Annotated in this window: 51 protein-coding genes (2 of these 51 running past the window's edge); 26 read left to right on the top strand and 25 right to left on the bottom strand. The window is 67.3% G+C overall.

Going from position 1 to position 56,373, the window contains the following annotated elements; genetic code table 11:
* The 4 genes in view from coaE to ACW177_RS01580 are tightly spaced (each overlapping or abutting the next) and all read right to left on the bottom strand, a layout consistent with a single transcriptional unit that may run on beyond the window.
* Positions 1 to 554, bottom strand: the 5' portion of a protein-coding gene (coaE, locus tag ACW177_RS01595) for a dephospho-CoA kinase (RefSeq protein WP_492026921.1). It extends 97 nt beyond the left edge of the window; 554 of the gene's 651 nt are visible here — the first part of the coding sequence; it begins with the start codon at positions 552 to 554; its stop codon lies beyond the left edge, outside the window.
* Complete coding sequence (locus tag ACW177_RS01590; protein ID WP_492026920.1) at positions 551 to 1,381, bottom strand: shikimate dehydrogenase family protein; 831 nt, start codon at positions 1,379 to 1,381, stop codon at positions 551 to 553. The genes coaE and ACW177_RS01590 overlap by 4 nt, the downstream gene beginning before the upstream one ends.
* On the bottom strand, positions 1,378 to 2,010 hold the full coding sequence (locus ACW177_RS01585; RefSeq protein ID WP_492026919.1) for a Maf family protein: 633 nt from the start codon (positions 2,008 to 2,010) through the stop codon (positions 1,378 to 1,380). Before ACW177_RS01585 ends, ACW177_RS01590 begins: the two co-directional genes overlap by 4 nt.
* The gene (locus ACW177_RS01580; RefSeq protein ID WP_492026918.1) at positions 2,011 to 2,892 is read right to left on the bottom strand and encodes a pyruvate, water dikinase regulatory protein; all 882 of its coding nucleotides are present in this window, start codon (positions 2,890 to 2,892) and stop codon (positions 2,011 to 2,013) included.
* A 461-nt stretch (positions 2,893 to 3,353) separates the two neighbouring features.
* Between ACW177_RS01580 and hemE the strand changes: the two genes are divergently transcribed.
* From hemE to ACW177_RS01510, 14 genes are all read left to right on the top strand, one after another.
* Positions 3,354 to 4,412 (top strand): uroporphyrinogen decarboxylase, encoded by a 1,059-nt coding sequence (hemE, locus tag ACW177_RS01575; RefSeq protein WP_492026917.1) that lies wholly within the window; start codon positions 3,354 to 3,356, stop codon positions 4,410 to 4,412.
* Positions 4,409 to 5,470, top strand: coding sequence for a ferrochelatase (gene hemH, locus ACW177_RS01570; RefSeq protein WP_492026916.1), 1,062 nt, complete (start codon positions 4,409 to 4,411; stop codon positions 5,468 to 5,470). Before hemE ends, hemH begins: the two co-directional genes overlap by 4 nt.
* Positions 5,467 to 5,934 (top strand): CopD family protein, encoded by a 468-nt coding sequence (locus tag ACW177_RS01565; RefSeq protein ID WP_492026915.1) that lies wholly within the window; start codon positions 5,467 to 5,469, stop codon positions 5,932 to 5,934. The genes hemH and ACW177_RS01565 overlap by 4 nt, the downstream gene beginning before the upstream one ends.
* A gap of 364 nt (positions 5,935 to 6,298) precedes the next feature.
* Entirely contained in the window at positions 6,299 to 7,726 is a 1,428-nt protein-coding gene (gene rho, locus ACW177_RS01560) for a transcription termination factor Rho (RefSeq protein WP_492026914.1), read from the top strand.
* 42 nt (positions 7,727 to 7,768) lie between these two features.
* A complete protein-coding gene (locus tag ACW177_RS01555) occupies positions 7,769 to 7,993 on the top strand; it encodes a DUF6489 family protein (RefSeq protein ID WP_492026913.1) in 225 nt (74 codons plus the stop codon).
* Between the two features lie 161 nt (positions 7,994 to 8,154).
* Entirely contained in the window at positions 8,155 to 9,465 is a 1,311-nt protein-coding gene (gene mnmE / locus ACW177_RS01550) for a tRNA uridine-5-carboxymethylaminomethyl(34) synthesis GTPase MnmE (RefSeq protein WP_492026912.1), read from the top strand.
* A 116-nt stretch (positions 9,466 to 9,581) separates the two neighbouring features.
* Positions 9,582 to 11,450, top strand: coding sequence for a tRNA uridine-5-carboxymethylaminomethyl(34) synthesis enzyme MnmG (mnmG, locus tag ACW177_RS01545; protein WP_492026911.1), 1,869 nt, complete (start codon positions 9,582 to 9,584; stop codon positions 11,448 to 11,450).
* Positions 11,450 to 12,082 (top strand): 16S rRNA (guanine(527)-N(7))-methyltransferase RsmG, encoded by a 633-nt coding sequence (gene rsmG, locus ACW177_RS01540; RefSeq protein ID WP_492026910.1) that lies wholly within the window; start codon positions 11,450 to 11,452, stop codon positions 12,080 to 12,082. The genes mnmG and rsmG overlap by 1 nt, the downstream gene beginning before the upstream one ends.
* 4 nt (positions 12,083 to 12,086) lie before the next feature.
* Positions 12,087 to 12,884, top strand: coding sequence for a ParA family protein (locus tag ACW177_RS01535; protein ID WP_492028052.1), 798 nt, complete (start codon positions 12,087 to 12,089; stop codon positions 12,882 to 12,884).
* A gap of 43 nt (positions 12,885 to 12,927) precedes the next feature.
* Positions 12,928 to 13,809, top strand: coding sequence for a ParB/RepB/Spo0J family partition protein (locus ACW177_RS01530; protein WP_492026909.1), 882 nt, complete (start codon positions 12,928 to 12,930; stop codon positions 13,807 to 13,809).
* 65 nt (positions 13,810 to 13,874) lie between these two features.
* Complete coding sequence (locus ACW177_RS01525) at positions 13,875 to 14,057, top strand: hypothetical protein (protein ID WP_492026908.1); 183 nt, start codon at positions 13,875 to 13,877, stop codon at positions 14,055 to 14,057.
* A 209-nt stretch (positions 14,058 to 14,266) separates the two neighbouring features.
* Entirely contained in the window at positions 14,267 to 14,962 is a 696-nt protein-coding gene (locus ACW177_RS01520; RefSeq protein ID WP_492026907.1) for a LolA family protein, read from the top strand.
* Positions 14,963 to 15,198: 236 nt separating this feature from the next.
* A complete protein-coding gene (locus ACW177_RS01515; RefSeq protein WP_492026906.1) occupies positions 15,199 to 15,996 on the top strand; it encodes an exodeoxyribonuclease III in 798 nt (265 codons plus the stop codon).
* A gap of 156 nt (positions 15,997 to 16,152) precedes the next feature.
* On the top strand, positions 16,153 to 18,897 hold the full coding sequence (locus tag ACW177_RS01510; RefSeq protein WP_492026905.1) for a TonB-dependent receptor: 2,745 nt from the start codon (positions 16,153 to 16,155) through the stop codon (positions 18,895 to 18,897).
* 80 nt (positions 18,898 to 18,977) lie between these two features.
* Here the strand turns inward: ACW177_RS01510 and yczR are convergent, their stop codons facing one another.
* Positions 18,978 to 20,435 (bottom strand): MocR-like transcription factor YczR, encoded by a 1,458-nt coding sequence (gene yczR / locus ACW177_RS01505; RefSeq protein ID WP_492026904.1) that lies wholly within the window; start codon positions 20,433 to 20,435, stop codon positions 18,978 to 18,980.
* Between the two features lie 60 nt (positions 20,436 to 20,495).
* Between yczR and yczE the strand changes: the two genes are divergently transcribed.
* Entirely contained in the window at positions 20,496 to 21,098 is a 603-nt protein-coding gene (yczE, locus tag ACW177_RS01500; RefSeq protein ID WP_492026903.1) for a membrane protein YczE, read from the top strand.
* On the opposite strand, the gene ACW177_RS01495 is transcribed toward yczE, so the two are convergent.
* Positions 21,095 to 21,781 (bottom strand): response regulator transcription factor, encoded by a 687-nt coding sequence (locus ACW177_RS01495; RefSeq protein WP_287927404.1) that lies wholly within the window; start codon positions 21,779 to 21,781, stop codon positions 21,095 to 21,097. The genes yczE and ACW177_RS01495 overlap by 4 nt on opposite strands.
* Positions 21,782 to 21,861: 80 nt before the next feature.
* Positions 21,862 to 22,560, bottom strand: a complete 699-nt coding sequence (locus tag ACW177_RS01490; RefSeq protein ID WP_492026902.1) for a YggS family pyridoxal phosphate-dependent enzyme — start codon at positions 22,558 to 22,560, stop codon at positions 21,862 to 21,864.
* Here ACW177_RS01490 and ACW177_RS01485 point away from each other — a divergent pair.
* Positions 22,559 to 23,203, top strand: a complete 645-nt coding sequence (locus ACW177_RS01485) for a thiamine phosphate synthase (RefSeq protein WP_492026901.1) — start codon at positions 22,559 to 22,561, stop codon at positions 23,201 to 23,203. The two genes, ACW177_RS01490 and ACW177_RS01485, sit on opposite strands and share 2 nt — an antisense overlap.
* 31 nt (positions 23,204 to 23,234) lie before the next feature.
* On the opposite strand, the gene ACW177_RS01480 is transcribed toward ACW177_RS01485, so the two are convergent.
* On the bottom strand, positions 23,235 to 23,630 hold the full coding sequence (locus ACW177_RS01480; protein ID WP_492026900.1) for an NtrZ family periplasmic regulatory protein: 396 nt from the start codon (positions 23,628 to 23,630) through the stop codon (positions 23,235 to 23,237).
* A 372-nt stretch (positions 23,631 to 24,002) separates the two neighbouring features.
* Here ACW177_RS01480 and ACW177_RS01475 point away from each other — a divergent pair, with 372 nt between their 5' ends.
* The 4 genes from ACW177_RS01475 (at position 24,003) to holA (ending at position 28,722) form a co-directional block, all read left to right on the top strand.
* Positions 24,003 to 24,458, top strand: a complete 456-nt coding sequence (locus ACW177_RS01475) for a DUF3576 domain-containing protein (protein WP_492026899.1) — start codon at positions 24,003 to 24,005, stop codon at positions 24,456 to 24,458.
* A 186-nt stretch (positions 24,459 to 24,644) separates the two neighbouring features.
* A complete protein-coding gene (leuS, locus tag ACW177_RS01470; RefSeq protein ID WP_492026898.1) occupies positions 24,645 to 27,194 on the top strand; it encodes a leucine--tRNA ligase in 2,550 nt (849 codons plus the stop codon).
* On the top strand, positions 27,194 to 27,673 hold the full coding sequence (gene lptE / locus ACW177_RS01465; RefSeq protein WP_492026897.1) for an LPS assembly lipoprotein LptE: 480 nt from the start codon (positions 27,194 to 27,196) through the stop codon (positions 27,671 to 27,673). Before leuS ends, lptE begins: the two co-directional genes overlap by 1 nt.
* Complete coding sequence (gene holA / locus ACW177_RS01460) at positions 27,670 to 28,722, top strand: DNA polymerase III subunit delta (protein WP_492026896.1); 1,053 nt, start codon at positions 27,670 to 27,672, stop codon at positions 28,720 to 28,722. Before lptE ends, holA begins: the two co-directional genes overlap by 4 nt.
* Positions 28,723 to 28,739: 17 nt before the next feature.
* On the opposite strand, the gene ACW177_RS01455 is transcribed toward holA, so the two are convergent.
* Entirely contained in the window at positions 28,740 to 31,151 is a 2,412-nt protein-coding gene (locus tag ACW177_RS01455) for a DNA translocase FtsK (RefSeq protein WP_492026895.1), read from the bottom strand.
* A 136-nt stretch (positions 31,152 to 31,287) separates the two neighbouring features.
* On the opposite strand from ACW177_RS01455, the gene ACW177_RS01450 reads away from it, so the two are divergent.
* Positions 31,288 to 32,541: a UbiH/UbiF/VisC/COQ6 family ubiquinone biosynthesis hydroxylase gene (locus ACW177_RS01450; protein ID WP_492026894.1), complete on the top strand. Its 1,254-nt coding sequence runs from the start codon at positions 31,288 to 31,290 to the stop codon at positions 32,539 to 32,541.
* On the opposite strand, the gene ACW177_RS01445 is transcribed toward ACW177_RS01450, so the two are convergent.
* The 5 genes from ACW177_RS01445 to dapF form a co-directional block, all read right to left on the bottom strand.
* On the bottom strand, positions 32,538 to 33,353 hold the full coding sequence (locus ACW177_RS01445; protein ID WP_492026893.1) for a transglutaminase family protein: 816 nt from the start codon (positions 33,351 to 33,353) through the stop codon (positions 32,538 to 32,540). The two genes, ACW177_RS01450 and ACW177_RS01445, sit on opposite strands and share 4 nt — an antisense overlap.
* Positions 33,350 to 33,781 carry a YraN family protein gene (locus tag ACW177_RS01440; protein WP_492026892.1) on the bottom strand — a complete coding sequence of 144 codons (432 nt, stop codon included), beginning with the start codon at positions 33,779 to 33,781 and terminating at the stop codon, positions 33,350 to 33,352. Before ACW177_RS01440 ends, ACW177_RS01445 begins: the two co-directional genes overlap by 4 nt.
* Complete coding sequence (rsmI, locus tag ACW177_RS01435) at positions 33,778 to 34,650, bottom strand: 16S rRNA (cytidine(1402)-2'-O)-methyltransferase (protein ID WP_492026891.1); 873 nt, start codon at positions 34,648 to 34,650, stop codon at positions 33,778 to 33,780. Before rsmI ends, ACW177_RS01440 begins: the two co-directional genes overlap by 4 nt.
* Positions 34,651 to 34,652: 2 nt before the next feature.
* Positions 34,653 to 37,010: an NADP-dependent malic enzyme gene (locus tag ACW177_RS01430; protein ID WP_492026890.1), complete on the bottom strand. Its 2,358-nt coding sequence runs from the start codon at positions 37,008 to 37,010 to the stop codon at positions 34,653 to 34,655.
* 141 nt (positions 37,011 to 37,151) lie between these two features.
* On the bottom strand, positions 37,152 to 37,982 hold the full coding sequence (gene dapF / locus ACW177_RS01425; protein ID WP_492026889.1) for a diaminopimelate epimerase: 831 nt from the start codon (positions 37,980 to 37,982) through the stop codon (positions 37,152 to 37,154).
* Between the two features lie 40 nt (positions 37,983 to 38,022).
* Between dapF and ACW177_RS01420 the strand changes: the two genes are divergently transcribed.
* The 4 genes from ACW177_RS01420 (at position 38,023) to ACW177_RS01405 (ending at position 44,233) form a co-directional block, all read left to right on the top strand.
* Positions 38,023 to 38,814, top strand: a complete 792-nt coding sequence (locus tag ACW177_RS01420; RefSeq protein ID WP_492026888.1) for a potassium channel family protein — start codon at positions 38,023 to 38,025, stop codon at positions 38,812 to 38,814.
* Between the two features lie 93 nt (positions 38,815 to 38,907).
* A complete protein-coding gene (locus ACW177_RS01415; protein WP_492026887.1) occupies positions 38,908 to 41,067 on the top strand; it encodes a prolyl oligopeptidase family serine peptidase in 2,160 nt (719 codons plus the stop codon).
* Positions 41,068 to 41,215: 148 nt separating this feature from the next.
* Complete coding sequence (locus ACW177_RS01410; RefSeq protein WP_492026886.1) at positions 41,216 to 43,423, top strand: prolyl oligopeptidase family serine peptidase; 2,208 nt, start codon at positions 41,216 to 41,218, stop codon at positions 43,421 to 43,423.
* Between the two features lie 57 nt (positions 43,424 to 43,480).
* A complete protein-coding gene (locus ACW177_RS01405) occupies positions 43,481 to 44,233 on the top strand; it encodes a DUF1223 domain-containing protein (RefSeq protein ID WP_492026885.1) in 753 nt (250 codons plus the stop codon).
* Between the two features lie 87 nt (positions 44,234 to 44,320).
* Here ACW177_RS01405 and rplS read toward each other — a convergent pair whose 3' ends face one another.
* Positions 44,321 to 44,743 (bottom strand): 50S ribosomal protein L19, encoded by a 423-nt coding sequence (gene rplS, locus ACW177_RS01400; protein ID WP_492026884.1) that lies wholly within the window; start codon positions 44,741 to 44,743, stop codon positions 44,321 to 44,323.
* 1 nt (position 44,744) lies between these two features.
* Positions 44,745 to 45,485 (bottom strand): tRNA (guanosine(37)-N1)-methyltransferase TrmD, encoded by a 741-nt coding sequence (gene trmD / locus ACW177_RS01395; RefSeq protein WP_492026883.1) that lies wholly within the window; start codon positions 45,483 to 45,485, stop codon positions 44,745 to 44,747.
* A gap of 112 nt (positions 45,486 to 45,597) precedes the next feature.
* Between trmD and ACW177_RS01390 the strand changes: the two genes are divergently transcribed.
* Complete coding sequence (locus ACW177_RS01390) at positions 45,598 to 45,735, top strand: entericidin A/B family lipoprotein (RefSeq protein ID WP_054764494.1); 138 nt, start codon at positions 45,598 to 45,600, stop codon at positions 45,733 to 45,735.
* Between the two features lie 47 nt (positions 45,736 to 45,782).
* On the opposite strand, the gene ACW177_RS01385 is transcribed toward ACW177_RS01390, so the two are convergent.
* From ACW177_RS01385 to ACW177_RS01345, 9 genes are all read right to left on the bottom strand, one after another.
* On the bottom strand, positions 45,783 to 47,537 hold the full coding sequence (locus tag ACW177_RS01385; RefSeq protein WP_492026882.1) for an AmpG family muropeptide MFS transporter: 1,755 nt from the start codon (positions 47,535 to 47,537) through the stop codon (positions 45,783 to 45,785).
* 34 nt (positions 47,538 to 47,571) lie between these two features.
* Positions 47,572 to 49,110: a response regulator gene (locus ACW177_RS01380; protein ID WP_492026881.1), complete on the bottom strand. Its 1,539-nt coding sequence runs from the start codon at positions 49,108 to 49,110 to the stop codon at positions 47,572 to 47,574.
* Positions 49,111 to 49,198: 88 nt separating this feature from the next.
* Positions 49,199 to 50,815: a YifB family Mg chelatase-like AAA ATPase gene (locus tag ACW177_RS01375; RefSeq protein ID WP_492026880.1), complete on the bottom strand. Its 1,617-nt coding sequence runs from the start codon at positions 50,813 to 50,815 to the stop codon at positions 49,199 to 49,201.
* A 57-nt stretch (positions 50,816 to 50,872) separates the two neighbouring features.
* The gene (gene gshB / locus ACW177_RS01370) at positions 50,873 to 51,826 is read right to left on the bottom strand and encodes a glutathione synthase (RefSeq protein WP_492026879.1); all 954 of its coding nucleotides are present in this window, start codon (positions 51,824 to 51,826) and stop codon (positions 50,873 to 50,875) included.
* 170 nt (positions 51,827 to 51,996) lie between these two features.
* A complete protein-coding gene (locus tag ACW177_RS01365; RefSeq protein ID WP_271164955.1) occupies positions 51,997 to 52,191 on the bottom strand; it encodes a Trm112 family protein in 195 nt (64 codons plus the stop codon).
* Positions 52,192 to 52,217: 26 nt separating this feature from the next.
* On the bottom strand, positions 52,218 to 52,874 hold the full coding sequence (locus ACW177_RS01360) for an LON peptidase substrate-binding domain-containing protein (RefSeq protein ID WP_492026878.1): 657 nt from the start codon (positions 52,872 to 52,874) through the stop codon (positions 52,218 to 52,220).
* A gap of 16 nt (positions 52,875 to 52,890) precedes the next feature.
* Positions 52,891 to 53,799 (bottom strand): tetratricopeptide repeat protein, encoded by a 909-nt coding sequence (locus ACW177_RS01355; protein WP_492026877.1) that lies wholly within the window; start codon positions 53,797 to 53,799, stop codon positions 52,891 to 52,893.
* A 498-nt stretch (positions 53,800 to 54,297) separates the two neighbouring features.
* On the bottom strand, positions 54,298 to 55,773 hold the full coding sequence (locus ACW177_RS01350) for a hypothetical protein (protein ID WP_492026876.1): 1,476 nt from the start codon (positions 55,771 to 55,773) through the stop codon (positions 54,298 to 54,300).
* Between the two features lie 305 nt (positions 55,774 to 56,078).
* Positions 56,079 to 56,373 carry the 3' portion of a prolyl-tRNA synthetase associated domain-containing protein gene (locus ACW177_RS01345; protein WP_492026875.1) on the bottom strand. 218 nt of this gene lie beyond the right edge of the window, so only the last 295 of its 513 coding nucleotides appear in the window; its start codon lies beyond the right edge, outside the window — the gene reads right to left on this strand; its stop codon occupies positions 56,079 to 56,081.

Here is a 56,373-nt window from a genome sequence, read left to right as displayed (position 1 = left end):
TCGGCGCGGGCGGCCTCGAGCCCATGTCCCGTATCGATGACGAAGTCGGCGCGAGCGCGCTTGTCCGCATCCGGCAGCTGGCGGGCCAGGATGGCCTCGAACCGGTCGCGGGTCATGCCGGGGCGGGCAAGAACCCGTTCGGCCTGGATCGCGGGATCGGCCGTGACCACGACCACGGCGTCCACATGGGCGTCGCCGCCGGTTTCGAACAGCAGGGGGATGTCCAGCACAGCCAGCTTCACCCCCATGGCTCGCGCCGCCGCCAGATCAGCCGCCCGGCCTCGCGTCACCAGAGGATGGACAATGGATTCCAGCCGGCGAAAGGCGGTCTCGTCCCGGCCCAGGGCCTCGGCCAGGCGGGTGCGGTCCACGGCGCCGTCCACGACCACGCCGGGGAAGGCGGCGCCGACCGGTTCGACGGCCGCGCCGCCAGGTGCATAGAGCCGGTGGACGGCGTCGTCGGCGTTCCAGACCACGGCGCCCAGATCGGCGAACATGGCGGTCGTGGTCGACTTGCCCATGCCGATGGAGCCGGTCAGGCCCAGCAGTATCATGTCGCTTCGCCCAGATGCGCCGTCAGCAGGGCGCGCAGGTCCAGCGGCGGGGGCGGGCGGCGGAACAGGGCCTGAAACGAGGGCGCCGCCTGGCCGATCAGCATGGCCAGTCCGTCCACCGTCGGCAGGCCGCACGCCCGCGCCGCCGTCAGGAAGGGGGTGGCCAGGGGCTTGTAGGTCATGTCCATCATCACCGTGCCGGGGGCGACGGCGGCGAAATCCAGATCCGGTTGGACGCTGAGGGCGTTGATCACCAGCACGGCGCCGTCGAGGGCTTCGGAGGCGGGCATGACCTCGACCGAGGGGCCCAGATCATTGGCCAGGGCCTGGGCCCGGTCGGGCGAACGATTGACGATCCGGACCCGAGCCCCCGCCTCGACCAGGGCCCCGGCGCCTGCGCGCGCCGCGCCGCCTGCGCCCAGCATGACCACCGGCCGGCCGGCGAGATTCAGATCCGGCGCTTGTTCCTTCAGACCCAGCATCAGGCCTACGCCGTCGGAACTGTCGGCCGAGACCCGGCCGGCGTCGAAGGTGAGGATATTGGCGGACGAGGTCAGGCGCGCCGCCGGGGTCGCCTGATCCGCCAGGGCGAAGGCCTGTTCCTTGAACGGGGCTGTGACGTTGAGGCCCAGGATCAGTCCGGCCCGGCCCGCCGCGACCAGGGCCTCGAACCCTGCGGCGTCTGCGGGGGCGAAGGGCACATAGGCGCCGTCGATGTCCCCGGCGGCCAGCCAGGCGTTGTGGATGACGGGGCTGAGCGAATGGGCCACCGGATTTCCGGCGATCCCAGCGACCAGGGCCGCGCCCGTGATGCGATGACGGCTCATGCGGGCAGGACTCCGGCGCGGCGCAGTTCGGCCAAAACGGGCCACAGCGGCAGGCCCAGGACGGTGAAATAGTCGCCGTTGATCGCCTCGAACAGCTGGGAGCCCATGCCCTCGAGCCGGTAGGAGCCGACGCAGGCCAGCAGGGCTTCGCCCTCGGCCGCCAGATAGGCGTCGAGGAAGGCGTCGGAGAAGTCGCGCATCCGCATCTCGACCGTGTCCGCGCCGGACCAGACGATCTGGCCCTTCACCGCCAGGGCGGCGCCGGAATGAAGGTGGTGGCTGCGGCCGCGCATGGATTTCAGCCGGTCGCGCGCGGCGTCGAGCGATTTGGCCTTGGAAATCAGCCCGCCATCGAAGGCCAGGGTCTGGTCCGAGCCCAACACCCAGGCGGTTTCGTCATCACGCGACACGGCCAGGGCCTTGGCCTCCGCCAGGCGCACCGCCAGGGCGGCGGCGTCCAGGTCGGTCGAGACGGCCTTGATCGCGTCCTCGTCCACGCCGGCGACGCGGACCTCGAACGGAACACCGGCGTTTTCCAGCATGGCGCGGCGGGCGGCGCTCTTGGACGCGAGGATTAGGGGTTCGCGCTCAAGCAGCCCGGAGGGCGATAGCGCAGCGGAAATAATCATCTACCAGGTCGTTCCGATCTTGTGATTGCGATGCTCGCTGAGCAGGTTGGTGATGGCGGCTGCGGTTTCCTCCACCGAGCGGCGGGTGACGTCGATAGTGGGCCAGCCGCGTCGGGCGAAGGCGCGCTTGGCCTTGATGGTTTCGTCGCGGACGGCGTCCTGGTCCGTATAGTTAGACGACTGGCTGGCGTTCAGATTGTCGATCCGGTTGCGGCGAATCTGGACCAGGCGGTCGGGCGAGACGGTCAGGCCGATGACCAGGGGGTTCTTCAGCTGGGTCAGCCGCTCGCCGTCCTCCTGGCCCGGAACCAGGGGCACATTGGCGGCGCGGATGCCGCGGTGGGCCAGATAGATGCAGGTCGGGGTCTTGGACGTCCGGCTGACCCCGCACAGGACGACATCGGCGCCCTCCAGCTGTTCCAGCGACCCTTGCCCGTCGTCATAGGCCATGGCGAAGTCCAGGGCGGCGATCCGGTTGAAATAGTCGTGGTCCAGGGCGTGCTGGGCGCCGACGCGGGTCGACAGGGCCGCGCCCAGATAGCGGGACATGGCCCCGACCAGGGGATCCAGGGCGCCGATCTGGGGCATGTCCAGCCGGCGGCAGCCCTCTTCAAGCTGTTCGCGCAGGTCGCGATCAACCAGGGTGTGCAGAACCACGCCGGGGGCGGCCTCCACCTCCTGCAACACCCGCTCCATCTGCTTGTCCGACCGCACCAGGGCGTAGATGTGCTCGATCGGAATGACCCCGTCGAACCGCGCCGTCACCGCCTTGGCCATGGCGTTCAGGGTCTCGCCGGTGGAGTCGGACACCAGGTGGACATGGAAATAGGTGGCCAGACGAGCGGGGCCGGGGCGGGGGCCGGTGGGTCGCGCGGGGCTCATGCGATGGATCGACTCCCTGTTGACAGACTCGGGGCGCCTTGGGGACGGCGGGGGACCGTCGGGGCGCCGTTCTCCTTAACGCCTGATCGATCCGGCCGCGAGCGGGGATGAGGGTGGATGGCGAAGACGATCCGAACCCGGTTCATCCCAAGGCGGAAAACCGGTTTCGCCATCGCTGTGGAAAATCCTAATGAAGGGTTAACGCCGGTTTACCTCGTTCACAGCCGCAGACCCGCGCAAACCCTTTGGCGTTAAGGTTTCATTAGGGATTATCCACCGGCTGGATAGTCCTGTTCCGCATCCCCGATCCGCTCTGAGCCCTCGTGGATATCCGTTTTTGTTCCGCCGCCGCCGCCCCATTCGTCCCCGCCATTCCACCGTCCTACCTGCCACTTCGAATCTTTTAATTCTAAATCTGATTAGGGATTGAGAGCGGGGGGCTGTGACCTTAATCGTCCGACATGACCGATCCGACCCAGAACGCTGTTCAGACGCCCATGATGATCCGGGCTCTCCGAGGGGAGACGCTGGATCGCCCGCCGGTCTGGTTCATGCGCCAGGCGGGACGGTATCTGCCCGAGTATCGTCGGCTCAGGGCCGAGGCGCCGGACTTCATCGCCTTTTGCCTGAACCCCGAGATGGCTGCTGAGGCGACGCTTCAGCCGATGCGTCGGTTCGGCTTCGACGCGGCCATCGTGTTCGCCGATATTCTGCTGATCCCGCGGGCTCTGGGTCAGGACGTCTGGTTCGAGACGGGCGAGGGGCCGCGGCTGGGCGAAATGCCGATCCCCGGGCGGATGGCGGAACTGGCGCCCGAGGCGGGCGCGCATCTGTCGGCCGTGGGCGAGACCCTGTCGATCGTGCGCAAGGCCCTGGAGCCGGAACGCGCCCTGATCGGTTTCGCCGGCGCGCCCTGGACGGTGGCGACCTATATGCTGGACGGCGAGCACCGGACCATCGGCAAGGGCGAACGCGCCCAGGCCCGGACCTACGCCTATGCTGATCCGAAGCGGGTGGACGAGACGCTGGAGGTTCTGGTCGAGGCCACGGCGCGGTATCTGAAGATGCAGGCCGACGCCGGCGCCCAGGTTTTGAAGATCTTCGAGAGCTGGGCCGAGGGCCTGCCGGACGATCTGTTTGAAAGATTGGTCCTGAAGCCCCACCAGGCGCTTGTGAGGCGTACGCGGGAGCTGGGTGTCACCGTGCCCCTGATCGGCTTTCCACGGGGCTCTGCGGCGCTTGCAGAGCGATATGCGCAGGAGGTTGAGGTCGACGCCGTCGCCCTGGACACCGCCTGTCCGCTGGAGGTCGGCAAACGGGTGCAGCAGATCAAGCCGATCCAGGGCGCGCTGGACCCCCTGTTGCTGCGCGCCGGGGGCGAACTTCTGGACCGCCGCGTCGATCAGCTGATGGAGGCCTGGGGCCAGGGGCCGTGGGTGTTCAACCTGGGCCATGGCATATTGCCGGACGTGCCTATCGACCATGTCGAATGGGTTCTGAAAAGGATCGGCGCCCAATGACCGAAACCCTGCAAGGCCGCCGGATTGCGGTGGTGCTGTTCAATCTGGGCGGGCCCGACGATCAGGCCTCGGTGAAGCCGTTCCTGTTCAACCTGTTCAATGATCCGGCAATTATCGGCCTGCCGGGATTTGCACGAACGCCCCTGGCCAAGCTGATCTCCAGCCGACGTGAGACCAGCGCCCAGGCCAACTACGCCCTGATGGGGGGCGGATCGCCGTTGTTGCCGGGCACCCGGCGTCAGGCCGAGGCCCTGGAGGCGGTGCTGAACACCCGCCTTGTGGGGGATGAGGTGCGCGTCTTCATCGCCATGCGCTACTGGCATCCGCTGACCGAGGAGACGGCGGTGGACGTGGCGGCTTTCGGGCCCGATGAGGTGGTGCTGCTGCCCCTCTATCCGCAGTTCTCGACCACGACGACCCAGTCTTCGCTGAAGATCTGGAACGAGACCTATGCCGGGTCGGGCGTCAGTCACGCCGTCTGTTGCTATCCCCGCGCCGGCGGCTGGGTCGAGGCCCAGGCCCAGGCCATTGGAACGAAGCTGGACGAGGCGGGGGAGGGGCCTGTGCGCGTGCTGTTCTCGGCCCACGGCATCCCCGAGAAACTGGTCAGCGGCAAGGGCGACCCCTACCAGGAACAGGTCGAGACGACCGTCGCGGCTGTGGTCGCCGCCATCGAACGCGACCGGGGGCCGATCGACCACGCCCTCTGCTATCAGAGCCGCGTCGGGCCGATGAAATGGCTGGGCCCGTCGACGCCCGAGGCCATCGAACAGGCCGGTCGGGACGGGGTCGGGGTCGTGATCACCCCCATCGCCTTCGTGTCCGAACATATCGAGACCCTGGTCGAGCTGGATATCGAATACGGCGAACTGGCCCACGAAAAAGGGGTCAGTATCTATCTGCGGGCGCCGGCTGTCGGGACGGCGCCGCTGTTCATTGAGGCCCTGGCCGATGCGGCCGTCGGCGCCCTTGGCCGGACCGGCGTCGCGCCGTTCGGGCCGGGCTGCAAGGCGGACTGGAAGGCCTGCCCCTATCGTCAGCGCAAGGATGCGGCATGAACCCTTATGACCTCGCGCGCGGCCTGCACATTCTGGCGGTGATCGCCTGGATGGCCGGCCTGCTGTTCCTGCCGCGCCTCTATGCCTATGACGTCGAGCAAAACGCCAAGCCAGAGCCTCTGCGCGGCGAGATGCAGGCTCTGCTGAGGCTGTGGCAGACGCGGCTGCTGCGGATCATCCTCAACCCGGCCATGATCCTGGCCTGGGGGTTCGGCCTGTGGCTGATCCATATCGACGTCTCGGCGCGCGGGGCCGCTTTTCTGGCCGAGCCGTGGATGGTCGCCAAACTTATCGGTGTCTTCCTGCTGAGCGGCTGGCACGGCTTCCTGGCGGCGCAGCGGAAGAAGATCGCGGCGGGGACGTCGAAATATTCCGGCAAGTTCTGGCGGATGACGAATGAGGTCCCGTTTGTCCTGGCCATTGTCATGGTGCTGTCGGTGACGACGGAGTGGACCTTCGGGTGATATTCCTTCTCCCCTTGCGGGAGAAGGTGGCCGAGCGAAGCGAGGTCGGATGAGGGGTGTTCAGGTTTTAGACACGGCGCCACCCCTCACCCTTTCGCCTGACGGATCGCCTGCGGCTCTCCGAGGCTCAAGCCCTCTCCCGCAAGGGGAGAGGGTAAAGCGCAACGCCTCCGCTTGACCTGACCTTCCGGCTGTGGTTCCGCTGGCGGTGAACCGTTCGGTCCTTCCGGCGGTCCCTCTCTCTTCGCGACGCTCGCCGGTTCGACCAGCGGGAGCCCGTCGCGCCTCCCTCCGGCCTTACGGCCAGACATTTCCAGAGACCTGACGCCGTGCGGTTCCGTGCTCGCGTCCGCGAGCCTGTATCATGACCGACGTCACCGACAACGACACCCCCGAGACCGAGAACGCCGAGGTTGAAGCCCCGGCCCATCACGGCGCCGAGCATGAAGCCGGTGAGGCGGCGGGCGCGGATTCCGGCGTGGACACCACGGCGGACGAGGACGACGACGGCGAGTCGGTGGTGCCGAACGGCCGGATCACCCTGGCCGAGCTGAACGAGAAGACGCCGGCCGACCTGGTCGCCTTCGCCGAACAGCTGGAGGTCGAGAACGCCTCGAACCTGCGCAAACAGGATCTGCTGTTCGCCATCCTGAAGGCCCTGGCCGACGAGGAAGTCGAGATCATCGCCGATGGCGTGCTGGAAATCCTGCCCGACGGCTTCGGCTTCCTGCGCAGCTCGGACGCCAACTATCTGCCCGGCCCGGACGACGTCTATGTCTCGCCGTCGCAGATCCGCCGCTTCGGCCTGCGCTCGGGCGACACCGTCCACGGCGCGGTGCGGGCGCCGCGCGAAGGCGAGCGGTATTTCGCCCTGCTCAAGGTCGACACGATCAATCTCGAAGACCCCGAGATGGTCAAGACCAAGGTCCTGTTCGACAACCTGACGCCCCTCTATCCCGAAGAGCGGCTGCACATGGAAATCCAGGATCCGACGTTGAAGGATCGTTCGGGACGGGTCATCGATATTGTCGCGCCGCTGGGCAAGGGCCAGCGCTGCCTGATCGTGGCGCCGCCGCGCGTCGGTAAGACGGTGATGTTGCAGAACATCGCCAAGTCGATCGAGCGGAACCACCCGGAAGTCTTCCTGATCGTCCTGCTGATCGACGAACGGCCGGAAGAGGTCACCGACATGCAACGGACGGTCAAGGGGGAGGTCGTGGCCTCGACCTTCGACGAGCCGGCCACGCGCCACGTCGCCGTCGCCGAAATGGTGATCGAAAAGGCCAAGCGTTTGGTCGAGCACAAGAAGGATGTGGTGATCCTGCTGGACTCCATCACCCGCCTGGGCCGCGCCTACAACGCCACCGTCCCGTCGTCGGGCAAGGTGCTGACCGGCGGTGTGGACGCCAACGCCCTGCAACGGCCGAAGCGCTTCTTCGGCGCCGCGCGGAATGTGGAACAGGGCGGGTCGCTGACCATCATCGCCACGGCCCTGATCGACACCGGCAGCCGGATGGACGAGGTGATCTTTGAAGAGTTCAAGGGCACCGGCAACTCGGAAATCGTGCTGGACCGCAAGGTCGCCGACAAGCGCATCTTCCCCGCCATCGACGTGCTGAAGTCCGGCACCCGCAAGGAAGACCTGATCACGCCGAAGGATCAGCTGGCCAAGACCTATGTCCTGCGTCGCATCCTGAACCCCATGGGTCCGCAGGACGCGATCGAATTCCTGCTCGACAAGCTGCGCCAGTCGAAGAACAACTCGGACTTCTTCCAGTCGATGAACACCTGATCCGTTGTCTAACGGTTTCACGTGGAACAGGAGACCGCAGGCATGAAGGTTCAAGTCGAGATCGATTGCACGCCGGCCGAGGCGCGGGCCTTTCTGGGCCTGCCCGACGTCACGCCTCTGAACGAGGCGATGGTGGCCGAGATGCAGAAGCGGATGGAAGCCAATGTCGCCGCCATGCAACCCGACGAACTGCTGAAGACCTGGACCAGTTTCGGGCTTCAGGCGCAGGATCAGTTCCGTCGCTTGATGGAAGCGGCAGTGAAGTGAAAATCATCTCCTCCCCACGCAGTGGGGAGGGGGACCGCGAAGCGGTGGAGGGGCTCTTGACGTCCCACAGACGCCGGTGATGCGGTGAAGAGCCCCTCCGTCACGGCGCGGAAGACGCGCCGCGCCACCTCCCCGCGGAGCGGGGAGGAGACAGCAGGATCATGACCGACACCATTTTCGCTCTCGCCACTCCGCCCGGTCGGGGGGCTATCGCCGTGTTGAGGCTGTCGGGGCCGGCGGTTGAGCCGACCCTGAATGCGATGGGCGCGGGGCGGTTGAAGCCGCGGATGGCGTCGGTGCGAGACCTGACGCATGACGGCGCCCATATCGATCAGGCCCTGGTGCTGCGGTTCGTCGGGCCCAATTCCTATACCGGCGAGGACGCGGCTGAACTGCACCTGCACGGCGGGCGGGCTGTGGTCGAGGCGGCGAGCCAGGCCCTGATCGCGCTGGGTCTGCGACCGGCCGAGCCGGGCGAGTTCACACGCCGCGCGTTTCAGAACGGACGGATGGACCTGGCCCAGGCCGAGGCGGTCGCCGATCTGATCGACGCGGAGACATCGGCTCAGGCGCGGCAGGCCCTGGGTCAACTGGATGGACAGCTCAGCGCCACCTATGCCGGCTTCCGGCGCGACCTGTTGCACGCCCTGGCTCTGGTTGAGGCCGAGATCGATTTTCCGGACGAGGAGGTGCCCGACAATCTGGCGCTGACCGCCGGACCGGTGCTGGAGCGATTGGCGGACGATCTACGGCGGGCCGTCGCGGCGGGGCGTCGGGGCGAACGGGTGAGGGACGGGTATCGCATCGTCCTGATCGGCGAGACCAACGCCGGCAAGTCGTCGCTGTTCAACGCCCTGATCGAACGCGAGGCGGCCATTGTCACCCCGATCGCGGGCACGACGCGGGATGTGCTGGACGCGGATCTGGTGATCGGCGGCTATGCCGTGACCCTGTCGGACACAGCGGGCCTGAGGGAGAGCGATGATCCGGTCGAGGCCGAGGGCGTGCGACGGGCGCGGCGCCGAGCGGAGGAGGCCGAGCTGCGCCTCTGGGTTCGCGCGCCGGGCGACCCGGAGGGCGTGGCGGCGGATTATGCCCGGCCCGGCGACCTGGTGGTGGCCAATAAGGCGGACCAGGGTACGGCGAGCGTCCCGACGCGGGGCCTCGAGTTTATCAGCGTCAGCAGTCATACCGGAGAGGGCTTGGCGGTTCTGCACGACTGGATCGCCCAGCGGCTGGCTAAGGACCTGTCGGGGGCCGACTTCCCGGCGATCACGCGCGAACGGCATCGGCTGCGGCTGACCGAGGCGCTGGAGGCGGTTGAGGCGGCCGGCGCGGCGCTTGGCGTAGCGCCGGAGATGGCGGGCGACGATCTGCGTCGGGCGGCGTCGGCCCTGGGTCGGGTGACTGGCGAGATCGGGGTGGAGGACGTCCTGGGGGAGGTCTTTTCCACGTTCTGCATAGGAAAGTAATACCGGTGTTTCACGTGAAACACCCTAAGTATGACTACGTTCGATGAACCCCGGCCTGATCGCCGGGACTGGCGAAATCCGCCCATTTGGCCTATGTGGCGCGGATGACCACCCCCATGGATAAATCCTTCGACGTCGTCGTGATCGGCGGCGGCCACGCCGGCTGTGAAGCGGCTGCGGCTTCGGCGCGAGCGGGCGCTCGCACCCTGTTGCTGACCCAGAAGCTCGAGACCATCGGTGAGATGTCGTGTAATCCCGCCATTGGGGGCCTGGGCAAGGGCCACCTGGTGCGAGAGATCGACGCTCTGGACGGGATCATGGGGCGTCTGGCCGATGTGTCCGGCATCCAGTTCCGTCTGCTGAACCGGTCCAAGGGGGCGGCGGTCCGTGGACCGCGCAGTCAGATTGATCGGCGCCTGTACCGCGAGGCCATGCAGGCCGAGCTGGCCGCCACGTGGAACCTGAGCCTGATGGCGGGAACGGCCGAGCGGCTGATCCTGGACGGCGACCGAGTGGTCGGCGTGATGACCGGGGCAGGGGAGACGGTGCGGGCCGGGGCTGTGGTGCTGACCACGGGCACCTTCCTGAACGGAGTGATCCATCGCGGTGACGAACGGATTCCGGCAGGGCGCCATGGCGAAGACCCTTCGACGGGTTTGGCCGCCGATCTTCATGCGGCCGATCTGATGATGGGGCGATTGAAGACCGGGACCCCGGCGCGGTTGGACGGGCGCACCATCGCCTGGGATCGGCTTGAGATGCAGCAGGCGGACGAGACGCCTTCGGCCTTCTCGTTCATGACCGACCGCATCCACGTGAAACAGATCGCGTGCGGCGTGACCCATACGACCGAGGACACCCACCGCATCATCGCCGAGAACCTGGGCGAGAGCGCCGTCTATGGCGGCAAGCTGTCGGGGCGGGGGCCGCGTTATTGCCCGTCCATCGAGGACAAGGTGGTGCGGTTCGCCGACAAGACCAGCCACCAGATCTTTCTGGAACCCGAGGGTCTGGACGATCCGACCGTCTATCCGAACGGCATCTCGACCTCGGTTTCAGAGCCGACCCAGCTGGCCTTCCTGCGCACCATCCCCGGCCTCGAGGCCGTGGAGGTGTTCCGCTATGGCTACGCCATCGAATACGACTATGTCGATCCACGTGAACTGAGCCCCGCGCTCGAGGTGAAGAAGCGGCCGGGGCTCTACCTCGCAGGTCAGATCAACGGTACGACGGGCTATGAAGAGGCGGCCGCTCAGGGCCTGATGGTGGGGCTGAATGCGGCTCGGGCGGCTGCGGGGCAGGGGCCTGTGATCCTGGGTCGAGAGCAGGCCTATATCGGCGTGATGATCGACGACCTGGTGACGCGGGGCGTGACCGAGCCCTATCGGATGTTCACCAGCCGCGCGGAATATCGGCTCACTCTGCGTGCGGACAATGCGGATCAGAGGCTCACGCCGCTGGGTATCGAGATCGGTATTGTCGGGGCGGAGCGCGCGGAGCGGTTTTCGGCCAAGGCGGAAAAACTGTCCGTGGCCGGTGTTGTTTCACGTGAAACTCTCTTTACGCCGAAAGAGGCCAATGCGCTGGGAATTCCCGTGAACGCCGATGGCCGCCGTCGGTCGATGCGGGAGCTGCTGGCCTTCCCCGATGTCAGCCTGGATAATTTCATCAGTGTGCGGCCAGACATCGCCGAATGGGATGCGGATGTCCGTGAACAGGTGGAAATCGACGCCGGCTACGCCAACTACCTGGATCGGCAGGCTATCGACGCGGAGGCGTTGCGACGGGAAGAAGATCTGCTTCTGCCCACCGACCTCGACTATGCCGCGATCGGCAGTCTGTCGAACGAAGTGCGGGAGAAGCTGGTCCGGGTCCAGCCGCGTACCCTGGGCCAGGCCGGACGGATCGAGGGGATGACGCCGGGGGCTTTGACGGCCCTGCTCGCCCACGTGAAAAAAGCGCCTAAAGCCTCGGTCGCCGCCTGATGCTGGAGATCGAAAAGGCCGCGTTCCAGGCCAAAACCGGAGCGTCCGCCGCGCAGATGGCGGACCTTGAGGCCTTCCGAATTCGGTTGGGCGAGGCCAATGCGGTGATGAATCTGGTCGGGCCGGACAGCTTGCCGGACTTTTGGAACCGTCACGCATGGGATAGCGCCCAGCTGTTGACCCAGGCGCCGGACGCCCTGACCTGGGCCGATCTCGGTGCGGGGGCCGGGTTTCCCGGCGTGGTGCTGACCTTATTGCTGAAGGGGCGGGAAGGGGCGCATGTCTGGCTGATCGACAGCCTAGGCAAGCGCTGCCGATTCTTGCAGGAAATGGTCGATCTGTTCGATCTGCCGGCGACCGTGATCAATGGTCGGGCCGAGGAGCAGAGTGTCACGTGCGACATTGTCACCGCCCGCGCGGTGGCGCCGATGGAGCGGTTGCTGGGTTATGCACAGCCCTACTTCCAAAGGGGTGCACAAGGTCTATTCCTTAAGGGGGAGAAGGCCGAATCCGAGTTGATTGAGGCGCGGAAATCCTGGCATTTCGAAGCTGAACTGGCCCCGTCGCAAAGCGACCCGCGCGGCCGTATCGTGACAGTCCGGAGTGTTCGACGTGCCCGATCCCAGCACTAGTAAACTGCCTGCCCGCGTTCTCGCCGTGTCCAACCAGAAGGGCGGGGTCGGCAAGACGACGACCGCCATCAATTTGGGGACCGCCTTGGCCGCCATCGGCAAGCGCGTTCTGATCGTGGATATGGACCCGCAGGGCAATGCTTCGACCGGTTTGGGTGTTCCACGTGAAACGCGCCGGGTCACCATCTATGACGTCGTGGTTGATCAGCGCTCCGTCGATGACGCGGCGGTGCAGACCACGGTGCCGGGACTATGGATCGTGCCGGCGGACGCCGACATGTCCGGCGTCGAGATCGAGCTGAGCCAGGCGGATCGTCGTTCCTACCGTCTGCGGGACGCGTTGAGGGCGCATGACCATGGCCCTACCGCGTATGACTATGTCCTGATCGACTGTCCGCCCTCCCTGAACCTGCTGACCCTGAACGCCATGGCGGCGGCGGATGCGGTCCTGGTGCCGCTACAGTGCGAATTCTTCGCTCTGGAAGGGCTGAGCCAGCTGATGCGCACCATCGACATGGTGAAGCAGAGCCTCAATCCGACGTTGGAAATCCAGGGCCTGGTCCTGACCATGTTCGATCGCCGCAGCGCCCTGTCGGGCCAGGTCGCCAATGACGTTCGCGCCCATTTCGGCGACAAGGTCTATGACAGCGTCATACCGCGCAATGTGCGGGTGGCCGAGGCGCCGTCCTTCGGCAAGCCGGCCCTGATCTATGATCTGAAATGCGCCGGCAGCCAGGCCTATCTGCGCCTGGCCAAGGAAGTGGTGAAGCGCGAACGCCAGCGCCTCAAACTGGCCGCCTGAGCACCGGGCGCCTGAATTCTAGAAGAAGAAACGGAAGAGTATCTTGGCTGAACGACAAAGAGGTCTTGGACGCGGCTTGTCGGCCCTGATGGGCGAGAACGTCGAGGCGCCGACGGCGCCCGGCGCCGCCATGCCGTCGGGCGTCCAACTGGCGCCGATCGAGAGCCTGAAGCCCAACCCCGATCAGCCGCGCAAGATCTTCACCCAGGAGCATCTGGAAGAGCTGACGGCGTCGATCCGCGACAAGGGGGTGTTGCAGCCGATCCTGGTCCGGACCCAGCCCGGCGAAGACGGCGTCTGGCAGATCATCGCCGGTGAACGCCGCTGGCGCGCCGCCCAGGCTGCGCGCCTGACCGAGGTGCCGATCGTCGTCCGCGAGATGGACGACGTCGAGGTGTTCGAAGTCGCCATCATCGAAAACGTCCAGCGCGCCGACCTGAATCCGCTGGAAGAGGCGGACGCCTATCGCGTGCTGATGGAGCGGTTCGGCCGCACCCAGGACCAGGTGGCGGGCATTGTCGGCAAGAGCCGCAGCCATATCGCCAACACCCTGCGCCTGCTTCAGCTGCCGGAAGAGGTGCTGTGGTATGTGCGGCACGGCAAGCTGACGGCCGGTCATGCGCGCGCCCTGGTGACCGCGCCCAACGCCGCCGCCCTGGCGGATCAGGCCTTCAACGAAGGTCTGAACGTGCGTCAGGTCGAGGCCCTGGCGCGCCGTGCGGCGGAAGGCCCCAAGCCGGTCAAGGCCGCGCCGGCGCCGGCCGGGGAGGGCGCCGCCGACGTCGCCGCCCTTCAGCAGGACCTGGCCGACGCCCTGGGCCTGAACGTCCAGCTGAACGACCGCAGCGGCAAGGGCGAGCTGGTCATTCGTTACGGCTCACTGGAGCAGCTCGATGACCTGTGCCGCCGGTTGATGCGGAGCTGAAGGGCGGGCCGCTCTGGGCCAGTTCTGGGCCAGACTCGGGGGTGGAGGCGTGCTAGGGTGGCGGCATGAACGATCAACCGACACCGACCGCCGCCGACAAGCTGAAACAGGCGCTCGCCGCCAAGAAGGCCAAGGCCGGTCACGGGTTCAAGGCCCAGGTCGGCGCCAAGGCGGAGGAAAAGACCGTCTCGGCGCGCAATGTCGCCATGGCCCAGCCCGCCTTCCGCAAGGCCTCGAAGCGGGGCTGACCCGTGGCGGTCGGCCCGTCCCGGCGCGCGGGAACGGGCGGCCGGCGAGCCCGTTACCCCAGCCGCTGTCTCTCCGAGCTTCAGTATTGCGATGAACAGGGCTTCATCGGAGCGCCGGAATATGGTCAGGCTCGCGTCATTCCGACGCCAAGCCGGCCGGGCAAGACAGCAGGACCGCTGACCCATTCCCGACTGGGAGACTGACTTCAATGATCGAACGCCCCCATTCCAAGATCCAGGCCGTCGCCGCCCCCTCCGCCGACCTTGACCGCCGTCGGATTCTGCTCGGCGCGGGGCTCCTGACCGGGGCTGCGGCCCTGGGCCTGTTTGACGCGGCCGAGGCGCAGTCCAATCTCACGGCCGAGGATCGCGCCGTGGTGCAGCAGGCCCAGGCCTATCTGCAGGCCCTGACCGCGGCGCAGGGCAATTTCATCGAGACAGGACCCGGCGGACAGCGTCGCGAAGGGCGCTTCTATCTTCAACGCCCCGGCAAGATGCGGTTCGAATACACCAATCCGGCCGGGCTGCTGGTCGTGTCGGACGGCTACAACGTCAAACGCTATGATCCGCGCCTGAACAATTTCCAGCAGGTCCCGCTGGGGCGGACGCCGCTGTCGACCTTCTTGGCGCGCAATGTCCGGCTGGATCAGGGCGTGCGGATCGATCGCGTCACCCGCATGAGCGCCGGCGCCTTCGCCATCACGGCGCGGGATTCGGCGCGTCCCAATGACGGCTCCGTGGTCCTGGCCTTCTCCGGCAATCCGATCCGCCTTCAGGAATGGACCATCACCGACGCCCAGGGCGCGCGGACGCGGACCCAGTTGACCGGACTGAGGCCGGCGTCAGGCCTGTCCGCCAGCCTGTTCCAGCTGCGCGATCCCACGCGACGTCCCGGCCGCAACTGACGCAATCCTTCGCCGATTACGGTTCTCTGTCCGTTGCCGGATAATCACGCTCAAACGTCAAATATGACAATTTGACCTTTTCCAAAAGGCGTGACATCAAGAACACAGGACGGCGGCGGCCGTTCTACCGCCTCGGATGCATCCCCCTCCCGGCGGCGAGAGAGACGATCAACTTCATCGGCCCGGCCCGTAGCGGCCGGGCCTTTTTTATCTGCCGAGGCCTGCTACAGCGGGGCATGACCCTTCGCCTCGCCACCTGGAACATCAACTCCGTCCGCCTGCGCATCGACCAGGTCGCCCGGTTCGTCGCCGAGAAGGCTCCCGACGTCCTGCTGTTGCAGGAGATCAAATGCACGACGGACCAGTTTCCGCGGGCTGATTTCGAGGCCATGGGCCTGCCGCACCTGCGGGTGGCGGGCCAGAAGGGCTGGCACGGCGTGGCCATCGCCTCGCGTCTGCCGCTGGAGGACAGCGAAACCTTCCAGGTCTGCAAGCTGGGCCACGCCCGCTGCGTCTCGGCGCGGGTCGCCGGGATCGACGTCCAGAATTTCTACATCCCCGCCGGCGGCGACATTCCGGATCGCGCGCTGAACCCGAAGTTCGATCACAAGATGGACTTCTACGAACAGCTGACCGCCATCGTGGCCAAACAGGACAGGTCGCGCCCCCTGGTCATGGCCGGCGACTTCAACATCGCCCCGGGCGAGGGCGACGTGTTCAACCATCGCTACATGTCCAAGATCGTCAGCCACACCCCGATCGAGGTGGAGACCCTGAACCGGCTCCAGGCTACGGGCGGTTTCGCCGACGTGCTGCGGGACCGCTTTCCCGAGCCGCAGAAACTGGCCAGCTGGTGGAGCTATCGCGCGGCGGACTTCCGCAAATCCAACCGCGGCCTGCGCCTGGATCACATCTGGACCTCGCCCGGCCTGACCCCCGCCGTGATCAAGAACACCGCCCGAATCCACGACGACGTCCGCGAATGGGACCGCCCGTCCGACCACGCCCCCGTGACGGTCGATCTGGACGTGTGAAGGCTGCAACGGAGGAGGTTGACGCCTAATCCGAACCGTTTCAACTATCATACAAGCTTTACCGTCCTGAAACAGGATCGGTACTGCTCGGTCATAGAGCCGCTCTAGATGGACCGCGCCGCCCGAGGGGGACGGCGATTTTCATTTGGATGATCCATGACCTTTTCCGGTTCGCTCGCCCGGCGCGCCCTGCTGTGCGCCGCCACCAGCCTCATCGCCTTGAGCGCTGGTTCGGCGCTCGCCCAATCCGGCGCTGAAGTCTCGACGGCCGACAAGTCCGAAGACCCTACGCTTCAGGAAATCGTGGTGACCGGCGCTCGCCGCGCCCAGACGGTGCTGCAACAGGAGCGTGAAGCTACCGGCGTCGTCGACTCTGTCGCTGTCGGCGACGTCAGCCTAAACCCCCAGACCAATATCGCCGATCTGGCCAAGCGGCTGCCGGGCGTGTCGGTCAGTCAGGACCAAGGGCGGAACCAGTCGGCGACGGGTGAGGCCCAATACGTCGCCATTCGCGGCTTCGACACCAGTTTCAACGCCTATACGCTGGACGGCTTGCGTCTGCCCCAGACGGCCGGCGGTCGTTCGATTTCGCTGAATCTCTTCAGCCCGTTCGCAATCCAGGCGATCGGAATCGACAAGACGCCGAATGCGGCGCTCGATGCCGACGCCATCGCCGGCATCGTCAATCTGGTCACCCCGTCCGCCTTCGACTTCGGCGACTCGATGCTGCGCCTGCGCGCGGTGGGACAGATGGCCGAATTGGCCGAGGATCGCGGTCAGGACGGCCTGGGCGGTGCGGTCGGCCTGGACATGGCGCGTCGCTTTGCTGACGGTCGTCTGGGCGTCTATGTCGCCGCCTACTATGAGCAAAAGGACAGCGCCGCCGAGAGTGTCGCGGTTCAGAACGACTACAAGACCTCAAAGGGCAATGTCGGTTCGGCGCGCGACAATGAAAACGCCTTGTCGGCGGACGGTCTGCAGTGGAACTTCTTCAACTCCACCGTCGAACGCTATGGCGCCACGGCGGCTCTGGATTATCGCACCCAGCCTTTGGACCTGTTCGCGCGGGTCAATTATGCGACCTACACCAATACCAATACCATGAACCAGACGGGTCTGCGCAGCGAGCGGACCTCGGGTCAGACCAATCCCAATGCCGCTTCCAATCCGGGGGGCGCCAACTACAACGCAGCCGGCGACTACACGCCCTACGGCATCAACCCCGCTAACTATTTCCGCGTCGAGGATGTCGAGCAGGAACTGCTGTCGGTGCAGACCGGGGGCAAATTGCGTTTCGGCGATTTCACCGCCTCGCTGGAAGCCGCCTATGCCGACGGACGCCTGGACTCGCCCAATACGATCGAAGCCGCCTGGCGCGGCGTTTCCTATAATGGCGCGCCCGGCAATACCGGCGCCTCGTCGGAGGGGTTGAAGATTGACCTGTCAGACGCCCGCTGGCCGATGCCGGTGCTGTCGTCGGGTGCGACCGCCTATGTCGCCAGCCAGGACCGCCCCAGCCAGATCTATGTGCAACGCGGCTACAGCTATCTGTCGGAGGTCAAGAAGACGGTGAAGGGCGATCTGACCTGGAAGGGCTCGGGCCTGCTGGCCAGCGCGTCGGTTGGCGGCCTCTATGAAACGGCGGACCAAGACGGCCGCAGCCTGACGCCGGACGACACGCGCTATCGTTTCCGCACCTCTCTTCAGGCCGGCACTGTGGACGGCCCCTCGATCGGCGCGACGCCCGGCCAACTGATCACCGACTTCATGGGGCACGGCACGGTGCGCCCGGTCAAACTGGTGGATCGTCGCTTTGTGGAGCATGAGCTGGATCTGTACGGCTCGACGGTGACGGTCTCGCAAGACAAGCTGAACCAGGGCCTGTCGGACAGTAAGGAAGACCGTTCGGCCGCCTTCGCCGCCGCCACGCTGAAGTTGGCGGGCGGCGATCTGGAGATCACCCCCGGCGTTCGCTACGAAGACAATCACTTCGAAGCCCGCTTCTTCGTCAAGGATGCGGATGGCGCTCGTTTCGCCACGGCCGACCGGGATTATGACCATGTCGATCCCAGCGTCGTCGCCGCCTGGCGTCCCAACGACGCTCTCGTGGTTCGCGCGGCCGCCCGGTCCAGCTACAGCCGCCCCTCGGGCAGCCAACTGGCGGGGCCCACCACCGTCAGTCGCGATCCCGTCACCAACGCCGTCATCAGCATCAGCCAACCGAATCCGGACCTGAAGCCGGTCGAGGGCTGGAACTATGACCTGGGCCTGGAATGGTACGCCGTCGGCGCCAATCTGCAGCTGGCCGTCTACCACAAGGATCTGGACAATATCGTCGTGCCGACCGCCCTGCGGAATGGAACGAGCGCGGCCAGTGACGGGGTGATCATGATCAAGCCGTTCAACGGCTTGGGCGGTTCGGCCACCGGCGTCGAACTGGGCGGCCGTTACGCGCTTCCGGTCGAGGGCTGGCTGGACGGCGTGTCGTTTGGCGGAAACCTGACCTACCAGCAGACCCGCGCCGAATACCGCCTGTCCTCGACGGTGACGCGTGAGAGCGACCTGCCCCAGGCGCCCGAGCTGATGTACAATCTGGAAGCCGGCTATGAGCATGGGCCGTTGCGCGCCAGCCTTTGGTACAACCACACCGGTCGGCGTCTGGACACAGTGCAGGACAGCCAGCCGGACATCTATATCCAGGCGTCCAAGGAGCTGAACCTGGGCGTGGCCCTGACCCTGGCGCCGGGACTGGAAGTCGGGGCGGCGGTCCGCAATCTGACTGACGAACCGACCCGTTGGTCGACCGTCGGCGCGGGCGAACGCTATGTCTCGCCCGACCGCAAGGGCGGCTATCTGGAAACCGGCCGGGTCTTCCAGGTCAGCGTCAACGCCACCTTCTAAGGCGCGGACGTCAGAACCGATGCAGACATGACAGAGGGCGGCGGGGTTCAGCCGCCGCCCTCAAATCTGTCGCGACTGCTTCAGTAGACCTGGACCTTTGGGCTGTCGGTTGAGGCCGTCGGTTTGGCCCTGCGCTTCAGCGCCTTAACCGCGCGCGCCAGTCGTTCGACAGCCTGCTGCAGTTCGCTCTCCGGAAGGGTGTAGGGCAGGCGCAGGCGCTGCTCGAAAGCGCCGTCAATCCCGAAGCGGGGTCCTGCGGCGAGCCGCAGCCCTTCCGTTTCGGCTTGGACCATCAGGGCGGAACTGATCGGCGCGGGAAGCCGTACCCAGAGCGACAGACCGCCGGCGGGTCGAGGGCAGGACCAGTCGGGCAGGTGCTGGGCCAGTTGCGCCCGAAGGTGGTCCCGCCGCGCGCGCAACAGGGGGCGGCGCGCCGCCAGGGCCGCGCCGCCGTCGTTCAGCAGCTCCACGGCGGCCAGTTGCTCCAGGATCGGGACGCCCAGATCGAAGCTGGCGCGGCTTTGGGCCAGGCGCTGGATCACGGCGCGGTCGGCGCGGATCCAGCCGATGCGGAGGCCGCCCCAGACGCTCTTGGACATGGAGCCCAGACGCACGATGCGTGGGGCGTCTACGGCCGAGGCGGTGAGGGCCGGGGGGCCGCTGAGCGTTAGCTCGACCAAGGTTTCGTCCAGCACCAGCAGGGTCTCCGACCCCTTTAGCCCGGCCAGAAGCCGGGAGCGGTCCTGGGCGCGCATCATCCGGCCGGTCGGGTTGTTGTGATCCAATACCAGATAGGCCATCGGGGCGCCGCTGCTGCGACACGTCGATATCAGGCCGTCTACGTCCCAGCCGTCCTCGCCGCCGTCGTCGGGCAGAGCGACCGGCGTCGGCCGCCCCCCAGCCGCCAGAATGGCGTCGATCGCCTGGGGGTAGGTGGGATGGTCAAAAACCACCGCAGCGCCGGGTCGGACGGTCAGGCGCAGCAGATGGACCAGGCCGTTGTGGGCGCCGTGGGTGATCAGGATCTGGCCTGCCGAGGTCGCCAGGCCCCGCCGCCGATAGCCTTTGGCTACCGCTTCGCGCAGTTCCTCCAATCCCGCCGGCTCATAGCCGTGACCGGGCAGATTGGCGGGAAGGCGCTCCAGCGCGCGCACATAGGCCGCGTGGACGTTGGGATCGGCCGGAAGGACCGCCGCCGTGAGGTCGATCATCCCTGGCGTCGAAGGGGCGTCCTTCGGCGTTTGGCGAGGGGCCGGCCCCACCGGCAGACTGGTGCGCGCCGCCTCGCCCTGACCGCCGACCAGAAAGCCGTCATCGCGTAGTCGTCCATAGGCGGCCGAGACGGTCGTACGGCTCAAACCCAGGGCCTGCGCCACTTCGCGCTCGCCCGGCAGCCGCACCGCCAGCGGCAGGCGTCCGTCGAGGATCAGCAGTCGTACCGCGGCCGCCAGCTGTCGATAGGTCGCGCCGGCGCCGCGCGTGCGCCAGACGCCGAGGTGGCGGACAAGGGAAGGAAGACCTATCGAACGGGGAGACATGAGGCCAGAATGACAGAACTGGCTCTTTTTTATAGGGCCAGTATCGCGCATTTCTGCGAAATGACCCGTCGCCTCTCCCAGCTTTTCGCCGGCCTTGTCCTTTATAGCCTGTCCATCGCTCTTATCGTCCGCGCCGATCTGGGGCTCGATCCGTGGGATGTGCTGAACCAGGGGGTGTTCGAGCGGTTCGCCGGCCCGGCCGGGATCAGCTTCGGCCTGGTGGTCAATCTGATCGGTATGGCCGTTCTGCTGCTGTGGATTCCCCTGCGCCAGCGGCCTGGAATAGGGACTGTGGCCAATGTGCTGGTGATCGGCACGGTCGCGAATTTCGGTCTGGACTGGATCCCGTCTGACCTGGGCCTACCGGTCCGGGCGGGTCTGTTGGGCGCGGGCGTGGTTCTGAATGGCGTCGCCAGCGGGGCCTATATCGGCGCGGGCCTTGGTCCCGGCCCCCGCGACGGCCTGATGACCGGCATCGTCGCCCGCACGGGCTGGCCGGTGAAATGGGTCCGGACCGCCATCGAGCTGAGCGTCATCGCCCTGGGCTGGCTGTTGGGCGGTTCTGTCGGGATCGGCACGGTGATTTACGCCGTGTCCATCGGCCCGCTGGTCCACCTGTTCCTGCCGATGTTCACGATCCATCGCCGAGGCGGAGCCGCCTAGGGCTGAAGGCGATATCCGCCCGCGTCGGTCAGTAGGAGGCGGGCCTGGCCGGGTTCGGGCTCGATCTTCTGGCGCAGACGATAGATGTGGGTTTCCAGCGTGTGGGTGGTGACGCCGGCGTTATAGCCCCAGACCTCGGTCAGCAGTTCCTCGCGCGACACGGGCTTGGCCCCGGCGCGGTAGAGGTATTTGAGGATGTTGGTTTCCTTCTCGGTCAACCGCACCTTCTTGCCCTTGGCGTCCATCAGGACCTTGGCGGCGGGCCGGAACTCGTAGGGACCGATGGAGAAGACGGCGTCTTCCGATTGTTCGTGGCTGCGCAGATGGGCGCGGATGCGGGCCAGCAGGACGGCGAACCGGAAAGGCTTGGTGACATAGTCATTGGCCCCGGCGTCCAGGCCCAGGATGGCGTCGGCGTCGGCGGCCTGGGCCGTCAGCATGATGACCGGGGTTGAGACCCCGTCCTTGCGCAGCAGGCGGCAGGCCTCGCGGCCGTCCATGTCGGGCAGGTCGACGTCCAGCAGGATCAGGTCGGCGCGGATCTCGCGCCCCATGCGGACGCCGTCGGTGGCGGTGGAGGCCTGCTGGGTCTTGAACTCCTCGTGGAGATTCAACTGCTCGGCCAGGGCCTCGCGCAGGTCGTCGTCGTCGTCGATGATCAGAATGGTCTTGGGCGTGGGCATATGCAGACAATGGCGAGGCTTGGCCCCCGCGCCAAGGCTTGGGGGTGCGAATTCACGTCGGGTTACGGCCTAGAGGGTGTTTAAGGACGATTTCGTTCCCCGAACAACGCCGTTCCCACCCGAACATGGGTGGCGCCGCAGCGAATGGCGGTCTCGTAATCGCCGCTCATCCCCATCGACAGGACCGAAAGTTGGTTTCTGTCAGCGATCTGTTTCAGCAGGACGAAATGGGGCGTCGGGTCTTCATCCGCCGGCGGAATACACATCAGGCCCTCGACCGTCAGGCCGTAGGTGTCGCGCGCGGCGTGGATCAGGGCGTCGGCGTCGTCGGGCAGGACGCCCGCCTTCTGGGGTTCCGCGCCCGTATTGACCTGGATCAGGACCCGGGGCGCGCGGTTGAGCTTTTTCGCCGCCTCGGCCAGGGCGCGGGCCAGTTTTTCGCGGTCCAGGGTCTCGATGACGTCGAACAGGGCCACGGCGTCCTCGGCCTTGTTGGTCTGCAAAGGGCCGATCAGACGCAGTTCCAGGTCGTTCAGACCGGGGAGACGCTCGGTCCAGCGCCCTTGCGCCTCCTGCACCCGGTTTTCGCCGAACACCCGCTGGCCGGCGGCGAGTATGGCGTCGATGGCCTCGGGCGGCTGGGTCTTGGACACGGCGGTCAGGGTGACGGCGGCCGTGTCCCGTCCGGCGGCGCGACAGGCGGCGTCGATTCGCGCGCGCACCTCCGCCAGGTTTTCGGCGATGGACGCAGGCGAGGAAGCAGGGGAAGTAGGGGTCATGATCCTGTCGGCCGATTACAGCGATGAGGCGCGTGCGCTCTGGGATGCGGCGACCGCTCTAAACCGCGCCGCCGCCGCTGTCAGCCCGAGCGCCGCCGGTTTGCCGCCGCTGCTGTTCTTCACCGACCCGGAGCGGACGCCCCGGCCATGGGAGACGGCGGCCCGGCTGCCGGCGGGATCGGCGGTGGTCTATCGCGCCTTCGGGGCGGAGGACGCGGTCGAGACGGGGGCGAGGCTGCGCCGGGCTACGCGGGACGCGGGGGCGAAACTGCTGGTGGGGCTGGACCAGGCCCTGGCGGAGGCGGTCGAAGCGGATGGGCTGCACCTGCCCGAACGGGAGGCGGCGCGGGCGGTTGCGATCCGGCGGGGTCGGCCCGGGTGGTTGCTGACGGCGGCCTGGCACGGCGGCGACGTCCAGAAAGAGGGCCTGGACGCCCTGGTGTTGTCGCCGATTTTTCCTGCAGGCGGGGCGTCTGCGGTCAAGCCGCCTTTGGGGATCGAGGCTTTGCGCCGATCTACGATCGCGGCGGGTCTGCCGGTCTATGCGCTCGGGGGCGTCGATGCGGCGACGGCCGCGGACCTGATCGGATCAGGGGCGTGCGGGCTGGCGGGCGTGGCCGCGATCCAGTCGGCGTTTCGATAGGGTTCGTCGCTCGGGTCGGAGCGGACGGAGATCAGAACTTGAAGATGGTCTCGAGCCGGACGCGCGGCTGGGTGCGGCCGGTCGTTTCGGGCGCGCGGGCTGGGTCGGCCTCGGGCGAGGCCACGGCGGCGGCGGCGCCGACGCGCAGGCGGTCGTTCAGGCGGTAATAGGCGCCCGCCTCGACGTCGCCCCAGTCGGTTTCACGGCCCACCGGCTGGTTCAGATTGAAGTCGAGGCCCCAGCGGCCGTTGTCGTTGAGGCGCAGGCCCCGGCGTTGCTGCGTGGGGGCGTTGCGCTGGGCCGCCTGAGCTTCAGCCAGGGAAACACTGGGGGCGCGAGACGATGATGCGGTCTGGGCAAGCGCAGGGGCGCCGACGGCGAACGCCATCGCTGCAACAACCACCACGGAAAATTCGCCGAGACGCATCTTGAACCCTTTAGACGCCGTCGATTGAAGACGTCTTAACCTTGAACCGACCGTGTATGGGGTCGGGAACGCTGCGATTAGACACCGGGGGTCCGCCCGGTCAACGCAACGTGGTCCAGATGGCCCAGTTCCCTGCATTGTTGCGCTGCGATGTGGCTCAAGCATCACGGGAATTGCCGAAAAACGGGCCTGGTTGTCAGCAGTCTGTCACAGAACGCGGAAAGCCGTATCGCCTTCGTCGGGCGCTTCGCCTTGTCATCGCCCCTTTTGCCCGTGTTATAGAGCCACGCAGCGTCGCCCCCCGAAGGCGAAATGTCGTTCGCGCGTGTGGGCGAGGGCCCTCACGTCCCTGAGTTTACGGAGACTTCCTTGATGAGCCTCAACAAGGCCCTGGTTCGCGGCGTCGCTGTCGCCCTGGTCTCAGGCGTGGCGCTGAGCGCCTGCTCGAGCATTCCCTTCGTCGGCGGCGACGACAAGAAGACGCCCAAGACGGACGTGCAGCAAGGCATCGGCGTCAATGGCTATCTGTGGCGCGCCTCGCTGGACACCCTCAGCTTCATGCCGCTGCTGACCGCCGATCCGTGGGGCGGGGTCATCAACTATGATTGGTACACCAATCCCCAGACGCCGAACGAGCGCTTCAAGGCGACCGTCTTCATCCTGGACACCCGTCTGCGCGCCGATGCGCTGAACGTCACGGTGACCAAGGAAGTGAAGGGCGCTGATGGTCAGTGGACCGCTGCCCCGGTCGCCGCCCAGACCGAGGCCGATCTGGAAAACGCCATCCTGACCAAGGCGCGCCAGCTGAACCTGTCTAATGCGGGCTAAAGCAGGCGAACGCCTGCTTTAGCTTTCCTTGTAGGTGCTACGGCCCTTCGGGGTTGCTTGAGCACCGTTTGGCTTAGACTCAGCCGCCGTTCTCGGACAGCCGAGACGCATTACTTCTTGGGCGCTGTCGTCCTTCGGGCTAGTGAGCCGGGAGGGCGGCAGCGCCCTTTTGACTTCAGGACGACCGTGGCCCGTTACGAACCCAAGACCGCCGAACCCCGCCAGCAGGCTCGCTGGGCGGACGCCTCCGCCTTCGTGACGAAGGACACCGGCAGGCCGAAATACTATGTACTTGAAATGTTTCCCTATCCGTCGGGGAACATCCACATGGGCCACGCCCGCAACTATGTGATGGGCGACGTGGTGGCGCGGTCCAAGCGCGCCCAGGGCTATGACGTCCTGCACCCGATGGGCTGGGACGCCTTCGGCATGCCGGCCGAGAACGCGGCCATGGAGCGCGGCATCCACCCCAAGGGCTGGACCTACGACAATATCGCCCAGATGCGGGACCAGCTGAAACTGCTGGGCCTGTCGCTGGACTGGTCGCGCGAGTTCGCGACCTGCGACCCGGAATATTACGGCAAGCAGCAGGGCTGGTTCCTGGAGCTGTATCGGCGCGGTCTGGTCTATCGCAAGGACGGGGTGGTCAACTGGGACCCGGTCGACAACACCGTCCTGGCCAATGAGCAGGTGATCGACGGGCGCGGCTGGCGCTCGGGCGCGGTGGTCGAGAAGCGCAAGCTGAACCAGTGGTTCCTGCGTATCACCGACTATGCCGACGACCTGATCGACGGTCTGAAGACCCTGGAGCGCTGGCCCGAGAAGGTCCGGCTGATGCAGGAGAACTGGATCGGCCGCTCCAAGGGTCTGCAGATGACCTGGCAGTTCGCAGGCGCGGCCCCAGAGGGGTACGAAGCCGGCGTCGAAATCTACACCACCCGGCCCGACACCCTGTTTGGGGCCAGCTTCCTGGGTCTGGCACCGGATCACCCGATCTCGAAACAGCTGGCCGAGGCTGATCCGGCGGTGGCGGACTTCGTCGCCAAATGCCGCGCGGGCGGCACGTCCCAGGCCGATATCGACCAGGCCGAGAAGATCGGCTGGGACACGGGCCTGAAGGTTCTCCACCCCTTCACCGGCGCCGAGGTACCGGTGTGGATCGCCAACTTCATCCTGTCGGAATACGGCACGGGCGCCATCTTCGCCTGTCCGGCCCATGATCAGCGCGACCTGGATTTCGCCCGCAAGTACGACCTGCCGGTGATCCCGGTGGTCCGCCCCGAAGGCGCGGGCGACGACTTCGCCGTGGGCGACGAGGCCTATACCGGCCCCGGCTCCATCTTCCATTCCGACTTCCTGGACGGTCTGGACATCGAGACGGCCAAGGCCGAGGCGGTTCGCCGCGTCGAGGCGGCCGGCACGGGCCAGGGCGCGACCATCTATCGCCTGCGCGACTGGGGCGTTTCGCGCCAGCGCTACTGGGGTTGCCCGATCCCGATCATCCACTGCCCGTCCTGCGGCCCGGTGGAGGTTCCCGCCGAACAGCTGCCGGTCGTCCTGCCTGACGATGTGACGTTCGACGTGCCCGGCAATCCGCTGGACCGTCACCCCAGCTGGAAACACGTCAAATGCCCGTCCTGCGGCCAGGACGCGACGCGCGAGACCGACACGCTCGACACCTTCGTCGACTCCAGCTGGTATTTCGCCCGTTTCACCGATCCGACCGCGGCCGCGCCGATCAATACCGAGGCGGCCAACCGCTGGCTGGCGGTGGATCAGTATATCGGCGGGGTCGAGCACGCGGTGCTGCACCTGCTGTACGCCCGCTTCATCACCCGCGCCCTGTCCGACGCCGGCATGTTGTCGGTGAAGGAGCCGTTCGCCGGCCTGTTCACCCAAGGGATGGTGGTCCACGAGACCTATCGCCGCCAGACCGGCCAGTGGGTTGAGCCCACAGATGTCGAGCTCAGCAATGACAACGGCGTCCGCTCCGCGCGCCAGCTGTCGACCGGCGAGACCCTGGTCATCGGCGACATCGAGAAGATGTCAAAGTCCAAGAAGAACGTCGTCGCGCCCCAGGAGATTCTGGAGAGCCACGGCGTGGACGCCGGCCGTCTGTTCGTCCTGTCCGACAGCCCGCCCGAACGGGACGTGCAGTGGACCCCCGGCGGGGTCGAGGGCGCCAGCCGGTTCGTGCAGCGGACCTGGACCCTGTTCGACGCCTATGACGCCGGCTTCGCGGGCGAGGACAAGGCCAACGCCGAACTGCTGCGCGAGACGCACAAGGCGATCAAGGCCGTGTCCGAAGGGGTCGAGGGCTTCCGCTTCAACTCGGCCATCGCCAAGCTGTACGCCTTCGTCGCCACCGTCCGCGACAGCGCCCAGGCCGGCGGCGACGCCAAGCGTCAGGCCCTGTCGGCCCTGGCGCGCCTGATCGCCCCCTTCACCCCGCACCTGGCCGAGGAATGCTGGACCCAGCTGGGCGAAGACGGGATGGTTCTGGACGCGCCGTGGCCCGTGTGGGACGCTGCGCTGGCGGCCGACGACGAGGTGGTCCTGCCCATCCAGATCAACGGCAAGCGTCGCGCGGAAATCCGCGTGCCGCGTGGCATGGAGCCCGCCGAGGTCGAGGCCCTGGTTCTGGCCGACGAGACCGTGCAGGCGCGTCTGGAGGGTCTGAGCGTGAAGAAGATCGTCGTGGTCAAGGACCGGATCGTCAATCTGGTGGCCGGCTGATGCGCGGTGCAGCGGTTCTGGCGGTCCTGGGCGCGCTGGCGGTTTCCGCCTGCGGCTTCACCCCCATGTACGCCGAGCCGGCCGTGGGCTCGCCCCTGCGCCGGATCGCCGTCTCGGTGCAGGACGACCGGCTGGGCTATCGGTTGCGCGAGCAACTGGAGGACGCCCTGGGCTGGGATCGTTCCGCTGCGCCCCTGTATCGCCTGACGACGCAGGTCGAGCAGGAGCGGCGCTCGCTGGGCCGCCGGATCGACGACACCGCCACCCGTTATGAGCTGACGGTCAAGGCGACCTGGACCCTGACCCCCGTGGCCGGCGGCGCGCCCGTCTCGGGCGTGGAGACCGTGACCACCACCTACGCCTCGGCCGACCAGCCCTATGCCGCCATCTCGGCCCAGCAGGACGGCGAGGAGCGCGCCGCCTCCGAGTTGGCCCGGCGAATCCGTCTGGCCCTGATGCAGGCGCTGTCGAACCGGTGATCCTCGCCAAACGCCCAGAGATCGATCGCTTTTTGAAGGCGCCCGATCCGGCCATCCGGGCGGCGGTGATCCACGGCAAGGACCGGTCGGGCGTCGCCGAACGGGCCGAGATCCTGTGCCGGGCCATCACTCCGGACCTGAACGACCCGTTCAACGTCACCGTCCTGACCGACAGCGACATCGACAGCGACGAAAGCAAGCTGGAAGAGGCCCTGACGGCCATGTCCCTGATGGGCGGGCGTCGTCTGGTGCGGATTCGTCTTTCGACGCTGAAGCCCGGCGTGGACAAGGCGGTGGCCGCCGCCGTGAAGATCCATGCCGAGGGCGGCTATAATCCCGACGCCATGCTGGTGGTCGAGGCCGACCAGCTGGGCCGTGAATCCGCGCTGCGCAAGACGGCGGAGAAGGAGAACGGGGCCGTCGGCATCGTCTGCTATGAAGACGAGACCGGCGATGTCGCGCGCATGACCCGCGAGGCCCTGGCCGTCGACAAGGTGGGCCTGACCGCTGACGCTTTGGACCGGTTCGTCGGCCGTTTGCCGCGCGAGCGGGGCCTGATGCGCCAGGAGATCGAGCGCCTGGCCCTGTTCATCGGTCCCGGCTCGGGCCGGACCATCGATGTTGAAGAGCTGGAACAGCATCTGGGCGTCGAACCGGACGCCTCATTGTCTGACGCGGCGCTTCAGGCCTTCGGCGCCCGACCCGGTCCCGCCCAGTCAGGCTTGAGGCGAGCCTTCGCCGAGGGCGAATCCTCGGTCCTGGCCGTGCGGTCCGCCGCCTTGCATTTGGGACGGCTGCGGCGGATCAATATTCTGCAAGCCAATGGCGCGGGGGCCAAGGAGGCGGCCAAGGCGGCCGGCGTCTTCTGGAAACAGGAGGCGGAAATGCTGCGTCAGGCCCGCGCCTGGCGGCTGGAGGCGCTGGACGAGGTTCTGGACAGCATCAACACCGCCGATGTCGCCACCAAGACGACAGGAATGCCCGATCAGCTGATCGCCGAACGCCTGCTGCTGGAGATCGCCGGGCGGGCCAGACGATTGGGGCTCTGACGGCCTGAGGACGCGCCTCAGACCATCGGCGGGGGGCCGGCCAGGACGTCGCGCTTGCCGGCGTGGTTGGCGGGGCTGACCACGCCTTCCTGCTCCATCCGTTCGATCAGCGAGGCGGCGCGGTTGTAGCCGATCTGTAGCCGGCGCTGGACGTAACTGGTCGAGGCCTTGCGGTCGCGGGTGACCACGGCCACCGCGCGATCATAGAGATCGTCACCCGAACCGCCGCCGCCCTCGTCGAAGCTGTTGTCGCCGTCGCCGTCCGGTTCGTCGGTGATCAGGTCCAGATAGTCGGGCTCGGCCTGGGCCTTCAGGTGTTTGCAGACGTCCTCGACTTCCTTGTCGTCGACGAAGGGGCCGTGCAGGCGGGTGATGCGACCGCCGCCGGCCATATAAAGCATGTCGCCCTGGCCCAGCAGCTGTTCGCCGCCCTGTTCGCCCAGGATGGTGCGGCTGTCGATCTTGGACGTGACCTGGAAGCTGATCCGGGTCGGGAAGTTGGCCTTGATGGTGCCGGTGATGACGTCCACCGACGGGCGTTGGGTCGCCATGATCAGGTGTATGCCGGCGGCGCGGGCCATCTGGGCCAGGCGCTGGACGGCGCCTTCCACGTCCTTGCCGGCGACCAGCATCAGGTCGGCCATCTCGTCCATGACCACGACCAGGAAGGGCAGGGGCTCGGGCCGGATCTTCTCGGACTCATAGACCGGACGGCCCTGGTCGTCGAAGCCGGTCTGGACCGTACGTTCGAAATGCTCGCCCTTGGCCTGGGCCTCGCGGGCGCGCTCGTTGTAGGAGGCGATGTTGCGCACGCCCAGTTTGGACATGCGGCGATAGCGATCCTCCATCTCGCGCACCGTCCATTTCAGGGCCACGACGGCCTTCTTCGGATCGGTGACGACCGGCGCCAGCAGGTGCGGGATGCCGTCATAGACCGACAGCTCCAGCATCTTGGGGTCGATCATGATGAAGCGGCATTCGGCCGGGCTGTGGCGATACAGGATCGACAGGATCATGGCGTTGACCCCGACCGACTTGCCCGAGCCGGTGGTGCCCGCGATCAGCAGGTGGGGCATCCGCGCCAGGTCGGCGACATAGGGTTCGCCGCCGATGGTCTCGCCCAGGGCCAGGGGCAGCAGGTGACCCTTCTTGTCGTATTCGGCGCTGGACAGCAGGTCGCGCAGATAGACGGTCTCGCGCTTGGCGTTGGGCAGTTCGATGCCGATGGCGTTTCGCCCCTGGACCACTGAGATGCGGCAGGCGCGGGCGGACATGGACCGGGCGATGTCGTCGGCCAGGGCGACGACGCGGCCGTGTTTCACGCCGGGGGCCGGCACCAGTTCGTACAGGGTGACGACCGGGCCGGGGCGGATCTGATCGATCACGCCGCGCACGCCGAACTCTTGCAGCACGCCTTCCAGCATCTTGGCGTTCTGTTTCAGCGAATCCTCGTCCACCGAACCGACGCGCTGGGCCGGCTTGGTCAGTATGCCGAGCGGCGGCAGGTCGAAGGCGCCTTCGGGACGGTCGAAGACGAAGGCCTGTTGGTCGGCGTCTTCCTTGCGCGGCTTGGGCGCCTTGACCGCAGCGACGCGGGGTTCGACCGAGCGGGGCGCGGCGCGGGCGGCGGGAGCGGGTTCGTCCTCCCACGGCGGCAGGTCGTCATAGGCCGTCTGGGGACCGTCGGGGTCCTGATCCGGCGCGAAGGCGGCGTCCATGACAGGCGCAGGCGCGCGAACCTCGGGCTTAGGCTTCGGCGCCGCCTTGGCGCGCGGTTTGCGGGCAGCCGGCGGGGGCGGCGCGGCGGGGGCGCGCAAGGACCTGCTCCAGTGGAGCGTATCGACGAAGTCCATGGCGCGCAGGCCGATGGCGAAACCGGTCAGCCACAGGCCGCCGCCCAGGAAGACCAGGCCCGCGATGATCCGTCCGCCGGGGATGCGTAGCGCGGCCAGGCCCTGGGCGGTCAGACCGGTGAAGGCGTCGCCCCACAGGCCGCCCAGACCGGCGGCCAGGGGCCAGGCGGCGGGCGCGGCCAGGGCGGCGAGGGCGCCGGACAGCAACAGGGTTCCGGCCGTGGCCGCCAGGGCCTTGATCGGGCTGGGCTTCAATCTCTGCTGTATGGCGTCGCCGACCGCGCGGGCCAGGCCGAAGGCGACCAGCAACAGGGCGGCGGGCCAGGCGGCGAGGCCTAGCGACTGCATGAACAGGTCTGCGAACAGGGCCCCGTTCGCGCCCAGCCAGTTGGTGGTCGGCAGGCTGGACGCGGCGTTCAGACTGGCGTCCGCCGGATTCCACGAGACCAGGGCGACCAGCAGCAGGGTCGCCAACAGGGCCTGAAGCACCCCCCTGAACCGCACGACAAAGGGCGCCTCCCACAGGATGCGGGCGCTGATCCAGGCCTGACGGCCGACGGCGAGGGCGGTGGACATGAAAGGCGTGACCTTCCGGGCGGGTGACGTTCGACCGTCCTTTTCGCACCCTCAGGGTTAAGGGGTTGTTTACCAGCGGCCGAGAGAGACAAACCGCCTACTGGACGTTTGCAGCCGTCGGGGCGACAAGCGTCCCATGGCAGACACCGAACCCTACGACATCGTCATCGCCGGCGCGGGCCTGGCCGGGGCGGCTTTCGCCCTGGCGGCGACGCAGGGCGGGCTGAAGGTGGTGCTGGTCGATCCGCAGCCGTTCAGCGCCCAGCTGGCGCCGACCTTCGACGGGCGTTCGACCGCCATCGCCTTTTCCACCTTCCGTATGTTGGACGCCCTGGGGCTGGGCCAGACGCTGCGGCCGCACGCCTGCCGGATGGATCATATTCTCGTCACGGACGGCCGTCGGCCGGGCGCGGCCAGCCGGGCGGCGTCGCCGGCCTTCCTGCGGTTCGACGCCGAGGAGATCGGCGGGCGCACCGGCGGCGAGCCGCTGGGCTATATGGTCGAGAACCGGCGGATCCGCGCGGCTCTGGCCGAGGCGGTGACGGCGGCGGGGATCGAGGTGCGGGCCCCGGCCTCGGTCGCTTCGGTGGAGACCGACACGGGCAGGGCGACCGTGACCCTGGCCGACGGCTCGGTCCTGACCGCCGCCCTGGTGGTGGGGGCGGAAGGGCGCGGCTCGACCGTGCGCCGCGCCGCCGGGATCGAGACCGTCGGCTGGGGCTATGGCCAGAGCGGGGTGGTGGCCACGGTTCGGCTGGGTCGCGACCACGGCAATGTCGCCCACGAATATTTCCTGCCCAGCGGCCCCTTCGCCATCCTGCCCTTGACGGATCAGCGCGCCAGCCTGGTATGGACCGAGACGACACGTCGGGCCGAGGCGTTGCGCGACGCCTCGGACGCGGCCTTCCAGTCGCATCTGATGCGGCGGTTCGGGGAGTTTCTGGAGGGGGTCTCCGTCGAGGGACCGCGCTTCGTCTATCCGTTGTCGCTCAGCCTGGCCGAAAGTCTGGTCGCGCCGCGCATCGCCCTGATCGGCGACGCCGCCCACGGGGTGCATCCGGTCGCGGGCCAGGGCCTGAACATGGGGCTGAAGGACGCCGCCGCCCTGGCCGAGGTGCTGGCCGAGGCTGCGCGGCTGGGCGAGGATCTGGGCGCCGAGACCGTGCTGGAACGCTACGCCCGCTGGCGCCGGTTCGACAATGCGGCCCTGGCGGCGGGTTTCGACGCCTTCGTGCGGCTGTTCTCCAATGACATCGCCCCGGTGCGGATCGCCCGCGACCTGGGCATGGCGGCGGTGAACCGGATTGGGCCGCTGCGCCGGGCCTTCATGCAGGAGGCCGGTGGGGCGACAGGGGATCTGCCGCGGCTGCTGCGCGGCGAGGCGGTCTAGTTCAGCCGCATCCGTACGCGTTCGAAGGTCGTTGAACGTCGGGCCTCTTCGACGCCGTCCAGGCCATGGGCGCGGGCCAGGGCTTCCAGAGAGCCGGCTAAAGCCCCCTGTTTCTCGCGCGCGGCGGCGACGTCCAGCCAGGGGCGGTGGTCGTCCGGGTCCAGCAGGGCGCGGCGAAGGGCGGAGCGTTCGGCGGCGTCGTAGTCCCGACTTCGGATGGCGCGGCTGAAGAGGAGATTCTGTAGCCGGATCAGCGACTGGCGGTCCGTCACCGGGGCCATCAGCAGGTCTAGCCGGTCCGCGACGTGCGGCGTCAGGCCGGCCCGCAGGGCGCGTCGGGTCAGTTCGCTGGGCAGGACCAGCCGCCCCTGACTGAAGGGATCCAGGGCCACCGGCCCCTCGGCCGTTTCGACCCGAACCAGGAAATGGCCCGGAAAATCGACGCCTGCGGCCTTGAGCCCGGCTGCTCTGGCCGCATGGAGATAGAAGACCGCCAGGGCCGCCGACAGGCCGCGCCGACGCTGGGCCACGTCGATGATGTCGGTATTGGCGGGATGGTCCGCGTGTATCAGGTCGCCGTTCAGCTGAAGATCGGCGGACAGGGTCTCGGACAGGGCCTCGTCGGGGCCTTCTCCGCCGATCCGCTCCTTCAGCCTTTCACAGGCGCTGCGGGCCAGGGTGCGGACCGGCTCGGGGTCACGGAAGGGATAGTCGTGGATGGCGCAGGCGATCGCCGCCTCCAGCAGGGGGAAGCTTTCGTCGCCGCCCTCTCCGGCCGACGTCAGGATGGCCTCGGCCTCTTCCCGCGTCATGCGATCCCTTCAGCGCCCTGTTTCTGAACGCCCCGAAGATGACGCGGAAACCGACCGGGAGCCAGCGCCACCATATCAATTCTCAATTCAAGCGGTTGCAGGGCCGGGCGATTGCGCCGGACGGCCTCGCCCGCCGCGACCAGCCGGTCATGCTGGGCGGGCTTTAGCGCCAGGACGGCGAGGTCGAGCCGGGTGCGGCGCTTGACCTCGACCACGGCCAGGACGGGGCCGCGCCGGGCCAGGAGATCGATCTCGCCCGAGCGGGTCTTCAGCCGGAACCCCAGGATTTGATAGCCCTTGAGCATCAGCCATAGGGCGGCGATCCACTCCGCCGCATGGCCGGCCTTGAAGGCGGCGACGCCCTTGGCCTGACGCCACGCCGCCTTGGGGCGTCGGTTCGGCGCCGGGCGGGGCAGGCGGGGGTTCACTTGCCCTGAAGCTCCAGGGCGCGGCGGTAGAGGGTCTTGCGGTTCAGCCCCAGGGCGCGGGCCACTTCCGAGGCGGCCTCTCCGGTCGAAAGCCGCGTCAGAGCGTCGGTCAGGGCCGCATCGGCGTCGGCCTGGGTCGCTTCTTCCGCTTCGCCGGGGCCGATGACCACGACGATCTCGCCCTTGGGGGCGTCGAGGCGGGGATCGACCGCCAGTTCGTCCAGAGACCCTCGGACGCACTCCTCATAGAGTTTGGTCAGTTCGCGGGCTACGGCGGCCGGACGGGGACCGAGGACAGCGGCCATGTCGGTCAGGCTGTCGCGCAGGCGCGGGCCGCTTTCGAAGAAGACCAGGGTCTGGCGCTGGCCTTTCAGCCCTTCCAGGGCGGCGGTCCTGCCTGCGGTCTTGGGCGGCAGGAAGCCGGCGAACAGGACGCGGTCGGCGGGCAGGCCGGCGATGCAGAGGGCGGCCAACAGGCTGGACGGGCCGGGGATCGGGTGGACCGGCAGGCCCTCGGCGATCACCGCGCGCGCGACGACGAAGCCGGGATCGGAGACCAGGGGCGTGCCGGCGTCGGAGACCAGGGCCACCACCTCGCCGGCCCGAAGGCGCTCGATCGCCTGTTCGGCGGCGCGGCTGGAGGCGTGGTCGTCGCAGCGTTCCAGCTTCCCCTTCAGCCCATAGGCCGTCAGGAGCTTGGCGGTGACGCGGGTGTCCTCGGCCAGGACCAGGTCGGCGGCCGCCAGGACGTCCAGGGCCCTGAGCGTCATGTCGCGCAGGTTCCCGATCGGCGTCGCCACCAGATAGAGACCCGGCTCCACCCGCCGGGGCGGGGGGGCGGTCGGCGGGAAGGGGCCGGGTTCGCTCATGATCAGACGGTGGGCGGCACCGCAGTGCTCGGCTTTTCGACCACGGCGGCCGGCGGACGCGGGGCCGAGGTCAGGCCCGAACCCTGGAAGGCGGGGCCGGCGTCATAGGCGGCGAAGGTGGCGGCCGTGATGATCTCGCTGACCGAGGCGCCCAGGGAGACGATCTGAACCGGCTTCTCCAGCCCGACCAGCAGGGGGCCGATCACGGTGGCGCCGCCCAGGGCCTGGACCAGCTTGGTCGAGATGGCGGCCGAATGGATGGCGGGCATGACCAGGACGTTGGCCGGCTTGGTCAGGCGGTTGAAGGCGTAGGCGGAGTGGCCCTTGGGATCCAGGGCGACCTCGGGCGGCATTTCGCCCTCGTATTCGAAATCGACGCCCTTCTTGTCCAGGATGCGGATGGCCTCGCGCACCTTTTCGGCGCGGTCGCCGGGCGGATTGCCGAAGGTCGAATAGCTGAGGAAGGCCACGCGCGGATTGCGGCCCAGCCTGCGCACGGTCTCGGCGGCCTTGATGGCGATGTCGGCCAGTTCAGCCGCGTCCGGCAGTTCGTGGATGGTGGTGTCGGCGACGAACAGGGTGCGGCCCTTGGCCAGCAGGATCGACAGGCCGATCAGGGTGTCCTCGACGTCCAGCACGCGCTGGACCTCTTTCAGGGCCATGTTGAAGTTGCGGGTCACGCCCGCGACCATGGCGTCGGCCCGGCCCTTGGCGACCAGGGTGGCGGCGAAATAGTTGCGGTCCTGATTGATCATCCGCGCCACGTCGCGGCGCAGATAGCCCCGGCGTTGCAGCTTCTCGTACAGCCAGTCGGTGTCCTCGACATTGTGGCCCGAGACGCGGGCGTTGGTGATCTCGATGCCCAGATCGTCGAAGTTCAGCCCGGCCTCGGCGGCGTTCTGACGGATCAAATCCTCGCGGCCGACCAGGATGGGCGTGCCCAGATCGGCCTGTTTGAAGCCCCAGGCGGCGCGAATGACGGCCAGTTCCTCGCCCTCGGCGAAGACGACGCGCTTGTTCGGTCCGCCCCGCACCGCCGAGTTGATCTTCTGCATCAGGGCGGCGGACGGATCGACGCGCGAACGCAGGGCGTTGCGATAGACGTCCATGTCCTCGATCTGGACGCGGGCCACGCCGGTATCCATCGCCGCCTGGGCGACGAAGGGCGGAATGTACCAGATCAGGCGCGGGTCGAACGGGGTCGGGATGATGTAGTCGGGGCCGAACTTCAGCTTGCGGCCGCGATAGGCGGCGGCGACCTCGTCCGGCACGTCCTCGCGGGCGAGTGCGGCCAGGGCCTGGGCGCAGGCGACCTTCATCTCGTGGTTCACGCGCCGTGCGCGCACGTCCAGGGCGCCCCGGAACAGATAGGGGAAGGCCAGGACGTTGTTGACCTGGTTCACATAGTCCGAGCGGCCGGTGGCGATGATGGCGTCGGACCGGACCGACTTGACGTCTTCCGGCGTGATTTCGGGATCGGGGTTGGCCATGGCGAAGATGATCGGATTGGGCGCCATCGAGGCGACCATCTCCTTGGTGATCGCGCCCTTGGCTGACAGGCCCAGCACCACGTCGGCGCCGACCATGGCCTCGGCCAGGGTGCGCAGCGAGGTGTCGGTCGCGTGGGCGGCCTTCCACTGGTCCATGCCGTGTTCGCGGCCCTGGTAAACGACGCCGTCCTTGTCGCAGATGACGGTGTTCTCAGCCTTGACGCCGGCGGCCTTCATCAGGGCAATGGAGGACAGGCCCGCCGCCCCGGCGCCGGCCAGCACCACCTTGACCTCGTCCAGCCGTTTGCCGGCGACATGGCAGGCGTTGATCAGGCCGGCGGTCGAGATGATAGCGGTGCCGTGCTGGTCGTCATGAAAGACGGGGATGTCCAGCAGGTCCTGAAGCTCGCTCTCGATGACGAAACATTCGGGGGACTTGATGTCCTCCAGATTGATCCCGCCCCAGGTGTCGCCGATGTTCTTGACGACGGTGATGAACTCGTCCGGATCGGTGGTCTTCACCTCGACGTCGAAGCTGTCGACGTCGGCGAAGCGTTTGAACAGGACCGACTTGCCCTCCATCACCGGCTTGGAGGCCATGTGGCCCAGGTTGCCCAGGCCCAGGATGGCGGTGCCGTTCGAGATGACGGCGACCAGATTGCCCTTGGAGGTGTATTCGTAGGCCTTGTCCGCATCGGCGGCGATGGCCAGGACCGGCACGGCCACGCCCGGCGAATAGGCCAGCGACAGGTCGCGCTGGGTCGCCATCGGCTTGGTCGGGGCCATGGAGATCTTGCCCGGGGTGGGGATGCGGTGGAAGTCCAGCGCTTCCTGGTCGGAGAAGGTCTGTTTTTCGGTTTGATCGGGCATGGGGCGTCCAGGGCGTCGGCGGGGCTGTAACCGTTCGTGTCCTAGAGTGTGGGAAGGGCCGCGCCAAGCCTTGACGCCCCGGAAGGTTCACAGACTAGGGCGCAAGTTTCCGTTCGCGTCAGCGTCAACCCTTGCCGAGCGTCAAAAGGCGAGGACGCCGGTGCGCTCGACTTCGACCGGGCCGGTCATCAGCACATGGTCCGTCGCCGAGTCCCATTCGATGGTCAATTCGCCGCCATCGACCACGACCGTGGCCTTGCGCTCGGTCAGGCCGCGCCGGACCGCCGCCACCTGTGCCGCGCAGGCGCCGGTGCCGCAGGCCTTGGTCAGGCCGGCGCCGCGTTCCCAGACGCGCAGACGGATATGGTCGCGGTTAAGCACATGGGCGAAGCCGACATTGACCCCCTGGGGAAACAGCGGGTGATGTTCGACCAGGGAGCCGGAGCCGGTGACGAAGCCGTCGTCCTGGCGATCGGTGAAGAAGACGACGTGCGGATTGCCCATGGAGACGGCGCCGGGCGTGTGCAGCAGGGGGGCGTCGATGGGGCCGACCTGAAGCTCGATCCCACGGGTGTCCATCTCCTCGGCCAGAGGCACCTGGGTCCAGTCGAGCCGGGGCTGGCCCATATCAACCGTCACCTGGCGGTCGCCGGCGCGAGCGGCGGTGGTGGGGCCGGCGGCGGTGTCGATGACGACCCGGTCCGAGCCCTTGGCCTCCATCAGCAGCCAGCCGACGCAGCGCAGGGCGTTGCCGCAGGTCTCGACCATCGAGCCGTCGGCGTTCCACACCCGCATGAAGGCGTCGGCGGTGTCGGACGGCTCCATGGCGATCAGCTGATCGAATCCCTCGCCCGAGGCGCGGTCAGCCAGGGCGCGGATCTGATCCTCGGTCGGACGAAACGGCGTTTCCAGCGCGTCGATGACGATGAAGTCATTGCCGGCGCCGTTCATCTTGATGAAAGGACGGGTCATGCAGGCCATATAGGCCTATCCCTGTCGTCCGGAAACCACTGTGTCCCAGAGCGAAACCGACCCCAAGGACGGCCTGAGGCTGCGCGCGCGGCTGCGATACCTGTATCATGGCGGACAGCCGGCGGCGGTTAAGTTTCGGCTGACGGTCATCGTCATCGACTTCGCCATCATCGCCTTCTTCCTGGCGGCGCCGATCCTGAAGAACATGGGCTGGGCCTTCTATGTGCTCGACTATCTGATCGCCGCCCTGCTGGCGGTCGATCTGGCGGCGCGGGCCTATGCCTATTCCGACGTTCGAGACTGGCTGAAGAAGCCGATCGTCTGGCTGGACCTGTTCATCCTGGCGACCCTGCTGTTCCCGGCCTGGCTGTTCAATCTCGGCTTCCTGCGGATGCTGCGGTTGTGGACCCTGCTGAACTCCGACTTCTTCTGGCGCACCGTCGGCGCCCGGTTCGACGACACGCGGGTCGAGGGGATCGTGCGCGCGCTTTCGGGTCTGGTCACCTTCGTCTTCGTGGTGACCGGTTTCGTCTATGCGACCTTCCGGGGGCATGACGGGATCAGCGGCTATATCGACGCCCTCTATTTCACCGTGGCGACCCTGACGACGACCGGGTTCGGCGACGTCACCCTGCCGGGGGTGCTGGGCAAGCTGTTGTCCATCGCCATCATGCTGGTCGGGATCACCCTGTTCCTGCGTCTGGCCCAGGCTCTGATCAAGCCGCACAAGGTTCGTTTCCCTTGCGACCGCTGCGGCCTTCAGACTCATGACCCGGACGCGGTCCACTGCAAGGCCTGTGGGAACCTGATCTGCATCCCCGACGAGGGCTGAGACAAAGATGACAAAACCGTAAGGGCGGATTCGTCGCCTTGCCGCAGGGCGGGTCGCCGTTAAGGTGCCCGTCTTCAATTCCGGGGACTGTCCATGATCCGCTCATCCGCCGCCGTGCTCGCGGCTCTTCTCGCCTCCACCAGCCTGACGTCGGTATCCATGGCCCAAACCGCCCCCTCCGCCCCCGCCTTCGCGACCAGCGAGGCGAGCGACCCCTATGTCTGGCTGGAAGACGTCGAAGGCGAGCGGGCCATGGCGTGGGTTAAAGAACACAACGCCCATTCGCTGGGTGTGCTGCAGGGCGACCCCCGCTATGAGCCCCTGCACCAGCAGGCGCTCGCCATCGTTCAGGCGCGCGACCGGATCCCGTCGCCCGGCTTCACCCATGATGGCCATATCGACAACTTCTGGCAGGACGCCCAGCATGTGCGCGGCGTCTGGCGGCGCACGACGCTGGACTCCTACAAGACCGCCGAACCCCAGTGGGAGACGGTGCTGGACATCGACGCCCTGGCCGAGGCCGAGAGCGCAAACTGGGTCTACAAGGGTTCGACCTGCCTGGCCCCCGAAGAACGCTACTGCCTGATCAGCCTGTCGAACGGCGGCAAGGACGCCGTGACCCTGCGCGAGTTCGACAGCGTGACCCGCAGCTTCGTCGAGGGCGGCTTCTTCCTGCCGGAGTCCAAGGGCGGCGCGACCTGGCTGAACAAGGACACCCTGCTGATCTCGCGCGATTTCGGCGTCGGCACCCTGACCAACTCCGGCTATCCGATGATAGTGAAGCGGATGATGCGCGGTCAGTCGCTGGATCAGGCCGATGTCCTGTTCATGGGCGAATCGACCGACGTCTCGGTGTCCGGCTATACGCTGCGCGACGCCGACGGGGTGCTGAAGGCGACCCTGATCAACCGGTCGATCGACTTCTATTCGTCCGAGACCTATCGCGTGAGCGACGACGGGGCGGTGGTGAAACTGGCCCTGCCGGCCAAGTCGGACATTACCGGACTGGTCGCCGGCAAGCTGGTGGTGGCGCTGAAGCAGGACTGGACCGCGCCGTCGGGCCAGGACTTCAAGAGCGGCGACCTGATCGCCTGGCCGCTGGACGCCTGGCTGGAAGACCAGGCCACGCCCGCCGTGCTGGTGCTGCGTCCGACCGAGCGTCAGGCCGTCGAGGGGGTCAGCGCGACCCGCAATACCCTGGTCGTGGCGTTGTACGACAATGTGCGCGGCTCGGTGCGGGTCTATACGCCCGGCGAAACGGAATGGACCCACACGACCCTGGATCTGCCGCAGAACGTCTCGGTGGGCGTGGGTTCGGCCTCCGAGACCGACGACAAGATCTTCGTCAGCGTCACCGGCTATCTGAACCCGTCCAGCCTGTGGCTGGCCGATGCGGCGACCGGGGCGGTGGATCAGGTCAAGTCGATGCCGGCCAAGTTCGACGCCGCCGGCATGACGGTGGACCAGCACGAGGCCCGCTCGGCCGACGGGACGATGATCCCCTATTTCGTGGTCCACAAGGCGGACATGCCGCTGGATGGGACGAACCCGACGCTGCTGTACGGCTATGGCGGGTTCGAAAACTCGCTGCTGCCCGGCTATTCGGCCACGGTCGGCAAGCTGTGGCTGGAGCGGGGCGGGGTCTATGTCATCGCCAATACGCGCGGCGGCGGCGAGTTCGGCCCGCGCTGGCACGAGGCGGCCCTGCAACAGAACCGCCAGCGCGCGCACGAGGACTTCCAGGCCGTGGCCCTGGACCTGATCGCGCGCGATATCACCAGCCAGCCGAAGCTGGGGATCATGGGCGGGTCGCAGGGCGGCCTGTTCATGGGGGCGATGCTGACCCAGCGGCCCGATCTGATCAACGCGGCCGTCATCCAGGTGCCCCTGTTCGACATGCTGCGCTTCCACAAGCTGCTGGCCGGCGCCTCGTGGATCGGGGAATACGGCAATCCGGACGTTCCGGAGGAGCGCGCCTGGATTCAGGCCTATTCGCCCTATCAGAACCTGCGGGCGGGCCAGCCCTATCCGGAGGTCTTCATCCACACCTCGACCAAGGACGACCGGGTCCATCCGGGCCACGCCCGCAAGGCGGCGGCGCGTCTGGAAGAGCTAGGCTATCCGGTGCTGTTCTATGAGAACACCGACGGCGGCCATGCGGCAGGGGCGAACCTGCAAGAGACGGCGCGTCGGTTGGCGCTGGAATACACCTATCTGTCGCGCCGGCTGATGGATTCCCCGGCGCAGGAATAGGTCTCTATCCGCTCATCCCGGCGAAAGCCGGGACCCAGTGCTTTCGCGAGGTTCGGCGGCTGGGATCGAGTTCAGTACACATGGGCGGCGCCGAACGCCCAAAGGTCTGGGTCCCGGCTTTCGCCGGGATGAGCGGAGAGTTTAAGCCATGCGTCATCTGATCCTGTCTGCCGCCATTCCGGCCCTTCTGCTCGGAGCCTGCGCCGGAGCCGCCACACCGGGCGGCGTCGACGAAATCGTCGTCTCGACGAACGACAGCCGCCCGCCCCACTTCCCCCGCGACCTGACCCCCGCGGGCGTCGCGGCGGCGGATGATCATCTGGCGCTGGAGCAGGTGGACGGGGCCGAGGCCATGGCCTTCGTCGCCGAAGAGAACCGGAAGTCCCTGGCCGTCCTGACCGGCGATCCTCGCTACGAAACCTTCCGCGCCGAGGCCCAGGCCATCCTGACCGCCACCGACCGGATCCCCGGCCCGTCCTTCCTCGGCGAGGGGATCGGCAATTTCTGGCAGGACGCGACCAATCCCAAGGGCGTCTGGCGCCGCACGACGTTGGACAGCTACCGCACCGCGACGCCGCAGTGGGAGACCCTGCTGGACATCGACGCCCTGTCCAAGGCCGAGGGCAAGGACTGGGTGTTCAAGGGCGCCGACTGCCTGGCGCCCGACGAGACCCGCTGCCTGATCAATCTGTCGGACGGCGGCAAGGATGCGGTGGTCGTGCGCGAGTTCGACCTGACGACCAAACGCTTTGTGGACGGCGGCTTCAGCCTGCCCGAGGGCAAGCACCGCATCGAATGGCTGGACCGCGACACGCTTCTGGTCGCCACCGATTTCGGCGCCGGGACCATGACCGAGTCCGGCTATCCCTTCATCGTCAAGACGCTGAAGCGCGGCCAGACCCTGGCTCAGGCGGTCGAGGTCTATCGCGGCGAACAGGGCGACGGCGGCTATGGCGTCAGCCCCGCCGTCTATCGCGACAAGGACGGCAAGGTGACGGCGGTGATCATCACCCGCCCGCTGGACACCTTCCGGTCGGAGACCTGGGCCATGGCCCACGACGGATCGACGGTGAAACTGGCCCTGCCGGACCGGGTCAGCGTCTTCGGCGCCCAGGGCGACCTGCTGATCGTCTCGAACGACGAGGCTTGGACCTTCACTGGCGCCACCTACAAGGCCGGTTCGTTGCTTTCGATGCCGCTTAACCATTTGCGGACCGACCGCAACGATCTGGGCATCAGCAATCAGGCCTACCTGATCTATCAGCCCGCAGAGCGTCAATCGTTGGGCGACGTTCGCGTTCTGGATCGCCAGGTCGTCGCCTCCCTGTCCGACAATGTCGCGGGGCGGCTGGCGATCTTCGAGAACCGGGGCGAGTTCGGCTGGCGACGTCAGGACGTGGCGACGCCCGAGAATGTCGCCGTCGGCCTAGGCGACTCGTCCAAGTCGAAGGGGCAGGTCTTCGTCTCGACCCAGGGCTTCCTGACCCCGCCGACGCTGAGCCTCGCTTCGGTCGCATCGACCGCTCTGACAGAGCTGAAATCCGCCCCGGCCAAGTTCGACGCCTCGACCCATGTGGTGGAGCAGTATGAGGCCACCTCGACCGACGGGACCAAGATCCCCTATTTCATCACCCGCCCGCGCGACATGAAGCTGGACGGGTCGAACCCGACCATCATGCTGGGCTATGGCGGGTTCCAGGTCAGTCTGAATCCGGCCTACAAGCCCGAGATGGGCAAGCTGTGGCTGGAGCGGGGCGGGGTCTTCGTTCAGGCCAATATCCGCGGCGGCGGCGAGTTCGGGCCCGATTGGCACCAGGCGGCGCTGGACGGAAACCGCCAGCGCGCCTTCGACGACTTCGCCGCCGTGGCGCGCGATCTGGAACAGCGCGGCGTCACCAGCCCGCGCCGTCTGGGCATCTATGGCCGGTCGAACGGCGGGGTCCTGACCAGCGTGTCGATCACCCAGCACCCGGAACTGTTCAATGCGGCGGTGATCGAGAGCCCGCTGGTGGACATGCTGCGCTATCACGAGCTGCCGGCCGGCGCCTCGTGGATCGGCGAATACGGCGACCCGCGCATCCCCGAAGAAGCCGAGTGGATCGCTCGATATTCGGCCTATCAGCAACTGCGGCCCGACGTGACCTATCCGCGCGTCTATCTGACCACCAACACGCGCGACGACCGCGTCCATCCGGGCCATGCGCGCAAGTTCGCCGCCCGTTTGGGCGATCAGGGCCACGATCATCTCTATTATGAGGACACGGCCGGCGGTCACTCCAACGACGCAGACCCGGTGGCCAACGCGCGGCGCTGGGCCCGCCACTATGTCTATCTGTCGCAACAGCTGATGGACTGAGGGCGGCTCACGCACTTATGACCCCCGGCGGCGTCCACGAGGGTTAAGAACGTCGGCATGAGAAACAGGATCTGGGTCATCGCGGCGACGGTCATGGCGGGCGCCGTCCTGTCCGTGGGCTCGGTCGCCCAGCCTGCGGGGCCGCGCGCCAAGCCCGTTCGCCATGCGGTGAACGCCGGTCCGCCGGTCGTGGTCGAACTGTTCACCGCCCAGGGCTGCGGCGGCTGTGTCGAGGCCAATGCGGTGGTCGAGCGGGCGGCGGCCGAGCCCGGCGTGATCGCCCTGACCTATGGGGTCGACTACTGGGACTATCTGGGCTGGACCGACACCTTCGCCCGGCCCGAGTTTTCCCAGCGCCAGCGCGCTTACCGTGTCGCCCTGCGCCAGCGCGGGGTCTCGACGCCCCAGGTGGTGATCGACGGTCGGCGTCAGGTGTCCGGCGCGCGGGGCCAGGAACTGGAGACCGCCATCGTCGAGGAGGCGGGTCGTCAGGTCTGGCCGCCCGAGATCGAGTTCCGCGAGACCGGCGACCGCGTCGGCGTCGGATCAGGCCGTCCGCCGGTCGGGGGCGCCGAGGTGCTGGCCGTCACCTACACGCCCGGCTCGCAAGTGGTCGAGGTCAGTCGTGGCGAGAACCGGGGCAAGACGGTCCGTCACGTCAATGTGGTGCGCGACATCGTCCCTCTGGGCGACTGGCAAGGCCGTCCCGCCCTGTTCGACCTGCCGCAGACGCAGGGCGACGAGGCCGTGGTCGTCATGATCCAGGCCAAGGCTGATCGCCGGATCATCGGCGCCGCAATCCGGAAGTAGGCCGTCGATCCGGTCCAAAGGGTCACGCCAGAAAAAAGGCCCCGGCGTTCGCGCCGGGGCCTTTCCTGTTTCGTCTTAAGCCCTGGATCAGGCTTCGTCGCCCTTGTCGGCGGCGCCCGTCTCGGGGGCCACGACGCCCTTGGCAGGGCGAACGGTCTGGCGTTCGGCGATCCGGGCCGACTTGCCGCGACGATCACGCAGATAATAGAGCTTGGCGCGACGCACGACGCCGCGGCGCTTCACTTCGATCGACTCGATGTTCGGCGACAGAATGGGGAATTTGCGTTCGACGCCTTCGCCGAACGAGATCTTGCGGACGGTGAAGGTTTCGCTGATGCCGCCGCCGTCACGGGCGATGCAGACGCCTTCGAAGGCCTGGACGCGCTCGCGCTCGCCTTCCTTGATCTTCACATTGACGCGCAGGGTGTCGCCGGGCTGGAAGTCCGGGATCTTGCGGTCGCCCAGGACGCGGGCTTTTTCTTCGGCGTTCAACTGCTGAACGATGTTCATGTCATTTCTCCTCGAGCTTTGCGCTCTTTGCCTGTGAGTTGGCGAGATGCGCCTGCCAGAGGTCCGGCCGCCGCTCCCGCGTGGTCTTCTCCCGCTGCGCCTCGCGCCATTGTGCGACCTTCTTGTGGTCGCCCGACAGCAGCACCTCGGGAATCTCAAGCCCCTCGAACGTCCGCGGTCGCGTGTACTGCGGGTGTTCCAGAAGCCCATCCTCGAAACTTTCGGACGACAGGCTGTCTGCCGCGCCGAGCACTCCGGGGATCAGTCTTACGCACGCCTCGATCACGACCATGGCCGCCGCCTCGCCGCCGGCGAGCACCGCGTCTCCGACCGAGACCTCCTCGAACCCGCGTGCGTCGAGCACCCGCTGGTCCACCCCCTCGAAACGGCCGCACAGCACGACGATTCCGTCTGCTTTCGCCCATTCCTTGACGCGCGCCTGGGTCAGGGGCCGACCCCGGGCGCTCATGTACAAAAGCGGGCGCCCCCTAGAAGGGTTGGTCGGCCCCGGCAGGCTATCCACCGCCCGAGCCACCACGTCCGCCTTAAGCACGGCTCCCGGGCCGCCACCCGCAGGGGTGTCGTCCAGGAAGCCGCGCGTATCTGTGGAAAAGCCGCGAATGTCAACCGTATCCAGGCTCCACAAGCCTTTCTCGCGCCAGGCCGTGCCGATCAGCGACACGCCGAGCGGGCCGGGAAAGGCCTCGGGGAACATGGTCAGGACGGTGGCGGTGAAGGGCATGGGCGCCCTTTAGCCCCGAACGGAGGAAAAAATCCATCGGATGCTGTGCGCTCGTGCAACCAAGGCTAAGCTTGAGCGTTGCTGCCAAGCTTGACCATAATTGAGGTTCGCCATGCGCAAGATCATCACCCTGTCCCTCGTCGCCGCCGCCCTGGCCGTCTCGGCCTGCAACACCATCGCCGGCGTAGGCCGCGACGTCTCGGCCGCCGGTTCGGCGGTCAGCTCGGGCGCGGAACGCGCGAAACACTGAGGATCAGATGATCTGGAAGGCCCGCCGCTCAGGCGGGCCTTCGTGTTTCAGGACGGTTGGCCTTCGGTCGCTGCGACGGCGGGATCAGTCGCCGTCTCGCGGTTCTGGCGTTCCTGCAAGGCGGTCTGTTTTCCCGCTACGACGAAGGCCAGGACAATGCCGAACACGCCGATGATCGCCGAATAGAGGAAGAAGGCGACATAGCCGGCGCCCAGGGCGGCGGGGGTGACGCCGCTGGACGCCGCGCCAGTGGTCAGCACCCCCTCCTGGATATTGGCGAACAGGCCGCGCAAACCGGCGAACGGCCCATTCCCTTCCGCCGCCCGTGCCGAAGCCTCGACGATCCGGCCCGATTGCGAGGCGATCAGCTTGCCGGGCAGGGCGTAAAGCGAGGTGAACAGGGCGTATTGGGTCGCGGTGAAGCCGATCGAGGTCAGGCTGGACATATAGGCGATCAAGGCCGTCCCGGCGTAGCCGCCGGAGATGTTGTCGACGCCGATCGCCACAGTCAGGGCCGACAAACTGTGGCCCTGGGTCGCCAGCCAGGCGAAGATCAGGTTGGAGACCGGGCTCATGAAGGCGCCGATGACCATGGTGCGGATCAGGCCCAGCCTGGCCACCGACCAGCCGCTGATCAAGACGCCGAGCGTCGTCATGATCACCCCGAACACCTTGCGCACCTCGGCCAGCTCGGTCTTGGAGAAGCCCAGATCGATATAGAAGGGCGGCATGATGTTCAGCACGAAGTCAGCCAGCCGATAGACGCAGATCAGGGCCAGGATCAGGGTCGCGACGCCCGAGAAGCGCCGGTAGAAATCAGCCAGCGGTTGGCCGAACGAGCCCGCCAGATAGGCGCCAGGGCGTGTCTTGAGGCCTGGCAGGGGCCAGCAGGCCAGCACCATCACCACCAGACCCAGGAAGACCGAGGCGAACTGCAGATAGACGCCCTCGGGCTTGGCCGACAGGGCCGCCGCCACCGCCGCCTTGCCGTCCGCGCCCAGGCCGAACAGGCCGAACAGGGTGTTCAGAGGCGCCGACTGGCCCGTCAGTCCCGAGCCAAGGAACATGGCGGCGACGCCGATCACCGCCAGACGGACGATCCATTCGACCACTTCCAGCTTCGGCCGCGACGGGACGTCGCCGACGGGGATGGGCCGGATTGTGTGAGCCTTCTCGCGCGGAGCGAACAGGACGCCGACGATGCCGAAGCCCATGAGGCACGCCATCACCGCATAGGAGAGGTTCCAGTTGTAGAGGTCGGCCAGGACCAGGGGCACGGCGCCGGCCACGATCATGGCGACGCGGTAACCCATCTGATAGGCGGCGGCCATGGCGCCGTGGCGGCTGTCGTCGGCCGCCTCGATGCGCCAGGCGTCGATGACGATGTCCTGGGTGGCGCCGAAGAAGCCGACCAGTGCGGCGAACCCGGCGACGGCGATCAGGGCGTTGGCCGGATTCAGCGTCGAGATCGACCACAGGCCGAAGACGATCACCGCCTGGGTCACCAACATCCAGGCTCGGCGGTGACCCAGCAGCGGCGTCAGCAACGGCACAGCGGTCCGGTCGATCAGGGGCGCCCAGACGAACTTCAGCGAATAGGACAGGGTGGCCAGGGCGAAGAAGCCGATCACCTCCAGCGTCAGGCCGCTCTCGCGCAACCAGGCGGTCAGGGTGTCGAAGATCAGCAGATTGGGCAGGCCCGCCGAAAAGCCCAGAAGCAGCATGATGAAGACGCGCCGCTCGCCATAGACGGCGAAGCCGCCGGCGGATTTCGCTTTTGCGGTCGAGGCTTGGTCGGTCATGCACGGCTCCGGCGGCGGCCGGAAACGCGGTCGCCTAAAGGGGGGCGACCTTGGCGCGGATGTCGCGCTTCGTCCAGCGGGTCAGAGCGGCGCGCAGGGCCTCGACGTCCAGCGGCTTGACCAGGTGATCGTCCATTCCGGCCTCCAGGCACAGGCGGCGGTCCTCGGCGAAGGCGTTGGCGGTCAGGGCCAGTATGGGGGTGGCGTCGCCCGTGGCGCGGATGGCGCGGGCGGCGGCGGGGCCGTCCATGCCGGGCATCCGCATGTCCATGAAGACCAGGTCGTAGCGGGCGCGGGCCAGGGCGGCGACGGCTTCGGCTCCGGTGGCGGCGGTCTCGACGGTGCAGCCCTCGCGGCGCAGCAGGGTGCGGGCCAGAAGCGCCCCGACCGGATTGTCCTCGGCCAGCAGGACGCGGACCCCGGCGAAACGGGCGGTTGCGACCCGGTCGTCCTCGGGCGGAAGGAGGTTCGACGTCGCAGCGGCGTCGCCGGCGCCGGTGGCCGCCAGCACCCGTTCGGCCAGGGAGGCCCGGCGCAGGGGCTTGATCAGATAGCCGTGGAAACCGGCGGTCCGGTAGCGAGGGATCAGTTCGCGTTCCGACGGCTTCAGCAGGACGACGCCGCGCCCCTTGTCCGGGGCGGCGACCAGGGCGTCGGGCGCCGCCTCGGCGTGGTCGATCAGCCAGACGGGGGCTGTGTCGGAGACTTTGCCGCCGGAGGTTTCGATCTGGGCGGCGGCGGCGGCGCGAACAAAGGGGTCGGGCGATCGGACGGCGACCTTGTGGCCTCGTAACGGCTTCTTTCGACGGGCCACGACAGGCTCGAAGCCGGCCTCGAAGCGGAAGCGGGCCCCCCCGCCAGGACGATCCTCGACGCCCACGGTTCCGCCCATGGCCAGGGCCAGTTTGCGCACGACCGCCAGGCCCAGGCCGGCGCCGTCGTGGCGCGCCGCGTCGGACGAATCGGCGTGACCGAATTCCTCGAAGATGCGGGACCGGGCCTCGAGGGGCACGCCGGGGCCAGTGTCGTCGATGATGAAGTCCAGGCGGACGCGCCCGTCCTTGGCGGCCGTCCCGTCGTCAGCCGCACGCTCGACCGACAGGCGGACGCCGCCGGTCTCGGTGAACTTGACCGCATTGCCGGCCAGGTTGAACAGCACCTGCCGCAACCGGCCCTCGTCGGCCAGGATGTTCGGCGCGTCGGCGGCGACCGACCAGACGATTTCCAGCCCCTTGTCGTGGGCGCGCGGGCTGAGCAGTTCGGCGACGCCGCGCGCCAGACCTTCCAGGTCGACCGGGGCCAGGTCGAACTCCAGCGATCCGGCTTCCAGCCGGGCATAGTCCAGCAGATCATTGACCAGGCCCAGCAGATGCTCGGCCGACTGGCGTGCGTTTTCGGCATAGGCGCGCTGGGCGCCGTCCAGTCGAGTGCGCTGCAACAGATTGATCATGCCCAGCACCCCGTTCAGGGGGGTGCGCATCTCGTGGCTCATCAGGCGCAGGAATTGCTGCGCCGCCTCGACGGCGGGGGCCGGCGGGGTCTCGATCTGCTTCGTCGCCGTCCGTCGCGCCATCAGGATCTCCGCAAGCTGTGGAGCATAGGCGCGCCGGGTTAAGGATTGTTCTTCTCTCCTGAGGGTGCGGGAGGTTCGGATCAGGGCCTCACGAATAGAGGAAGGGCGCCTGGTCCGGCGCCGCCTCGCGGATCTCAGAGGCTTCGCTGCGGTGGGCCTGACGTCGGCTGAAGTCGGCCTCGGCCCCCACGGTGTTGCGACGATAGATCAGGGCCTCGGCGATATGGCGGCGCAGAACTCCGGTGCAGCCGTCCAGATCGGCGATGGTGCGGGCCAGCCGCAGGGTCCGGGTCCAGCCGCGCGCGGTCAGACCCCCGGCCTCGCCCGCCCGCATCAGCAGCATCCGCCCCGCCTCGTCCGGGGTGGCGAACCGATCCAGGGTGTCGCCGGAGGCGCGGGCGTTCAGCCCCTGGGCCGGGTCCAGTCCCGCCTCGCGCACGCGGTCCTCTTGCTGGGCGCGGGCGGCGGCGACGCGAGCCTTGGCTTCTGCCGTGCCTTCGGGCGGGGGCGGCAGGGTCATGTCGGCGGCGGTGACCGGCGGGGTCTCGACCGTCAGGTCGATCCGGTCGAACATCGGGCCGGACACCCGGTTCTGATAGTCGCGTTGGCAGCGCGGAGCCTTGCCGCAGGCGCCCCGTCCGGCCCCGCCCATGCCGCAGCGACAGGGGTTCATCGCCGCCACCAGCTGGAACCGCGCCGGATAGCGGATATGGGCGTTGGCCCGCGCCACCACGATCTCGCCCGTCTCCAAGGGCGCGCGCAGGGAATCCAGGGCCTGGGCGCTGTACTCGGGCAGTTCGTCGAGGAACAGGACGCCGTTGTGGGCCAGGGACGCCTCGCCCGGCTTGGCCCGCAGACCCCCGCCGGTCAGGGCCGCCATCGAAGCAGAGTGATGGGGGCTTCTGAACGGTCGGTCCCGGGTCAGCGCCCCCCGCTCGATCAGGCCGGCGACCGACCAGACCATCGAGGTCTCCAGCAGTTCCTGCGAGGTCAGGGGCGGCAGGAGGCCGGGCAGGCGCTGCGCCATCATCGACTTGCCCGATCCCGGCGGGCCGATGAACAGCAGGTTGTGGCCGCCCGCCGCGGCGATTTCCAGCGCCCGCTTGGCGCCTTCCTGGCCCTTGACCTCGCGCAGATCGGGCACGGCCTTGCCGCTGGCCAGGGGGCCGGGCTCTGGTGCGCGCAGGACCTGGGTTCCCTTGAAGTGATTGACCAGGGCGATCAGGGACCGCGGCGCCAGGATGCGCGCCCCGCCGGCCCAGGCGGCCTCCGGCCCTGTGGCCTCGGGACAGATCAGGCCCAGGCTCATGGCGTCGGCGGCCACGGCGGCCGGCAGTGCGCCGCCCACCCGTGCGATCTGTCCGTCCAGCCCCAGCTCGCCGATGGCGGCCCAGCCGTCCAGGGCGTCGGGCGCGATCACTCCCATGGCCGCCATCAGGGCCAGGGCGATGGGCAGGTCGAAATGACTGCCCTCCTTGGGCAGGTCGGCCGGGGCCAGATTGGCGATGATCCGCCGCGACGGCAGGGCCAGGCCGATGCCGGCGAAGGCGCCCCGCACCCGTTCGCGGCTTTCGGCCACCGCCTTGTCCGGCAGGCCGACGATGGTGAAGACCGTCTGCTGATCCTGGCCGACCAGCTGGACCTCGACGTCCACGCGCCGAGCCTCCACCCCGTCAAAGGCGACCGTGACAACCCGCGCGACCATGGCGTTCCCTCCGCTGGAGAGAACGAAGCATGAACCGAACTCTAGCGCAAGGGGCGTTTACGCAACCTGTGCGGCGCGCTTCTTCTCGATCACGTCCCACATCAGGGCCGTGGCGTCGATGCCGGTGAAGGTCTTCAGCTGCTGGGCGCCGGTGGGGGAGGTGACGTTGATCTCGGTCAGATAGTCGCCGATCACGTCGATGCCGACGAAGATCAGGCCGCGCTCCTTTAGTGTCGGGCCGATGGCGGCGCAGATCTCCAGGTCGCGCGGGGTCAGTTCGACCGGCATGGCGGTGCCGCCGACGTGCAGGTTGGAGCGGACGGCGCCGGCCGCCGGGACGCGGTTGATGGCGCCGACGGGCTCGCCGTCGATCAGGATAATCCGCTTGTCGCCCTTGGACACGGCGGGGATGAATTTCTGGATCACCAGGGGGTCGCGGCTGCCGGCGGCGTGGATCTCGATCAGGGCGTCCAGATTGGGGTCGTCAGCGCGCAGCTTGACCACGCCCGAGCCGCCGTTGCCGTGCAGAGGCTTCAGCACGACCTCGCCGTGCGTCTTGTGGAAGGCGTCCAGGGCGACCGGATCGGCCGAGATCAGGGTCGGCGGCTGAAGGCCGGGGAAGGCGGTGACGAGCAGCTTCTCGGGCGCCGAACGCACCTGGGCCGGGTCGTTGACGACCAGGGTCCTGGGATGGACCGTCTCCAGCAGATAGGTGGCGGTGACATAGGCCATGTCGAACGGCGGATCCTGGCGCATCAGGATCACGTCCACGTCCTCGGCCAGGTCCAGCTTCACCCAGTCGCCGAAATCGACGTGGTTGCCGACCTCGCGTCGCACGGTGATCGGCCGGGCGCGGCAGTAGAGGCGGCCCTCTTCCAGGGCCAGGGTGCGGAAGTCATAGACCCACAGCCGGTGTCCGCGCGCCTGGGCCGTCTCGGCCATCAGGAAGCTGGTGTCCCCGGCGATGTCGACGGCCTCGATCGGGTCCATCTGGATGGCGATTTTCAGCATGAACGGATCCGTGGCGTGGGTGGGGACGGGGAAGGCGATCCCTCCACCTCGTCATCCTCGGGCTTGTCCCGAGGATCCATACGCTCCGTCGAAACCGGGGATCACGACAGAAACCGGGGGTATGGATCCTCGCCACAGGGGCGAGGATGACGGGCGGAAGGGGCGGGAAGCTAGTCCAGCTGACGCGCTTCCTCGGCCAGCATGATCGGCACGCCTTCGCGGATCGGATAGGCCAGTTTGGCGCCGGCCGAGATCAGCTCGCCCGCGTCGCGGTCATAGGTCAGCTTGCCGCGCGTGACCGGGCAGACCAGGACTTCGAGCAGGCGGGGATCGACGGAGACGGGCGTGTTGAAGGCGTCACTCATGGGCGGGTTCCTGAAAGCGTGGCCGCTTATTGCATAGACGGCGCAGCGTCGTCACCGCCGTCGGCGGCGTCGATGCGGAGCAGGGCGGTCAGGGCCTCGGCGCGGGGCATCAGGCCCATGGCCTCCAGCAGAGCCTGTTTCTCGGCCGGTTCGAACGGCAGGGCCATCGACAGGCTGTTGACCAGGGCCTCCATCGGCGCGGTCTCGGCGGTGTCCCAGTCGATGTCCAGCAGGCGGTGGGTCATATAGGCGCGCAGGGCGTCGAGGAAGGCGTGGCGGTCGAAGTCCGGCTCTTCCGGCGGGGGCGCCAGGTCGTCCTCATAGGCGTCAAAGGCGGCGCGCACCTGGCGATAGGGCGCCTTGGACGGCAGTTCGGCGGCGATGCGGAACCGCGACACCCCGGTCAGGGTGATCAGATACCGCCCGTCCGAGGTCTCGGCGAAACTGGTGATCCGCCCGGCGCAGCCGACCGGCGACAGGCCCGGCTGGGCCGGCGTCCCACCCTTGGGCTGGACCAGGCCGATGATCCGGTCCCCCGCCATGGCGTCGTCCACCATGTTCAGATAGCGCGGCTCGAAGATGTTCAGCGGCAGTTGTCCGCGCGGCAGCAGGATGGTCCCGCCCAGCGGAAACACCGGGATCACCTGCGGCAGATCCAAGGCTCGCACATAGCTTTGAGGCATGGGGACCAGGGCTCGTTCAGGAAAAGAGGATGGACGACAGACGGCGTCGGCCGTCCTTGGCCACGTCGGAGCTCAGGCCGGCTGCTTCGAAGATGACCAGCAGCTGTTTGCGCGCCGCCTGCTCGTTCCATTCGCGGTCGGCCTGGATGATGGCCAGCAGATTGTCGACCGCGCCCTTGAAGTCGCCGGCCGCGCTCTGGGCCTCGGCCAGGTCGAAACGGGCCTGGTGGTCGTTGGGGGCGGCCGCGACCCTGGCCTCAAGTTCGGCCGAGGCGCCTGAAGGGGCTTTCGCGGCCAGGGCCAACTGGGCGCGGACGCTCTGGACCGTCGGCTCCTTAGAGTCCTGGGGGGCCATGGCGATGGTCTGCAGCGCCTGCTCATGGTCGCCGCCGGCCAGATAGACCCGCGCCATGCCGGCGATGGCCTTCTCGTTCTGGGGCTCGATCGACAGGACGTGGGCGAAGGCCTGGGCCGCGCCGCCGAAGTCGTTGAGACCCAGCGACTCCTCGCCCAGCTCCAGCAGTTGCGCCGTCTCGGTCGAGCCCCCGGCGCCGCCGGTCAGCTTGTCGATGAAGGCCTTGATCTGGCTGTCGGGGATCGCGCCCTGGAAGCCGTCCACCGGCTGGCCGTTGACGAAGGCGTAGACGGTGGGGATCGACTGCACCCTCAGCTGGCCCGCATAGGCCGGATTGGCGTCCACATCGATCTTGACCATCTTCACCGCCCCCTTGGCGGCGCGCACGCCCTTCTCCAGCGCCGGGCCCAGGGTCCGGCACGGGCCGCACCAGGTGGCCCAGAAGTCGACGATCACCGGCTGATGCTTCGACGCCTCAATGACGTCGGTCATGAAGGAGGCGTCCGTGCCCTCCTTGATCAGGTCGTCGCCGGAGCGGTTGGGGGACAGGCTGGGGTCGATCAGGGTCATGGCTAAGTCCGTGCAGGCTCGAAGGTCGTAACGGACCAGATGGCGTCGGGATGCCTCGGCATCAAGCGGCGATTTGGCTGCGGGGCGCCCGGAGGAACGAAAGACGGGTCGCTCGTTCTGGCGCAAATGGCGCGAAAACACCGTGCCAAGGCGCCAAACCTGCCAAACATGGCGCGGCGGCGGTTGGTCGGCGCTGTGGCGTCGGGACGCCTCGGCATCAAGCGACGAAGGGGCCGCGAGGGCGGAAATAGACGAAATCCACTCGAAAAAAATGGAGTCTATTTTCGTCTATTCTTCGCGGGGCGGCAGGAGGTGCGTGGCCGGCGGCGGGGATTCAGTTTTCAAAGACCGTGCGGGGAGTGTCGCATGGTTTTGGAGCGTGGTGGGTTGAAGGGTGAAAAGTTTAGGGAATTATCTGATATTGCTGGATTTTTTCTAAGGAATTAGGATGGTAAACTCCCCCCCCCCCCCATGGCCATCCTAGCGGCCAAGCCACCTTTAGTTTGTCAGGCTGTTATTGAGGTGCGTGGGTATATGGCCGATGATCAGAAGCTGATCGTCTTCATGCCAATGGTAATATATCCTGAACATGCGTCTCGGATCGAATCCGCCGCCATATTTGATGTGGTGTTCGCACCAGACCTTCTCGCCGCGATAAGTCGCCGCATAAGCTGGGTAGCCTCTGATCGCATTCCGAACAGTAAAACAAGGTTGGTCGGAACACCCGAGCATCTCGAGTTGAGCCGTATAGGCAGCGCGGCGCTCGTCGCTTGAATCTCGTTTCATCGGAACGAATAGGTCATCAAGCATATAGAGCGCGTCACCGATAAGTGAGGGCGTGTCGAACTGAGCTTTCTTTTCCATCTCCTTTATAGCTTTGCTAGCGAACCAAATATTGGGTGACAGATTCCGGCTGGCCCAATCCTCGAAACCATCAAACCCGATCAGGGGCTCTCGGACGATGGGTGCTCCGCCTGACAGAGCGGCGCGAAAAACCTCGACTTGGGCGCGGTAGCGTGCGGCGTCGGCCTTAGTTTCTGCTAAGGCGCGCGCGAGCTCATTACGTTCAGCGTCCATCTCGATCATCCACTGATCCATCTCTTGGCGCGCTTTGTCGAGTTCTGCTTCCAGCCGCAGGTTTTCGTCCTCAAACAACTGGATTAAGCCTGCGCCGGACGTCGTGGTGCGTTCGGCGGCGATCATTTGAGCGGCGGCCGCTTGGCGAATGGCATCGAAACGCGGGTATTCACTGCGGGTGCCGCGCGTAATGGAGGCAGCCAAGACGGCAACTATGATCTCGTCGGTTCGGTCGTGGAAAATGGGTTTAGCTACCCAAAGCGGATGTTCAAAAGGATCGGATTCCTCCGCGCTAAACCCAGGCCAGTAAATGCGGGCGCCGCCGCCGAAGACTGACAGCAGCCGACCGAAACGCGCGCCGAACTCGCGCGAAGCGGCTTGGCTCAGGCTGAAACAGTGCGCCGCGCCCGCAAGCTTGCCCGCCAAGATCGTTGCATCCGCCACAGCGCGCCAATCCAAGCCGTCAGTCACGACGACTACCGGGAGGTTTCTGCTCGGATCATCAATCAGCGCGATCATGTCATCGACAGTGTCGGGGTCGGTCACCCGGATCGCCGTTTCTTCGAGCCGGACGCCATCGCCCAAGGCCATGGTCCGGCTAACCACTTGCCGAGCCACGCCGGGCAAGCTCGACACAAATGGGGTGTCCTCCCCCCGTGTGACGTTGATGAGCCGAGCGCCAAAATACACGCGACCTGACTGTTGGGCGACGGTGATCTCCGTCACCCAAGTGCGCCCAACGGTGTTTGCGTCCGGGAAATCTAGGCTCCCCGCCCAGACGCGGCCGTCATCGACGGTGAGCGTCACTGCCCGCGCGGGGTGAGTCCCACCGCCGCCAACGTCGAATGGGTTGGCCTGAAGCGCGTCGGCAGGGATGGCTGAGTTGCGGTTGCGCATCCAACCAGCAGCCTCGCGCACCGCAGTCTCGAAAGCAGTCGCGCTCCGGACCTCGAAGCTAACTTGTGATACCGAGCGGATCAGGACGTTGGACCCCACTGTACGCCGGCGAAGCGGCGTAAGAGCTTGGCCCAGGTTCGAACTCTCTGTCATTATCATAGCAACCCCTCCGCGTGTCAGCCTGCCTGTTCGCGCCATGAAAGACCAGTTGCGTTTTGATGCTCGCGCCCGACGCGCAAAAGGGAGCCCGCCAGCCTTCTCACGTCCAGTTTGGATGGGTTAGTTACGCGGACTCGCAATGGGCCTCACCCTAACGCCCCGAAATCCAACACCACCGGCTCCCGCCCCAGCAGCGCCAGCACCCGCCGGAACCCCGTCTGCTCCAGGGCCGTCGTGGCCGTATTGGTCAGGGGGTGGAAGTTGACGATGTCGGCGTCCCACAGGCGGCGGTCCAGGACGAAGGAGACGCGGCGGTCCGTGTCGTTGATCAGGGCCAGGGCGGTGACCGAGCCGGGGCGGACGCCCAGGGTTTCGAACATCAGGGTCTCGTTCCCGAACGACAGCCGGCCTGATCCCATCGCGGCGGCGGCGGCTTTCAGG

This window comes from Brevundimonas sp. AVps23W (assembly GCF_058681395.1).
Note: the sequence above shows the minus strand (reverse complement) of the source record. Positions and strands in the feature narration are given on the sequence as shown.

Excerpts from the sequence above, each read along its gene's own strand:
- ACW177_RS01590 (WP_492026920.1), bottom strand. The coding sequence starts at position 1,381 with ATGAGCCGTCATCGCATCACGGGCGCGGCCCTGGTCGCTGGGATCGCC.
- ACW177_RS01585 (WP_492026919.1), bottom strand. The coding sequence starts at position 2,010 with ATGATTATTTCCGCTGCGCTATCGCCCTCCGGGCTGCTTGAGCGCGAA.
- ACW177_RS01580 (WP_492026918.1), bottom strand. The coding sequence starts at position 2,892 with ATGAGCCCCGCGCGACCCACCGGCCCCCGCCCCGGCCCCGCTCGTCTG.
- hemE (WP_492026917.1), top strand. The coding sequence starts at position 3,354 with ATGACCGATCCGACCCAGAACGCTGTTCAGACGCCCATGATGATCCGG.
- hemH (WP_492026916.1), top strand. The coding sequence starts at position 4,409 with ATGACCGAAACCCTGCAAGGCCGCCGGATTGCGGTGGTGCTGTTCAAT.
- ACW177_RS01565 (WP_492026915.1), top strand. The coding sequence starts at position 5,467 with ATGAACCCTTATGACCTCGCGCGCGGCCTGCACATTCTGGCGGTGATC.
- rho (WP_492026914.1), top strand. The coding sequence starts at position 6,299 with ATGACCGACGTCACCGACAACGACACCCCCGAGACCGAGAACGCCGAG.
- ACW177_RS01555 (WP_492026913.1), top strand. The coding sequence starts at position 7,769 with ATGAAGGTTCAAGTCGAGATCGATTGCACGCCGGCCGAGGCGCGGGCC.
- mnmE (WP_492026912.1), top strand. The coding sequence starts at position 8,155 with ATGACCGACACCATTTTCGCTCTCGCCACTCCGCCCGGTCGGGGGGCT.
- mnmG (WP_492026911.1), top strand. The coding sequence starts at position 9,582 with ATGGATAAATCCTTCGACGTCGTCGTGATCGGCGGCGGCCACGCCGGC.
- rsmG (WP_492026910.1), top strand. The coding sequence starts at position 11,450 with ATGCTGGAGATCGAAAAGGCCGCGTTCCAGGCCAAAACCGGAGCGTCC.
- ACW177_RS01525 (WP_492026908.1), top strand. The coding sequence starts at position 13,875 with ATGAACGATCAACCGACACCGACCGCCGCCGACAAGCTGAAACAGGCG.
- ACW177_RS01520 (WP_492026907.1), top strand. The coding sequence starts at position 14,267 with ATGATCGAACGCCCCCATTCCAAGATCCAGGCCGTCGCCGCCCCCTCC.
- ACW177_RS01515 (WP_492026906.1), top strand. The coding sequence starts at position 15,199 with ATGACCCTTCGCCTCGCCACCTGGAACATCAACTCCGTCCGCCTGCGC.
- ACW177_RS01510 (WP_492026905.1), top strand. The coding sequence starts at position 16,153 with ATGACCTTTTCCGGTTCGCTCGCCCGGCGCGCCCTGCTGTGCGCCGCC.
- yczR (WP_492026904.1), bottom strand. The coding sequence starts at position 20,435 with ATGTCTCCCCGTTCGATAGGTCTTCCTTCCCTTGTCCGCCACCTCGGC.
- yczE (WP_492026903.1), top strand. The coding sequence starts at position 20,496 with ATGACCCGTCGCCTCTCCCAGCTTTTCGCCGGCCTTGTCCTTTATAGC.
- ACW177_RS01495 (WP_287927404.1), bottom strand. The coding sequence starts at position 21,781 with ATGCCCACGCCCAAGACCATTCTGATCATCGACGACGACGACGACCTG.
- ACW177_RS01485 (WP_492026901.1), top strand. The coding sequence starts at position 22,559 with ATGATCCTGTCGGCCGATTACAGCGATGAGGCGCGTGCGCTCTGGGAT.
- ACW177_RS01490 (WP_492026902.1), bottom strand. The coding sequence starts at position 22,560 with ATGACCCCTACTTCCCCTGCTTCCTCGCCTGCGTCCATCGCCGAAAAC.
- ACW177_RS01480 (WP_492026900.1), bottom strand. The coding sequence starts at position 23,630 with ATGCGTCTCGGCGAATTTTCCGTGGTGGTTGTTGCAGCGATGGCGTTC.
- ACW177_RS01475 (WP_492026899.1), top strand. The coding sequence starts at position 24,003 with ATGAGCCTCAACAAGGCCCTGGTTCGCGGCGTCGCTGTCGCCCTGGTC.
- lptE (WP_492026897.1), top strand. The coding sequence starts at position 27,194 with ATGCGCGGTGCAGCGGTTCTGGCGGTCCTGGGCGCGCTGGCGGTTTCC.
- ACW177_RS01455 (WP_492026895.1), bottom strand. The coding sequence starts at position 31,151 with ATGTCCACCGCCCTCGCCGTCGGCCGTCAGGCCTGGATCAGCGCCCGC.
- ACW177_RS01450 (WP_492026894.1), top strand. The coding sequence starts at position 31,288 with ATGGCAGACACCGAACCCTACGACATCGTCATCGCCGGCGCGGGCCTG.
- ACW177_RS01445 (WP_492026893.1), bottom strand. The coding sequence starts at position 33,353 with ATGACGCGGGAAGAGGCCGAGGCCATCCTGACGTCGGCCGGAGAGGGC.
- rsmI (WP_492026891.1), bottom strand. The coding sequence starts at position 34,650 with ATGAGCGAACCCGGCCCCTTCCCGCCGACCGCCCCCCCGCCCCGGCGG.
- ACW177_RS01430 (WP_492026890.1), bottom strand. The coding sequence starts at position 37,010 with ATGCCCGATCAAACCGAAAAACAGACCTTCTCCGACCAGGAAGCGCTG.
- dapF (WP_492026889.1), bottom strand. The coding sequence starts at position 37,982 with ATGACCCGTCCTTTCATCAAGATGAACGGCGCCGGCAATGACTTCATC.
- ACW177_RS01415 (WP_492026887.1), top strand. The coding sequence starts at position 38,908 with ATGATCCGCTCATCCGCCGCCGTGCTCGCGGCTCTTCTCGCCTCCACC.
- ACW177_RS01410 (WP_492026886.1), top strand. The coding sequence starts at position 41,216 with ATGCGTCATCTGATCCTGTCTGCCGCCATTCCGGCCCTTCTGCTCGGA.
- ACW177_RS01405 (WP_492026885.1), top strand. The coding sequence starts at position 43,481 with ATGAGAAACAGGATCTGGGTCATCGCGGCGACGGTCATGGCGGGCGCC.
- rplS (WP_492026884.1), bottom strand. The coding sequence starts at position 44,743 with ATGAACATCGTTCAGCAGTTGAACGCCGAAGAAAAAGCCCGCGTCCTG.
- trmD (WP_492026883.1), bottom strand. The coding sequence starts at position 45,485 with ATGCCCTTCACCGCCACCGTCCTGACCATGTTCCCCGAGGCCTTTCCC.
- ACW177_RS01390 (WP_054764494.1), top strand. The coding sequence starts at position 45,598 with ATGCGCAAGATCATCACCCTGTCCCTCGTCGCCGCCGCCCTGGCCGTC.
- ACW177_RS01385 (WP_492026882.1), bottom strand. The coding sequence starts at position 47,537 with ATGACCGACCAAGCCTCGACCGCAAAAGCGAAATCCGCCGGCGGCTTC.
- ACW177_RS01380 (WP_492026881.1), bottom strand. The coding sequence starts at position 49,110 with ATGGCGCGACGGACGGCGACGAAGCAGATCGAGACCCCGCCGGCCCCC.
- ACW177_RS01375 (WP_492026880.1), bottom strand. The coding sequence starts at position 50,815 with ATGGTCGCGCGGGTTGTCACGGTCGCCTTTGACGGGGTGGAGGCTCGG.
- gshB (WP_492026879.1), bottom strand. The coding sequence starts at position 51,826 with ATGCTGAAAATCGCCATCCAGATGGACCCGATCGAGGCCGTCGACATC.
- ACW177_RS01365 (WP_271164955.1), bottom strand. The coding sequence starts at position 52,191 with ATGAGTGACGCCTTCAACACGCCCGTCTCCGTCGATCCCCGCCTGCTC.
- ACW177_RS01360 (WP_492026878.1), bottom strand. The coding sequence starts at position 52,874 with ATGCCTCAAAGCTATGTGCGAGCCTTGGATCTGCCGCAGGTGATCCCG.
- ACW177_RS01355 (WP_492026877.1), bottom strand. The coding sequence starts at position 53,799 with ATGACCCTGATCGACCCCAGCCTGTCCCCCAACCGCTCCGGCGACGAC.
- ACW177_RS01350 (WP_492026876.1), bottom strand. The coding sequence starts at position 55,773 with ATGCGCAACCGCAACTCAGCCATCCCTGCCGACGCGCTTCAGGCCAAC.